Annotated in this window: 53 protein-coding genes and 3 pseudogenes (2 of these 56 cut by a window edge); 14 read left to right on the top strand and 42 right to left on the bottom strand. The window is 37.0% G+C overall.

Features of this window, described 5'->3' with window-relative positions:
• Positions 1-384 carry the 3' portion of a DUF2529 family protein gene (locus tag NST98_RS15600; RefSeq protein WP_016837267.1) on the top strand. It extends 147 nt beyond the left edge of the window, so 384 of the gene's 531 nt are visible here — the last part of the coding sequence; its start codon lies off the left edge, out of view; the stop codon is at positions 382-384.
• 197 nt (positions 385-581) lie between these two features.
• On the opposite strand, the gene NST98_RS15595 is transcribed toward NST98_RS15600, so the two are convergent.
• Complete coding sequence (locus NST98_RS15595; RefSeq protein ID WP_096549683.1) at positions 582-1697, bottom strand: IS4 family transposase; 1116 nt, start codon at positions 1695-1697, stop codon at positions 582-584.
• Positions 1698-2458: 761 nt separating this feature from the next.
• On the opposite strand from NST98_RS15595, the gene NST98_RS17360 reads away from it, so the two are divergent.
• A protein-coding gene (locus NST98_RS17360; protein WP_445684047.1) for an IS3 family transposase occupies positions 2459-4032 on the top strand; the annotation gives its coding sequence in 2 pieces (ribosomal slippage) (positions 2459-3101 and positions 3101-4032; 1575 coding nt in all).
• A gap of 76 nt (positions 4033-4108) precedes the next feature.
• On the opposite strand, the gene NST98_RS15580 is transcribed toward NST98_RS17360, so the two are convergent.
• From NST98_RS15580 to speB, 21 genes and pseudogenes are all read right to left on the bottom strand, one after another.
• Positions 4109-5716 (bottom strand): CTP synthase, encoded by a 1608-nt coding sequence (locus tag NST98_RS15580; protein ID WP_096550316.1) that lies wholly within the window; start codon positions 5714-5716, stop codon positions 4109-4111.
• A 403-nt stretch (positions 5717-6119) separates the two neighbouring features.
• Positions 6120-6680, bottom strand: coding sequence for a DNA-directed RNA polymerase subunit delta (gene rpoE, locus NST98_RS15575; RefSeq protein WP_340715499.1), 561 nt, complete (start codon positions 6678-6680; stop codon positions 6120-6122).
• A 93-nt stretch (positions 6681-6773) separates the two neighbouring features.
• Positions 6774-6932 (bottom strand): hypothetical protein, encoded by a 159-nt coding sequence (locus NST98_RS15570; RefSeq protein WP_340704490.1) that lies wholly within the window; start codon positions 6930-6932, stop codon positions 6774-6776.
• 251 nt (positions 6933-7183) lie between these two features.
• Positions 7184-10477, bottom strand: a complete 3294-nt coding sequence (gene icmF, locus NST98_RS15565; RefSeq protein ID WP_340715498.1) for a fused isobutyryl-CoA mutase/GTPase IcmF — start codon at positions 10475-10477, stop codon at positions 7184-7186.
• A gap of 158 nt (positions 10478-10635) precedes the next feature.
• Positions 10636-11271 (bottom strand): TetR/AcrR family transcriptional regulator, encoded by a 636-nt coding sequence (locus NST98_RS15560; RefSeq protein WP_340715497.1) that lies wholly within the window; start codon positions 11269-11271, stop codon positions 10636-10638.
• A 5-nt stretch (positions 11272-11276) separates the two neighbouring features.
• Positions 11277-12416, bottom strand: coding sequence for an acyl-CoA dehydrogenase (locus NST98_RS15555; RefSeq protein WP_016837273.1), 1140 nt, complete (start codon positions 12414-12416; stop codon positions 11277-11279).
• Between the two features lie 60 nt (positions 12417-12476).
• Entirely contained in the window at positions 12477-13607 is a 1131-nt protein-coding gene (locus tag NST98_RS15550; RefSeq protein ID WP_340709481.1) for an acyl-CoA dehydrogenase, read from the bottom strand.
• Between the two features lie 15 nt (positions 13608-13622).
• Positions 13623-14474 carry a 3-hydroxybutyryl-CoA dehydrogenase gene (locus NST98_RS15545; protein ID WP_096550313.1) on the bottom strand — a complete coding sequence of 284 codons (852 nt, stop codon included), beginning with the start codon at positions 14472-14474 and terminating at the stop codon, positions 13623-13625.
• Positions 14475-14497: 23 nt separating this feature from the next.
• Positions 14498-15685, bottom strand: a complete 1188-nt coding sequence (locus tag NST98_RS15540; RefSeq protein WP_340715496.1) for an acetyl-CoA C-acetyltransferase — start codon at positions 15683-15685, stop codon at positions 14498-14500.
• Positions 15686-17196: 1511 nt separating this feature from the next.
• Positions 17197-18471 (bottom strand): ISL3 family transposase, encoded by a 1275-nt coding sequence (locus NST98_RS15535; protein ID WP_340714590.1) that lies wholly within the window; start codon positions 18469-18471, stop codon positions 17197-17199.
• A gap of 137 nt (positions 18472-18608) precedes the next feature.
• Positions 18609-20759, bottom strand: coding sequence for a (Fe-S)-binding protein (locus tag NST98_RS15530; RefSeq protein WP_340436243.1), 2151 nt, complete (start codon positions 20757-20759; stop codon positions 18609-18611).
• A 281-nt stretch (positions 20760-21040) separates the two neighbouring features.
• Positions 21041-21601, bottom strand: a complete 561-nt coding sequence (locus NST98_RS15525; RefSeq protein WP_340715495.1) for a cob(I)yrinic acid a,c-diamide adenosyltransferase — start codon at positions 21599-21601, stop codon at positions 21041-21043.
• 44 nt (positions 21602-21645) lie between these two features.
• Positions 21646-22300: pseudogene (locus NST98_RS15520) on the bottom strand (adenosylcobinamide amidohydrolase).
• A 698-nt stretch (positions 22301-22998) separates the two neighbouring features.
• Positions 22999-23754 (bottom strand): amino acid ABC transporter ATP-binding protein, encoded by a 756-nt coding sequence (locus NST98_RS15515; RefSeq protein ID WP_016837281.1) that lies wholly within the window; start codon positions 23752-23754, stop codon positions 22999-23001.
• Positions 23755-23769: 15 nt separating this feature from the next.
• Positions 23770-24474, bottom strand: a complete 705-nt coding sequence (locus tag NST98_RS15510) for an amino acid ABC transporter permease (RefSeq protein WP_096550308.1) — start codon at positions 24472-24474, stop codon at positions 23770-23772.
• Between the two features lie 15 nt (positions 24475-24489).
• Complete coding sequence (locus tag NST98_RS15505) at positions 24490-25203, bottom strand: amino acid ABC transporter permease (protein WP_096550307.1); 714 nt, start codon at positions 25201-25203, stop codon at positions 24490-24492.
• Positions 25204-25276: 73 nt separating this feature from the next.
• The gene (locus NST98_RS15500) at positions 25277-26155 is read right to left on the bottom strand and encodes a transporter substrate-binding domain-containing protein (protein WP_340434832.1); all 879 of its coding nucleotides are present in this window, start codon (positions 26153-26155) and stop codon (positions 25277-25279) included.
• Positions 26156-26173: 18 nt separating this feature from the next.
• A complete protein-coding gene (locus NST98_RS15495) occupies positions 26174-27346 on the bottom strand; it encodes an acyl-CoA dehydrogenase family protein (RefSeq protein ID WP_340704498.1) in 1173 nt (390 codons plus the stop codon).
• Between the two features lie 317 nt (positions 27347-27663).
• Complete coding sequence (gene argS / locus NST98_RS15490; RefSeq protein ID WP_340715494.1) at positions 27664-29331, bottom strand: arginine--tRNA ligase; 1668 nt, start codon at positions 29329-29331, stop codon at positions 27664-27666.
• Complete coding sequence (locus NST98_RS15485; RefSeq protein ID WP_340715493.1) at positions 29328-29765, bottom strand: DUF1934 domain-containing protein; 438 nt, start codon at positions 29763-29765, stop codon at positions 29328-29330. The genes argS and NST98_RS15485 overlap by 4 nt, the downstream gene beginning before the upstream one ends.
• 199 nt (positions 29766-29964) lie before the next feature.
• Positions 29965-30837, bottom strand: a complete 873-nt coding sequence (speB, locus tag NST98_RS15480) for an agmatinase (RefSeq protein WP_340704499.1) — start codon at positions 30835-30837, stop codon at positions 29965-29967.
• A 285-nt stretch (positions 30838-31122) separates the two neighbouring features.
• On the opposite strand from speB, the gene NST98_RS15475 reads away from it, so the two are divergent.
• Positions 31123-33180 carry a transglycosylase domain-containing protein gene (locus tag NST98_RS15475; RefSeq protein ID WP_340715492.1) on the top strand — a complete coding sequence of 686 codons (2058 nt, stop codon included), beginning with the start codon at positions 31123-31125 and terminating at the stop codon, positions 33178-33180.
• 303 nt (positions 33181-33483) lie between these two features.
• On the opposite strand, the gene NST98_RS15470 is transcribed toward NST98_RS15475, so the two are convergent.
• Positions 33484-34005 carry a YwhD family protein gene (locus NST98_RS15470; RefSeq protein WP_340704501.1) on the bottom strand — a complete coding sequence of 174 codons (522 nt, stop codon included), beginning with the start codon at positions 34003-34005 and terminating at the stop codon, positions 33484-33486.
• Between the two features lie 70 nt (positions 34006-34075).
• Between NST98_RS15470 and NST98_RS15465 the strand changes: the two genes are divergently transcribed.
• A complete protein-coding gene (locus NST98_RS15465; RefSeq protein ID WP_016837291.1) occupies positions 34076-34261 on the top strand; it encodes a 2-hydroxymuconate tautomerase in 186 nt (61 codons plus the stop codon).
• Between the two features lie 44 nt (positions 34262-34305).
• On the opposite strand, the gene NST98_RS15460 is transcribed toward NST98_RS15465, so the two are convergent.
• The 3 genes from NST98_RS15460 to NST98_RS15450 form a co-directional block, all read right to left on the bottom strand.
• Positions 34306-35505, bottom strand: a complete 1200-nt coding sequence (locus NST98_RS15460) for a polysaccharide deacetylase family protein (RefSeq protein ID WP_340715491.1) — start codon at positions 35503-35505, stop codon at positions 34306-34308.
• A gap of 146 nt (positions 35506-35651) precedes the next feature.
• Positions 35652-36956, bottom strand: a complete 1305-nt coding sequence (locus tag NST98_RS15455) for an HD domain-containing protein (protein WP_340715753.1) — start codon at positions 36954-36956, stop codon at positions 35652-35654.
• Between the two features lie 253 nt (positions 36957-37209).
• A complete protein-coding gene (locus NST98_RS15450; RefSeq protein ID WP_016837294.1) occupies positions 37210-37440 on the bottom strand; it encodes a DUF1450 domain-containing protein in 231 nt (76 codons plus the stop codon).
• Positions 37441-37689: 249 nt separating this feature from the next.
• Between NST98_RS15450 and NST98_RS15445 the strand changes: the two genes are divergently transcribed.
• A complete protein-coding gene (locus tag NST98_RS15445; RefSeq protein ID WP_340715490.1) occupies positions 37690-38349 on the top strand; it encodes an RsfA family transcriptional regulator in 660 nt (219 codons plus the stop codon).
• Positions 38350-38356: 7 nt separating this feature from the next.
• On the opposite strand, the gene NST98_RS15440 is transcribed toward NST98_RS15445, so the two are convergent.
• Positions 38357-39190 carry a lipoate--protein ligase family protein gene (locus NST98_RS15440; RefSeq protein WP_340715489.1) on the bottom strand — a complete coding sequence of 278 codons (834 nt, stop codon included), beginning with the start codon at positions 39188-39190 and terminating at the stop codon, positions 38357-38359.
• A gap of 181 nt (positions 39191-39371) precedes the next feature.
• On the opposite strand from NST98_RS15440, the gene hemQ reads away from it, so the two are divergent.
• Positions 39372-40124 carry a hydrogen peroxide-dependent heme synthase gene (hemQ, locus tag NST98_RS15435; protein ID WP_096550296.1) on the top strand — a complete coding sequence of 251 codons (753 nt, stop codon included), beginning with the start codon at positions 39372-39374 and terminating at the stop codon, positions 40122-40124.
• A gap of 32 nt (positions 40125-40156) precedes the next feature.
• Here hemQ and NST98_RS15430 read toward each other — a convergent pair whose 3' ends face one another.
• Positions 40157-40327 carry a hypothetical protein gene (locus NST98_RS15430; RefSeq protein WP_016837298.1) on the bottom strand — a complete coding sequence of 57 codons (171 nt, stop codon included), beginning with the start codon at positions 40325-40327 and terminating at the stop codon, positions 40157-40159.
• Between the two features lie 335 nt (positions 40328-40662).
• Here NST98_RS15430 and NST98_RS15425 point away from each other — a divergent pair, with 335 nt between their 5' ends.
• Positions 40663-41031 carry a cell wall hydrolase gene (locus tag NST98_RS15425; RefSeq protein ID WP_210730808.1) on the top strand — a complete coding sequence of 123 codons (369 nt, stop codon included), beginning with the start codon at positions 40663-40665 and terminating at the stop codon, positions 41029-41031.
• A gap of 30 nt (positions 41032-41061) precedes the next feature.
• Entirely contained in the window at positions 41062-41493 is a 432-nt protein-coding gene (locus NST98_RS15420) for a spore coat protein GerQ (RefSeq protein WP_340715488.1), read from the top strand.
• A gap of 179 nt (positions 41494-41672) precedes the next feature.
• On the opposite strand, the gene NST98_RS15415 is transcribed toward NST98_RS15420, so the two are convergent.
• From NST98_RS15415 to NST98_RS15390, 6 genes are all read right to left on the bottom strand, one after another.
• A complete protein-coding gene (locus tag NST98_RS15415; RefSeq protein ID WP_340715487.1) occupies positions 41673-43343 on the bottom strand; it encodes a methyl-accepting chemotaxis protein in 1671 nt (556 codons plus the stop codon).
• A 102-nt stretch (positions 43344-43445) separates the two neighbouring features.
• Positions 43446-44621 carry a M20 family metallopeptidase gene (locus NST98_RS15410; RefSeq protein ID WP_340715486.1) on the bottom strand — a complete coding sequence of 392 codons (1176 nt, stop codon included), beginning with the start codon at positions 44619-44621 and terminating at the stop codon, positions 43446-43448.
• 186 nt (positions 44622-44807) lie between these two features.
• Positions 44808-45191 (bottom strand): DUF423 domain-containing protein, encoded by a 384-nt coding sequence (locus NST98_RS15405; RefSeq protein ID WP_340704506.1) that lies wholly within the window; start codon positions 45189-45191, stop codon positions 44808-44810.
• A 29-nt stretch (positions 45192-45220) separates the two neighbouring features.
• Complete coding sequence (locus tag NST98_RS15400; protein ID WP_016837305.1) at positions 45221-45511, bottom strand: YwdI family protein; 291 nt, start codon at positions 45509-45511, stop codon at positions 45221-45223.
• Positions 45508-45687 (bottom strand): uracil-DNA glycosylase, encoded by a 180-nt coding sequence (locus tag NST98_RS15395; RefSeq protein ID WP_168412653.1) that lies wholly within the window; start codon positions 45685-45687, stop codon positions 45508-45510. Before NST98_RS15395 ends, NST98_RS15400 begins: the two co-directional genes overlap by 4 nt.
• A 97-nt stretch (positions 45688-45784) precedes the next feature.
• On the bottom strand, positions 45785-46462 hold the full coding sequence (locus NST98_RS15390) for a uracil-DNA glycosylase (protein WP_340715485.1): 678 nt from the start codon (positions 46460-46462) through the stop codon (positions 45785-45787).
• A gap of 218 nt (positions 46463-46680) precedes the next feature.
• On the opposite strand from NST98_RS15390, the gene thiD reads away from it, so the two are divergent.
• The 3 genes from thiD to bshB2 all read left to right on the top strand — a co-directional run bounded on the left by thiD (position 46681) and on the right by bshB2 (position 48767).
• Positions 46681-47514 carry a bifunctional hydroxymethylpyrimidine kinase/phosphomethylpyrimidine kinase gene (gene thiD, locus NST98_RS15385; RefSeq protein ID WP_340715484.1) on the top strand — a complete coding sequence of 278 codons (834 nt, stop codon included), beginning with the start codon at positions 46681-46683 and terminating at the stop codon, positions 47512-47514.
• A 214-nt stretch (positions 47515-47728) separates the two neighbouring features.
• On the top strand, positions 47729-48076 hold the full coding sequence (locus NST98_RS15380) for a YojF family protein (protein ID WP_016837310.1): 348 nt from the start codon (positions 47729-47731) through the stop codon (positions 48074-48076).
• Between the two features lie 13 nt (positions 48077-48089).
• A complete protein-coding gene (gene bshB2, locus NST98_RS15375) occupies positions 48090-48767 on the top strand; it encodes a bacillithiol biosynthesis deacetylase BshB2 (protein ID WP_340715483.1) in 678 nt (225 codons plus the stop codon).
• 281 nt (positions 48768-49048) lie between these two features.
• Here the strand turns inward: bshB2 and NST98_RS15370 are convergent, their stop codons facing one another.
• The 5 genes from NST98_RS15370 to NST98_RS15350 form a co-directional block, all read right to left on the bottom strand.
• Entirely contained in the window at positions 49049-49234 is a 186-nt protein-coding gene (locus tag NST98_RS15370; protein ID WP_339289257.1) for a hypothetical protein, read from the bottom strand.
• Positions 49235-49252: 18 nt separating this feature from the next.
• On the bottom strand, positions 49253-49657 hold the full coding sequence (locus NST98_RS15365) for a hypothetical protein (RefSeq protein ID WP_340715482.1): 405 nt from the start codon (positions 49655-49657) through the stop codon (positions 49253-49255).
• A 73-nt stretch (positions 49658-49730) separates the two neighbouring features.
• Entirely contained in the window at positions 49731-50450 is a 720-nt protein-coding gene (istB, locus tag NST98_RS15360) for an IS21-like element helper ATPase IstB (protein ID WP_340714830.1), read from the bottom strand.
• The gene (gene istA / locus NST98_RS15355; protein ID WP_340714831.1) at positions 50438-51955 is read right to left on the bottom strand and encodes an IS21 family transposase; all 1518 of its coding nucleotides are present in this window, start codon (positions 51953-51955) and stop codon (positions 50438-50440) included. The genes istB and istA overlap by 13 nt, the downstream gene beginning before the upstream one ends.
• A gap of 101 nt (positions 51956-52056) precedes the next feature.
• Entirely contained in the window at positions 52057-52404 is a 348-nt protein-coding gene (locus tag NST98_RS15350) for a hypothetical protein (protein ID WP_340715481.1), read from the bottom strand.
• Positions 52405-52710: 306 nt separating this feature from the next.
• Here NST98_RS15350 and NST98_RS15345 point away from each other — a divergent pair.
• A pseudogene (locus tag NST98_RS15345) lies at positions 52711-52926 on the top strand (helix-turn-helix domain-containing protein); the annotation flags it as partial.
• Positions 52927-53215: 289 nt separating this feature from the next.
• On the opposite strand, the gene NST98_RS15340 reads toward NST98_RS15345, so the two are convergent.
• From NST98_RS15340 to NST98_RS15330, 3 genes and pseudogenes are all read right to left on the bottom strand, one after another.
• A complete protein-coding gene (locus NST98_RS15340; protein ID WP_340715480.1) occupies positions 53216-53572 on the bottom strand; it encodes a hypothetical protein in 357 nt (118 codons plus the stop codon).
• A 132-nt stretch (positions 53573-53704) separates the two neighbouring features.
• Positions 53705-53899 (bottom strand): annotated as a pseudogene (locus NST98_RS15335) (group II intron maturase-specific domain-containing protein); the annotation flags it as partial.
• Positions 53886-54026 carry a hypothetical protein gene (locus NST98_RS15330; protein ID WP_340715479.1) on the bottom strand — a complete coding sequence of 47 codons (141 nt, stop codon included), beginning with the start codon at positions 54024-54026 and terminating at the stop codon, positions 53886-53888. The gene NST98_RS15330 and the pseudogene NST98_RS15335, both read right to left, overlap by 14 nt.
• A 753-nt stretch (positions 54027-54779) precedes the next feature.
• On the opposite strand from NST98_RS15330, the gene NST98_RS15325 reads away from it, so the two are divergent.
• Positions 54780-56132, top strand: a complete 1353-nt coding sequence (locus tag NST98_RS15325; RefSeq protein ID WP_168412658.1) for a YjiH family protein — start codon at positions 54780-54782, stop codon at positions 56130-56132.
• Positions 56133-56412: 280 nt separating this feature from the next.
• Positions 56413-57671 carry the 5' portion of an IS4 family transposase gene (locus NST98_RS15320; RefSeq protein ID WP_208650901.1) on the top strand. It continues 13 nt past the right edge of the window, so 1259 of the gene's 1272 nt are visible here — the first part of the coding sequence; its start codon is at positions 56413-56415; its stop codon lies beyond the right edge, outside the window.

The following is a 57671-nucleotide window of genomic DNA, read 5'->3' as shown; positions in this document are numbered from 1 at the left end:
CAAGGAATTGAATCCTACGCTTTATCTAACAAAGAACAACCATTTTTAAATCTCGTAAAATGGTCACCTGATGTTGAAATTCGTGAAACGGATCGAGTTTTAATATTTGCAAAAAGTTGTCAAGATAAAGAAGCCCTTCAACTTGCGAAGAAATTATATGAACAATTTATCCCTTTTGCAGCAGTAGCAAGCGAAGTTCCAAGCAATGATAATGAGTTAAGCGATCTTGCTTATACTTATATATCGATGCATGTTCGAGGTGGATTAATTCCCCATCCTACGAATTTAGGCGAACGGGTTGTTATTCCTCACCTACATGCTGGTCTCTTTATTTATGAAGCAATTAAACTTGCTTATGATGAAATGTTAGAAGATGAAATATAATCTTTGTTTACCTTTTATTATTTTCAAATATAGTCAATTGTTTATTAATATCATTAGCATTGCATAAATATAGTTAGAATTTTCTGTTAATTAATTTTTGTGAATTTGTGCCAAAAAGACAAAACCTAAAGAAAGGTGGCACTGCCCATTTGGTAAATATATACAGTTAAACCAGAGCGACAACGACAAAAGGGAGATTATGGACTGGCTCGCCCATCAAATTTTCGCAACCAAACATAAGCTGGTTTCCACAGAGCTCTCTTTAACCAACGAGTAATTCGAAGTAGAGATTTCTTACTTTTCATCTCCAATTGAATGAGAACATGTAAGCAATACGTGATAAGGGCTAAGAAAATTTGATTTTGAATAGCTGTTTCACTCATTCCATAAAAGTGCTTAATTTCTACGTGTTGCTTGAGCCATTTGAAAAAGAGTTCAATAGCCCAGCGAGATCGGTAAATATCACTTATCTCTTCTGGTTTTAAATCAAATCGGTTGGTGATGAAACGAAGTAAGTTCCCTTTTGTGTCCATAACTTCTAGTAGACGAAAGACATTTTCAGTACGATTTTGTGTGGTACCAATGTAGACCATTTTATCGGATAGAACGTGACAATCATCAGGAAGTGAAAATGTATAGACTTCACGAATGACTGCGTTTTTCTTCAGTCTTGAAACGAAGAAATAGCCATCATCTGTCATCCGATCAAAACGTTCATAGTCCACATAACCGCGGTCAAACACATACATGGCTTCTTTATCATCCACTAGGACTTCGAGTTGATTTCGGTCATGTTCTTTTGCTGTCGTAATCACTGCTTTTTCAGGATAGACGGTGTCTTTATCCATGAAAACGAGCCGTAAGTGTAGCTTTACACCAGCTTTTGTTTTACGGAATTTTGCCCATTTATAATTGGTCAAATTCAACGGGAGTGTACTTGAATCAATGATTTTCAGTGGCATATTCTTTCCGGTTTTATAATGGTACCGTTGAATTTTCCAAACAAGATCCAAGAACAAATTTGCAAGAATTAGTGGGTTGATCTGATTGTTTTTTCGGGATAGCTGAGAGGCACTTATCGATTCAAATCCGAGTGCTTTTTGAAGATCTTCGTCTACAAGTGCATCACTCATTTCCTCTAAGCTCTTAAATTCGAGCAGCTGGGCTACCAATAAAAGTTTAATATAGGCTTCTGTTGTCAGCTTTTTTGTGTAATAGTCCTGTTTCAATTCTTTGACTTGTTCGCTAAGTTTTTGAATATTTATGGGTGAAACCCATTTACCAAATGATGAAATTAGTGTATTCTTGTCCATAACGTTTATCCTTTACGATTGGATTTGGACAGGAACCACCTGTACTTCCATTGTAAAGGATTTTTTTGTTTCGAAATCAATAAAAAATTGAACATTCTTAGTATTTTGAATCATCAGATTTAATTAGTGCAATGCTAGTGTATTAATATAATGAAAATAGTAAAAAAATACAGTTTTTCCTTTTTTATCTGATATTTCATCATAATAAAAAGGGGCTGTTCAGAAAGTCGAACTCTTTCTGAACAGCCTTACTTCTTATAGTAATATTCTCTTAAAAACTTTGCTCTCCTGCGGTGGTCACATCAAACGCGCCTACTCGTCGCAATTTATCTGAGGCGAAAGTTCTAGCGACAGCCGCAATTTATCTGCGGCTAAGCGTGTGCGACAGCCGCAATTTATCTGTGGCTAAGCATGTGCGACAGCTGCAATTTATCTGCGGCTAAGCGTGTGCGACAGCCGCAATTTATCTGCGGCGAAAGCTCTAGCGACAGCCGCAATTTATCTGTGGCGAAAGCTCTAGCGACAGTCGCAATTTATCTGTGGCTAAGCATGTGCGACAGCCGCAATTTATCTGCGGCTAAGCATGTGCGACAGCTGCAATTTATCTGCGGCGAAAGCATGTGCGACAGCCGCAATTTATCTGCGGCGAAAGCGTTAGCGACAGCCGCAAAGGGGGCATCTCAAAATGACTTTGATATGCTCCCTATTAGGTAGACAGATGAAAAATAAAAATTCATCTAACCTAATAGGGGGCTTTCATTATGACCTTTTACAAGTATCCTAAAGAGTTCATGTTAAAACTGATTCATTTATATTTAACGGGTGATTATTCATTTGAAAAGCTTGCTCGTCAATATAAAATTCACCAAAGTACTTTAAAAGAATGGGTTCGAAAGTATGAAGCCTTTGGTGAAGCGGTCTTTCACTCTAACTTTTCTCCACGATGTTATACAAGAGAACAGAAGATTCAAGCGGTGGAGGATTATTTATCTGGTGAATATTCTTTACTCGAATTAATGAAAAAACATCAAATTTCAGGTAGAACTATTTTAATGAAGTGGGTGAAAAAGTATACTAGTCATTGTGATATAAAAGATTCGGGTAAAGGATTGAGTAAAACAATGACAAAAGGTAGAAAAACAACCCTACTAGAACGAATGGAGATAGTCGATTTTTGCTTAAAGCACCATAAAAATTATCAATTAGCAGCCCAAACTTATCAAGTTTCTTATCAACAGGTATACCAATGGGTGAAAAAATTTGAGTTACATGGAGAAGAAGGGCTACAAGATCGCCGTGGACGCACAAAATCAGAGGCTGAATTAACGACGGAAGAAAAATTTAAATTAGAAATCAAACGAATTGAACGCGAGAATGAACGTTTACGTGCAGAAAATCTATTTTTAAAAAAGTTAGAGGAAATCGAAAGGAAGTGTTGTTAACCCAAGTACGATTACAAACTCGATATGAGGCCATTCAAGAATTACATGAAACCGAACACTTATCTATCATTTTACTTTGTCACATCGCAGGCGTTTCACGAGCAGCTTATTATAAATGGCTAAAACGCACCCCATCAGCGCGTGAACAATTGAATGAATCACTGTTAGAGGGCATTAAAACACTTCACGAACAAGTCAATGGAATCTATGGTTATCGTCGCATGACCATCACCATTAATCGATACAGAAAAATGGCGAATGAGCCCCTTGTCAATGAAAAACGCATTTATCGTTTGATGAAAATTGCGAAGATTCAAGCAGTGATTCGAAGAAAACGAAAAGGATATAAGAAATCACCTGTTCAACACGTAGCTGAAAATCGATTAAATCGCGAGTTTACTGCAGAAAAGCCCAATATGAAATGGTGTACAGATGTAACGGAGCTGAAATATGGGAACGGAAAAAAAGCCTATTTAAGTGCCGTTATTGATTTGTATGATGGTTCTATTGTGAGTTATGAATTGGGTCATTCCAATAATAATCAATTAGTTTTTAAAACCATACGAAAAGCAATCCAAACCCTGAAACCTGATGAACATCCACTCGTACATAGCGATCGAGGATTCCAATATACGTCCAAAAAATATAAGGAAATTATAGACGAGGCACAATTAACACAAAGTATGTCTCGGGTAGGTCAATGCATCGATAACGCTCCAATTGAATCCTTTTGGAGTAAATTCAAATGTGAAAAATATCATTTGAATACCTATGATTCATATCAAGCACTGAAACAATCGATTGATGAATATATTTATTTCTATAACAATTTCCGTTATCAGAAAAAATTAAACGGCTTAAGTCCCTTAGAATACAGGGCTCAAGCCGCTTAATAACATTTTTATTTTTTACACTGTCTACTTGACAGGGAGCAGTTCACTTTTCAGACGCCCCCTTTTTTATTAGCATTTATTGATTTTTGCGGTATTTGAAAGCTGCTCCGATAAACTCACGGAATAAAGGTTGCGGGCGTTGTGGACGAGAAACAAATTCAGGATGGAATTGGCATCCAAGGAAGAATTTTTTCTCTGGTAATTCGATAATTTCCACTAAACGATTGTCAGGGCTTGTACCTGAGAATACGAGTCCCTCAGCTTCCATTGCTTCACGGAATTCATTATTGAATTCATAACGGTGGCGATGACGTTCATATACTAACTCATCTTGATAAGCTTGTTCAGCACGAGAACCTTCTTTTAATTTACATGGATATAAACCTAAGCGTAATGTTCCGCCTAAATCCATATTTTCTTTTTGGTCTGGTAGTAAATCTATGATTGGATATGGAGTATCTTTCACAATTTCTGTTGTATGCGCTCCTTTTAATCCTAGAACATTTCGAGCAAATTCAATTGCCATCATTTGCATTCCTAAACAAATACCAAGGAATGGCACATCGTTTTCACGAGCATATTTAATTGCTGTGATTTTTCCTTCTGTACCGCGATTTCCAAATCCGCCAGGTACAATAATTCCGTCTGCATCTTTCAATAATTCATGCACATTTTCTTCTGTAATATCTTCAGCGTTAATCCAATCGATGCAAATATCGGAATCGTAAACGTAACCAGCATGTTTTAAAGCTTCAACAACTGAAATATATGCGTCTTGTAACTCAACATATTTTCCAACAAGCGCAATGCGTGTTTTATGTTTTAAGTTTTTCACCTTATGCACTAGCTCTTTCCAATCAGACATATCAGCTTCTGGTGCTTCGATTCCGAAATACTCTAATACGATATCATCTAAATCTTGAGCATGTAGATTTAATGGCACTTCATATAAATGTTCCACATCTCGAGACTCAATAATGTTGCGAGAGGATACATCACAGAATAATGCTAATTTTTCTTTCATGTCCTCTGAAACTGGTTGTTCTGTACGCACAACTAAAATATTTGGTTGGATACCTAAAGAACGCAATTCTTTTACTGAATGTTGAGTTGGTTTTGTTTTTAATTCACCTGCAGCTCTGATGTAAGGGATTAGTGTACAGTGAACATACATCACATTTTCTGCACCTAAATCAGATTTCATTTGACGGATTGCTTCTAAGAATGGAAGCCCTTCGAAATCTCCAACTGTTCCCCCTACTTCCGTAATTACGATATCCGCACTTGTTTCTCTTCCAGCACGTTGAATGCGCTCTTTAATTTCATTTGTCACGTGAGGAATAACTTGAACTGTTTTTCCATTATAGTCACCGCGACGCTCTTTCGCTAAAACTGTTTGATATATTTTACCGGAAGTTACCGTAGAATGTTTACCTAAATTAATATCGATAAAACGTTCATAGTGCCCTAAGTCTAAGTCTGCTTCAGCACCGTCATCAGTAACGAATACCTCACCATGTTGATAAGGGCTCATCGTACCAGGATCTATATTTAAATAAGGATCGAATTTTTGAATCGTCACTTGCAAGCCTCGATTTTTTAATAGTCTACCTAATGATGAAGCAACAATCCCTTTTCCTAAGGACGATACTACTCCACCAGTTACAAAAATATACTTCGTCATTTGTAAAATTCCTCCTCAAATATTTCCACTTTTATGAAATTACATAACTTATACTAAATCATTGCTGAAATGTTAACTCAATCAATAATCCTTTATTCATTTTTCCTTTTCCTACATTTCCATGCTTACAAGCAACGTTCCAAAAGAGAAAGCACTAAACACAATTACCGATATTTCCTCATGGCTTGTATTATACACTTCTCTGTGGAACATGTTTATAGGAAATAGGCTTCCTCAAGAACAAAAAATAAAAAACGCTCCTCCTGCATTTTGCAGGGGGAGCGTGAATATATCACGTTCATTCTCCTTCTTAAGGAGCCCAAATAAAAGATTAAACGGAACAAATTAATAAGTCAAGTAGTTTATATAAAAACCATTAAATTTACATATTTACAAAAATTTATTATTCTTCCTCTTCATCGATTTCTACATCTAATTCTTCATCGTCGATTAATAACTCTTCATCACCATCGATTAAATCATCATCGACTTCATCAATCTCATCTGGAAGCTCTACATCTAAATCATCAAGAGCATCATCGAAGTCGTCCACAAGTTCATCATCGAAGTCGATATCTTCTTCATCTTCATCCAAGAACTCTTCAAATTCTTCTTCAAATACTAAATCATCTTCATCGATGATTTCTTCTTCATCATCAAAGACAGCTATTCTCGCTTTACGTTTACGAGTTTTAATAGTAGGTGCTGTTTCTTCTTCGATTGTTTCTATTTTATACCATTCACGAAGTCCCCACGTGTTATCGTGGTTTAATAAGAAACGACCGTCTACATTTAAATCCGTAAAAAATTGTACCAATACTTGTTTAACTTCTTCTTCTGAAAGCCCTTTTAATTCTTTAATTTCATCTAATAAATCGAAAAAAGGAGTAGCTGTTTTTTTCTCTTCTAGAATTGCAAACGCTAAGTCTACTAACGCTTCTTCTGCTATTTGCTCTTTTGTCATTTCACGAATCTTCAACTCGTGCACGCCCTTTCTTTAATACATACATTACACATGTTAACCATTATATACAAATAATTGTATACTATGCTAGATTCATTTATTGTTTTTTATTTTATAAAAATCTCTGATTGCCATATAAAATAAATAACCTGACAAGATGAGAAGCGGTATTGCTCCCAATTGTTTATTATACAAAAAGAAGGTTGCAATTAGGCATGATAAAATCATTAAATAGTGTCCGTATTGTTTCACTTGCAACCCTCCTCTTCTTGTAACAAACATTATAGCCAATTTTCCTCCAAAGATGATAAAATTTGCAACAATTTTTTATGAAGAAGAGGAAAATTTTCCAACTTTTTTATGTATATGTATAAGAAGAGGAAGCGCTCGGAATCTAAAAACTTCGAACGTTCCCCCTTGATATGAACAATTAGGTGAAAATTACAGCATCTATTATTTTACTATGTGCACTTTATATTTGTAAAAAATATCTACCATAAACATTACATGTTTCTTCGATATTGGCCGCCAACTTCGTACAATGCTTTCGTAATTTGACCGAGACTTGCTACTTTTACTGTTTCCATTAATTCTTCAAAAATATTACCGCCAGAAAGTGCAACTTCTTGCAATCGTTTTAATGCTTGGGCACACTCACCTTTATTGCGCTCTTGGAATACTCGTAAGTTTCGAATTTGCTGTTCTTTTTCTTCCTTCGATGCACGAGCCACTTCTAATTTATCAATTTCTTCAATGGAAGCATTCGGATTAATGTACGTATTCACACCGATAATTGGCAGTTCTCCGGAATGTTTCAATTGTTCATAGTACATGGATTCTTCTTGAATTTTTCCGCGTTGATATTGCGTTTCCATCGCTCCAAGAACGCCACCACGGTCATTGATTCGCTCAAATTCTTCAAGCACTTTTTCTTCTACTAAATCCGTTAATTCTTCTACGATGAATGAGCCCTGTAATGGATTTTCATTTTTCGACAGACCGTGCTCTTTCGTAATGATCATTTGAATAGCCATCGCTCTTCTTACGGATTCTTCTGTTGGCGTTGTAATCGCTTCGTCGTATGCATTTGTATGAAGTGAGTTACAGTTATCTTGTAATGCCATTAATGCTTGAAGCGTTGTTCGAATATCGTTAAAGTCAATTTCTTGCGCATGCAAGCTGCGTCCAGATGTTTGAATATGGTATTTCAGCTTTTGGCTGCGTTCATTTGCACCGTATTTGTCACGCATTACAATTGCCCAAATGCGACGAGCCACTCGACCAATCACTGTGTATTCTGGGTCAAGGCCATTTGAGAAGAAGAATGATAAATTCGGTGCAAAATCGTCAATGTGCATGCCACGGCTTAAATAATATTCCACGTACGTAAAGCCATTTGCTAGCGTAAAGGCTAATTGTGTAATTGGGTTTGCCCCAGCTTCCGCAATGTGATAGCCGGAAATTGATACAGAATAGTAGTTGCGAACTTTATGTTTAATGAAGTATTCTTGAATATCTCCCATCATACGAAGGGCGAATTCCGTTGAGAAGATGCAAGTGTTTTGGCCTTGGTCTTCTTTTAAAATGTCCGCTTGTACCGTACCACGAACAACTTGTAGCGTTTGTTCTTTAATTTCTGTAAACTCTTCCACTGTTAAAATGCGGCCTAATTCTTTTTCTTTCTTTTTCACTTGCTGGTCAATCGCTGTGTTCATGAACATCGCTAAAATGATTGGCGCTGGACCATTAATTGTCATCGATACAGATGTTGATGGGTGGCACAAATCAAAGCCTTCAAATAATTTTTTCATGTCATCAAGCGTGCAGACACTTACACCCGATTCACCTATTTTTCCGAAAATGTCAGGACGTTCATCTGGATCTTCTCCGTATAGCGTTACAGAATCGAATGCTGTTGATAAACGTTTTGCCGGATCATCTTTTGATAAGTAGTGGAATCGCTTATTTGTACGTTCTGGTGTTCCTTCTCCAGCAAATTGTCGTTTCGGATCTTCTCCTTGTCGCTTGAATGGAAATACTCCTGCTGTATACGGGAAGGAACCAGGAACATTTTCTTTATATACCCAGCGTAAAATTTCACCGTAGTCTTTGAATTTTGGCAATGCCACTTTTGGGATTTTTGTTCCGGATAAAGATGTTGTTGTAAGTAATGTTCGAATTTCTTTATCGCGGATTTTTGTTACAAATTCTTCGCCTGCATATGCTTCTTTTACTTTCTCCCAGTTTTCTAAAATTCGTTTAGATTCTGGTGTTAATTCATTTTTTATTCCTTCCGCTAGTGTTTCGAGAGACTTGATAAGAACCTCATCCGGATTTTTTGCTTTTAATTCTTTGATTGTTCCTTCGATTTGGTAAAGTCTTGTTGCAAGTTCTGATTGTTGCTCTACTTTTTTATGATAGTTGCGAACTGTATCTACAATTTCGCGCAAATAGAATCGGCGGTCATTTGGAATGATCACATCTTGTTTTTCTGTTTTAGAGACGATTTCATAGGAAGTTTCCCAATTGTAGCCGAATTTTTCGTTAATTTTCTTCACAAGCGCTGCAAATAAAGCGTTTGTTCCTTTGTCGTTAAATTGACTAGCGATTGTGCCGTAAACCGGCATTTCGTCTAATTGTTGGTTCCATAATTCATGAGAACGTTGGTATTGTTTTTGCACTTGACGAAGAGCGTCTTCAGAACCTTTTCGCTCAAATTTGTTGATAGCGATTAAATCAGCAAAATCAATCATGTCGATTTTTTCTAATTGCGTTGGTGCACCAAACTCGCTCGTCATCACATACATGGATAGGTCTGTATATTTCGTAATTTCCGCATCCCCTTGACCAATTCCACTTGTTTCTACAAAGATTAAATCAAAGCCCGCTGCTTTCACCACATCAAGAATATCGCCGATAGATGCAGAAAGTTCTGAACGAGATCCGCGCGTTGCAAGGCTTCTCATATATACTCGTTTATCGAAAATAGCATTCATGCGAATACGGTCACCAAGTAATGCCCCACCTGTTTTTTGTTTTGTCGGGTCAACAGAGAGAATCGCGATTCGCTTATCTGGGAACTCTCGTAAAAATCTTCGTACAAGTTCATCCGTAAGTGAAGATTTTCCAGCTCCCCCTGTTCCGGTGATGCCGACAACCGGCGTTCCTTTGCTTCTTTGGCGAGCTTGTTTCAACATTTCGGTAATTTCAGGGTCGCCGCCAACTTCCGCTGCCGTAATTAAGTTCGCTAATATTTCTGGTCGATCTGTCGATAATTTATCTAGAAGCTCTAAATAGTTCCCTCTCAGTGTTGAGAAGTCTGCTCCTTTGAGTTTTTCGTTGACCATTCCTTGCAACCCAAGGCGCATGCCGTCTTCTGGTGAGAAAATACCTGCAATACCATAGTCGTGGAGTTCTTTTATTTCTCTAGGTAATATAACTCCACCTCCACCTCCATAAATTTTGATGTGAGGTGCCCCTTTTTCTTTAAGCAGGTCGTACATGTATTTGAAGTACTCCATGTGACCGCCTTGATAAGAAGAAACAGCAACCGCTTGTGCATCTTCTTGAATCGCTGCGTTCACCACTTCTTCTACAGATCGGTTATGGCCAAGGTGAATTACTTCTGCCCCGCTTGCTTGAAGGATTCTTCGGATGATGTTAACCGATACATCATGACCGTCAAAAAGGCTAGATGCTGTAACGAATCGAACGTGATTCTTCGGACGATATACTTCCGTTGTTGGACGGTTTATTTCAGTCTTTGATGTCTTATTCTCTGTTTGCATTTGAACCATATAATAAAACCCCTTTCATTTAAAAGTGAACGAAATCTCCCGGTTGTTAAAGTGTACTTCTTTTCATGAAAGATGCACATCGAAGAAAAATAAGGTTGAGGCGATAAAACACCGCTTTGCAAACGAAGGTATCGTATGCAATTTAGCGGTGTTTACCCCTATTTTTCACGAAAATGTAGAATCCCCGATAAGAATAATCTCGTTTGCAATGCAATAAATTCTTCAGTTGTATATTTTTTGTGATACGCCCATTTGCGGAATGCCCAGCTTTGTCCTTGGATTACTAAGTGGTTTGCTGCTAAATAGATTTCTTGATCTGTCAGCTCTATTTCTCCCGATTTCACGCAAGATTTCAATATTTTCTCAAATAATGAAGCCATCTCTAGCTCTTTGCTTAATACGTATTGCATTGCTTCTTTTGGCAATGATTTTGTCTCTTGATACATGACTGTAAATTCATCAATCATGCGATCAATTAACAAGAAGTATTGTCGAATTGCTTCTTCTAGTTCTTCAATTGTTCCCTTTTGCGTTGAAATGTCTGATAAACACATCGTTACTTTATTGTAGATGTGGTCACAAACTAAATAGAGTACATCTTCTTTCGTTCGAATGTATTCGTACAATGTTCCAATACTAAATCCAGCAGCTTTGGCTATTTCCCTTGTTGTTGCACGATGAAAGCCCTTTTCTTTAAATAATTTAACGCTTGCTTCAACGATTTGTTGGCGTCTTAATTCGATAAGGCTTTCATCTTTGACGGAAGTTTGTACGATAATTTTTTCCTTGCTCATACCTGTTACTTTGTCAACATGCGAGAGATTACAAGTCTTTGAATCTCTTGCGTTCCTTCATAGATTTGCGTAATTTTTGCATCACGCATGTAACGCTCAACAGGATATTCTTTCGTATAACCGTATCCTCCAAAGACTTGCACAGCTTCTGTCGTCACTTTCATTGCTGTATCTCCCGCCATCAATTTTGCCATCGCGCTTGCTTTTCCGTAAGGCAAGCCTTCGGATTCTAGCCAAGCTGCTTGATAAGTTAATAGTCTTGATGCTTCTACAGCTGTAGCCATATCTGCCAGTTTGAAAGAGATCCCTTGATTTGCTGCGATTGGTTTTCCGAATTGTTCGCGTTCTTTTGCATATTCAACAGCTGCATCCAACGCTCCTTGGGCAATTCCTACCGCTTGGGCTGCAATTCCGTTTCGTCCACCGTCTAATGTTTGCATTGCAATTTTAAAACCTTCTCCTTCTGCACCAAGTAAGTTTTCTTTTGGAACTCGGCAGTTGTCAAAGATAATTTCTGCTGTAGGTGATGAACGGATTCCCATTTTGTCTTCTTTTTTCCCAACTTGGAAACCTGGGAAACTTGATTCAACGATAAAGGCGCTAACTCCTCTTGTTTTTGCTTCCGGATTTGTTAATGCGAAGACAATGTAGATGTCTGCGATACCACCATTTGTGATGAAGATTTTTGAACCGTTTAACACGTATTCATCTCCATCCAAAACAGCTGTTGTTTTCATCGCTCCCGCGTCACTACCTGAACCAGGCTCAGTTAAGCAATATGCACCGATTTTCTTCCCTTCTGCCATAGGTCGAAGGTATTTTTGCTTTTGTTCTTCAGTACCGAATTTATAAACTGGCCAACCCGCTAATGAAGTATGAGCTGAGAGAGTTACACCAGTTGACGCACATACGCGAGAAAGTTCTTCTACAGCGATTACATAAGCTAAATAATCAAAGCCAGCTCCACCGTATTCCTCTGGCCAAGGGATTCCTGTCAGTCCAAGTTCCGCTAGTTTATCCCAAATTTCTCTATCAAAGCGTGCTTGCTCATCACGTTCTTGTGCTGTAGGTGCTACTTCATTTAGCGCGAAATCTCGTACCATTTCTCGCAGTTGTAAATGTTCTTCTGACAATTGGAAATTCATGGTTATCCCCCTTTTTTGAGTTTGGCACTTCTACTTGGATATTGAGACAGTACCAGAATCTTATAAATGTTTGCTAATTACAATGCGTTGAATTTCACTTGTGCCTTCGTAAATTTCAGTAATTTTTGCATCACGGAAGTAGCGCTCTACCGGATACTCTTTTGTATAACCGTATCCGCCAAATACTTGAACTGCTTCGATTGCCACTTCTCTCGCTGTTTGTGATGCAAACAACTTCGCCATCGACGCTTCTTTACCGCAAGGCAAGCCTTTTGAACGTAGGTCTGCCGCACGATAAACGAGTAGTCTTGCAGCTTCTACCGCTGTTGCCATATCTGCAAGCTTAAACCCAATTCCTTGATTCGCAATAATTGGCTTACCAAACTGTTGACGCTCGCCTGCATATTTCACTGCTGCATCTAAAGCCGCTTCTGCAATACCAAGAGCTTGTGCTGCAATCCCGATACGGCCGACATCTAAGTTTGCCATTGCGATTTTAAAGCCTTCTCCTTCTTCTCCGAGGCGATTTGCTTCCGGCACTTCCATGTTTTCAAAGCTCAGTTCAACTGTTCTAGAACCGTGTAAGCCCATTTTTTTCTCATCTTTTCCTATGATGAGGCCTGGAGTATCTTTTTCAACAATGAACGCCGTTACCCCGCGGGAACCTTTTTCAGGATCCGTTTTAGCAAAGACGATATAAACATCTGCCTCACCACCATTTGTGATGAAGATTTTTGAGCCGTTGATGATGTATTTATCGCCTTTTTTCACCGCTCTTGTTTTTAAGGAAGCAGCATCGCTTCCTGCAGATGGTTCTGTTAAACAAAAGGCTCCTAAATATTCTCCTTTTGCGAGTTTTGGCACATATTTTTGTTTTTGTTCTTCATTTCCAAAATATAGAATTGGATTTGTACCAACAGAAGTGTGCACAGATAGAATAACACCAATTACCGCGCTTACTTTGGAGAGTTCATTAATCGCGATGATATACGAAATAAAATCCATTCCAGAACCGCCATACTCTTCTGGAACAGTAATCCCCATTAAACCGAGCTCAGCCATTTTGTTTAAAATCGGCCTAGGAAATTCACCTGCTTCCATTTTTTCGACAAACGGAGCAATTTCGTTTTGTGCAAAATCCCGAACCATATCACGCATCATGAGTTGCTCTTCTGTGAAGTTCAAATTCATCGGTTTCACTCCCTGCTATTCGTAGATGTAGAAACCGCGGCCTGATTTCTTTCCTAACCAACCAGCTGCCACGTATTTGCGAAGTAAAGGACACGGACGATATTTGCTATCTCCTAATCCTTCATGTAAGATTTCCATAATGTATAGACATGTATCTAAACCGATGAAATCTGCTAATTGAAGTGGTCCCATTGGATGATTCATGCCTAATTTCATAACATCGTCGATTGCTTCTTTTGTCGCAACGCCTTCATATAGTGCATAAATCGCTTCGTTAATCATCGGTAGGAGAATGCGGTTGGATACAAATCCCGGGAAGTCATTAACTTCTACCGGTTTTTTGCCTAACTCAATCGCCATTTGTTCTACCGTTTTGTATACTTCATCAGCCGTTGCAAGACCGCGAATTACTTCCACCAGTTTCATAACTGGCACTGGATTCATGAAGTGCATACCGATTACTTTTTCAGGTCGTTTCGTTACTGCTGCAATTTCCGTAATTGGAAGTGAAGATGTATTTGTCGCAAGAATTGCATGTTCCGGTGCAATTTCATCTAGTTGCTTAAAAATAGATTGCTTGATTTCCATATTTTCTGTTGCTGCTTCGATTACAATATCCACATCACGAGCATCTTCTAAGCTCAAGGATTTCGTAATTCGATTTAAAATCGCTTCTTTTTCTTCAGCAGTTTTACGTCCCTTTTCCACATCGCGAGACAAATTTTTCGTAATTGTTGTAAGACCTCGTTCAAAGTATTCTTCTTTAATGTCGTTTAATTTTACTTCAAATCCTGCTGTAGCACATACTTGAGCAATGCCTGAACCCATTTGTCCAGCACCAACAACCATTACTTTTTTAATTGCCATTTCCTTTCCCCCATTTGTTTGAATTAATTTTTCGATACTTCTACCATGATGGCATCCCCTTGACCACCGCCAGAGCAAATAGCTGCGATGCCAATTCCACCACCACGACGTTTTAATTCGTAGCAAAGAGTTAAAATGATTCTTGCACCTGAAGCACCAATCGGATGACCTAATGCAACCGCTCCTCCGTTTACATTCACTTTGTTTGGATCGAGTCCAGCAATTTGGTTGCTTACAAGAGCAACTGCTGCAAAGGCTTCATTAATTTCAATTAAGTCAATTTCATCAATCGTTTTGTTTGTTTTATTTAAAATTTCACGAATCACAAGTCCTGGAGTTTGTGGAAAGTTTTCTGGCTCAACAGCAACTTCCGCATGAGCTAATACATACGCGAGCGGTGTGCGTCCTTCTTCCTTCGCTTTTTTCTCACTCATTAATACAAGTGCACAAGCGCCATCATTTACTCCCGGAGCATTTCCAGCAGTAATTGTGCCGTCTCGGTCGAAAGCAGGTTTTAAATTTGCTAGCGCTTCCAATGATGTTTCTCTGCGAGGCGCCTCATCTTCTTTTACAATTAATGTATCTTTGCGAGTTTTTACTTCTACCGGAACGATTTCTTCAGCCAATTTCCCTTCATCAATCGCTCGGATTGCTAATTGATGGCTACGCAATGCCCATGCATCTTGTTCTTCTCTTGAGATGTTGAATTCCTTCGCTGTTCCGTTTCCATAAGTCCCCATATGAACCTTATCTGGATGGAAGGAACAAGATAGGCCATCATAAATCATGCCATCAACAACTGTTGAATCTCCCATACGTAATCCCCAACGACCCTTTTGCAAGTAATACGGAGCATTGGACATCGATTCCATTCCGCCAGCAACAATGACTTCTTCTTCCCCTAGGCGAATTAATTGATCAGCAAGTGTCACACTTCTCATACCTGATGCACAAACTTTGTTGATTGTTTCTGTTTTTACTGACCAAGGAATTCCCGCTTTTGCTGCTGCCTGGCGAGAAGGAATTTGTCCCTGCCCTGCTTGAAGAACCGTACCCATAATTACTTCATTCACTTGATCCGCCTTGACATCTGCCCTTTTCAATGCTTCTTTAATGGCAATACCTCCAAGATCAGAAGCAGTAAGAGTTGATAATGCGCCACCGAATTTGCCAAAAGGTGTTCTTGCACCCTCTAATATAACTGTTTTCAAACATTCCACCCCTTTATCGAAACGTGCGTAAATCTTGAATGTTTCATTATTTTGTTGAATACAATAATAGTAGTACTGAGTGTTGATAATCGATTGAACGCTCGCTCAGTATTAATCATAAGAAAAAGCGGAGTTGTTTAGAACTCCCTTTTCTATTCTCCCTATTATTTTACTGAAAATTAAGTAGATTAGCAATCGATTTTTTCTTATTTTTCTAACAATTTAATATTTCAGTATAATATTTATACCCCAAATACCTCTCTTTATCCTTATTGGATGTACTCGCCTCGCCAATACTTTAACCTCTTCGTGAATCAATATTTTTATTCTCAAAGAATTCGCTCATTGTCTAATTCAAAAGAATTATAGTCAATCTTCAAAGGATAATAGTCAAAGTCGTTTACATAATTGCCAAGGGGAACAAATATTGTTTCCGACATTTACGATAATAGTCAACTTCCTAATAATAATAGCCATTCTTCAAAAGATAATAGTCAAAGCTGTGTACTTAATAGCCAATCCTATAAAAACAATCGCTGACGGACGAGATAATAGTCAAAATCCATCACATTATAGTCAACTTTCTAAAGATAATAGTCAAAGTCGAATACATAATTGCCAAGGGGAACAAATATTGTTTCCGACATTTACGATAATAGTCAACTTCCTGATAATAATAGCCATTCTTCAAAAGATAATAGTCAAAGCTGTGTACTTAATAGCCAATCCTATAAAAACAATCGCTGACAGACGAGATAATAGCCAAAATCCATCTCATTATAGTCAACTTTCTAAAGATAATAGTCAAAGTCGAATACATAATTGCCAAGGGAACAAATATTGTTTCCGACATTTACGATAATAGTCAACTTCCTGATAATAATAGCCATTCTTCAAAAGATAATAGTCAAACTTGCGCATTTAATAGCCAACACCCATACACACGATCTCTAAAAGACGGGTTTGCATCCAAACTCCCAAATCGAAAAGGGGCGTCTGAAAAGTCATTTTGAGATGCCCCCTTTGCGGCTGTCGCTAAAGATTCGCTGCAGATAAATTGCGGCTGTCGCTAAAGCTTTCGCTGCAGATAAATTGCGGCTGTCGCTAAAGATTCGCTGCAGATAAATTGCGGCTGTCGCTAAAGCTTTCGCCGCAGATAAATTGCGGCTGTCGCTAAAGCTTTCGCCGCAGATAAATTGCGGCTGTCGCTAAAGCTTAGCCGTAGATAAATTGCGCTGTCGCTAAAGATTCGCTGCAGATAAATTGCGGCTGTCGCTAAAGATTCGCTGCAGGTAAATTGCGGCGAGGAGGCGCGTTTGATGTGACCGCCGCAGGAGCAAAGTTTTTAAGAGAATATTACTATAAGAAGTAAGGCTGTTCAGAAAGTGTTCGACTTTCTGAACAGCCCCTTCAAACATTTGGTTCTTTGTCAAATGGTGTTGGTGAATAAATTTTAGTGACATTATTTGGTAATATGTAATCGGATGGCTTAGGGGAAATTCGAGGTTCCCCTAAGCTGTTTTTATTTTCGCTAAGTTTTGGGTAATGAATATTCGGTTTCTAAAGTGATAGAAGGATCGATAACCGAAAGAAATGCGTTTAATCACTTTGATTTTGTTATGAATCCCCTCTAAAATGCCGTTATTATAATCGTACTTTAGCGTATTCTCGACATAATTGATGTATTTGTTGATTGTCTTGATGGCGGTTTTCATATAGCTGGAAACGATATTTTGTTTATTCTCTAATGTTTTCTTTAGGAGCTCAAAGTCTTTGGTTTTGATGTAATGTCGAACGTATTGGTATAACTCATAGGACGCTTTTAATTCAGAATCTAAATCAATGAGATAGTGGAGAATCTCCACCTCACACATATGCTTTTTAAAGCAACGATGATATGTATAGTTCTTATAATCAAGTTTTGTTTGATCTTTCAGAAGGAGCTTCCAGTATTTTTTCAATTTATTGTAATTCTTTTTATCCCGATTCATGACGTTGATGCGCGTTTTGTTTAAAGCTCTGCTAAATAGTTGGAGGATATGGAATTTGTCGAGTACGATTTCCGCTTTAGGGAAAACTTCTTGGATTAAGGAAATATAAGGGCTATACATATCGATGACAATCGTTTTTACCGCATCTCTCGCCTTCTTGGAATACCGTAAGAAATACTCTTTGAGGACAGATAATCTCCGGTCCTCCACGATATCCACAATCTCCCCCGTTTCAGAGTCGCAGAAAATAAAGGACATCGCTCCAGCTGCGGATTTCACTGATTTAAACTCATCAAAACACAAATGCTTTGGAAGGTAGTGAACATTTGGTTGATAGTAGCTATAAAAGCTGTCAATGACACGACTGACAGTGGCATGAGAAACATGATGTTTCATCGCAATATCTTTTTCGGATATTTTATCTTTGGCGTTTAAAGCAATCGATACTTTGGTATTGTTGGAAATACAACAGTTTTTAGCCACGACGCTCGTTTTTAAAGTAAACGTGGAATGACAATGTTTACAGAAATAACGCTGTTTACGCAATTTTAAGTAGGTATGAAAACCTGAAATGCTAGGCATTTTAATGAGAGACGTTTTAAAACCGTGTTTAATGATTTGATCATCGAAGACATGTCCACAAGCATAACAAGCTTTTGGTTGATACGTTAACGTCCCATGAAAGACTTTCGCTTTTACTTTTTTGATTGTTTCGGTAGAACAAAAATTTTCATCAAATGTGATATTTTTGTCTTTTATATTGAGTAGGTTTCGTATAGAATGATGGTGAGACATGTGACACAACTCCTTTGGAAAATGTGTTTTGGCGATTACATTTTACCAGAGTTTTGTCACTGTCTCATTTTTTTTGTTCAAAAAAATTGGTGCTGGTTTATACTCACCAACACCAAATATTATAGAGCCAAACATTTTTACTGTACTTCCACAGTTTCTTCTTGTGATGATTCACCCGATTCGATTTCTTTTGCTCTTTCTCCGAAGACAGATCGTTCTAACAATTCACATACATCATATGTTCCGATTTTGTCTTCCACTTCTTTTGCTTTCGTGCCGTCTGTAAGCATCGTTAAGCAGTATGGACAGCCTGAAGAAATCACAGATGCATTTGTCGCTAATGCTTGTTCTGTACGAGCAACGTTAATGCGATTTCCTACACGGTCTTCCATCCACATTAATCCACCGCCTGCACCGCAGCACATTGCTGTTTCACGGTTGCGTTCCATCTCTACTAATTTCACGCCAGGAATCGCTTTTAAAATTTCACGCGGCGCATCATATACGTTGTTATAGCGTCCTAAATAGCAGGAATCGTGGAATACGATTGTTTCATCCACACGGTGGTTCAATACAAGCTTGCCTTCCTCAATGAGCTTGTATAACAATTCCGTATGGTGATAAACTTCCCCTTCCCATCCGAAATCTTTATATTCATTTTTGAAGATGTTGTATGCGTGTGGATCGATTGTTACAATCTTTTTCACGCCATATTTCTCGAACTCTTGAATGTTTCCTTGAGCTAGTTCTTGGAATAAAAACTCGTTTCCAAGACGTCTCGGTGTATCACCAGAGTTTTTCTCCTTATTTCCTAAAATCGCAAATTTAACACCCGCTGCATTTAATAATCTAGCGAAAGACATCGCGATTTTTTGTGAACGGTTATCGAATGAACCCATGGAACCTACCCAGAATAAATATTCGAAGCCTTCTTCAGATTTCATTGCTTCTTTTACTGTTGGAATGTGAACAGTTGAATCTGAGTCGCGCCAGTTCTCTCTTTCTTTACGGTTAAGCCCCCATGGATTTCCTTGGCGCTCAATATTATTTAACGCTCGTTGTGCATCAGGATTAATTTTTCCTTCTGTCATCGTTAAATAACGGCGTAAATCGATAATTTTATCAACATGCTCATTCATTACCGGACATTGATCTTCACAATTTCGGCAAGTTGTACAAGCCCAAATCTCTTCTTCTGTAATAATATCACCAATTAATGATGGAGAATAAATATCTTCAATGACCGCACCTTCAGCACCTGCCGCCATTGCCAGTTGATTACCTTTCGTTTTATTCCAAACAAACGTTGGCACCCAAGGTTTTTTCTTTGTCACAACGGCACCAGTATACGTTAAATGGTCACGTAGTTTAACAATTAAATCCATTGGCGATAACATTTTTCCCGTGCCGGATGCTGGACACATATTTGTACAACGTCCGCATTCTACACAAGAATATAAGTCTAACAATTGGATTCTTGTAAAATCTTCAATTTTTCCAACACCAAATGATTCTGCTTCTTCATCCTCGAAGTCGATTTTGCGCAAGCGACCAGCTTTTCCTGCTCTTTTGAAGAAAAGACCAATCGTAACAAATACTTCGTGGAATTGTTTAGATTGGGGTACAAATACGAGGAATGTGAACACCGCTAACATATGTACCCACCAAAATACATTAAATAGCACATTTGCAACTACCGGGCTTAAGCCGCCAAAAAGGAATGCAAATATACCTGAAAATGGAGCAATGACAAAATTCGGCTCATTTTCATGTGCAACCGTTTCAAAACCTAGAGCAAGGAAAATAGAAAGGCATAGTGTAATTAACGCAATATATACAAAAGCCGCTTTCTTATCTCTTTTCCATTGTAAACGTGTTAGCTTTTCACCATAACGGCGATAAGCTGCATAAACAAGAGCACATAACATGAAAAACATCGTCCACTCTTGCATAAACGTGAAGAATGGATGAAGAGCTCCTAACGGAAATGTATATCCTGGAATAAATCCTTTGATGATTAATTCAATTAATCCTAATTGAATAATAAAGAATGCATAAAACAAAATAAGGTGCATTACGCCACTTTTACGATCTTTGAACAATTTGTTTTGTCCAAGAACGTTAATCCAAAAATTCTCAAATCGCTCTTTGAAACTGATTTCCAACTCTTCTTTTTTACCGAGTTTAATATATTCTAATCTTGTTTTCACTGAATAAACAAACAGATAAACTGCATACAGAACTACGGCTATAAATAATAACCCGTTCACTAGCAAAAAGCCATTCATATCTAATCCCCCTTGTTTGTCATGTGAACAGCAACAATTTATATCATTCATTTTAATTATGAATGAGCATTCAGTCAACAACTATTCAAAAATTTCTAAATTTTTAGCTAGTTGAACTAGAATACTATATTTACTAAATATGATATATAATTTTATACAATTAAAAAAGTAGATATTTTTACAAAAATATTGCCTAAAATACAAAAATCCAAGCGCAACATAAAAAAATTTCACACTTGGATTTTTTTTCTATTGCAAATTCAATATTTTAATATACAGTATTATCTAAATACATCACCGCCTCGAATATATTCCACATCTTTTACATTCAAGCGGTAATTCACGGCACGAGCAGCAACAAAGAAATAATCTGAAAGACGATTTAAATATTTTTGAATTACTCCTGGGACATCTTCTACTTCATTCATTAGCGTAACTACCTGTCGCTCTGCACGTCTTGTTACCGTCCGAGCAATATGAAGTGTTGCTGCTGCTGGTGATCCGCCTGGCAAAATAAAACGCTTAATTGGTGGCACTTCCTCAGAAAGTACATCAATACGTTTTTCTAATGCCTCTACGGAAGTTTCCTGCAATTTGTATTTTCTTTCTTTCATGACATTTGCTAAATCTCCTCCGCAATCAAAAAGTTCGTGTTGGATTGTTTCAAGATCCTTTAGAATATCTTGAAATTTATTTGGATCTAATTCCGTTACAGCTTTACCAATAAATGAATTCAATTCATCGATTGTTCCATACGCTTCCACACGAACGTGGTCTTTACTAACTCGACCACCAATTAAACTCGTTTTTCCTTGATCCCCTGTTTTTGTATAAATTTTCATCGTTCCATCTCCCTTTTATAAATTTGAATGGCTTCCACCGTTGCTTACCCTTTGCCAATCATTTTCCCTACTTCTGTAAGAGGACCAGCATATTGCATAAATTCTCCTTGTTGCGTCGCAGCAACTAGCAGGCTATCAGTCGGTGTCTGTGGCAATGGTATTTGATAATTTATCCATAACCTTTTCTGTTTGTAGTGCTTTCGATTTGGCTTCTGTTGCAGTCATCATCCCTTGTACGAAAGCCTCTTCGGACAGCTTTCCATTGATCATTACCCATGTATTGATTGTCCCAATGGTTTGATATGCTGTTCGTTCATAGGAATGAGATACATCGATAGCACCGCCAATTCCAGCTGTGACAATGACAATAAGGTTGCCAAAAGGTGCAAGATATTCTTTCATCACCGCTTTTTTCGTATCGACCGCCGTCATCATTACTACTGTATTCGTTGGTGAAAAGCCCTTTTCTATTATATATTGCAAAAATTCAGTTTTCACATTTTCTATATCATATTCTTGTGGAACTGTTCGATTGATGAATGTCGCATACCATCCTAAACCTGCATTATGAACCGCTGATGACAACACTTTTAAAGGAAATTCAGCAATAAAGGCAATGTAATCCTCTCCCTTTTGTATATTGGATAAGGAAACGGATTTTTCCTTTCTCCGCTCTTCAAAATCTGGGAGAATTGCCATTTGCGGTTTCGGTTGCTCAGGATGGGCTTGCGTTGAAATACGTGCTTCATATACATCCATGATTTGCTGTTCAATAATTACTTCATGAGGCTCACCGTATGCTTTTACGCTCCCAGCCTCCATGAGCAATAAATGCTCGCAATATAGGGAAGCTAAATTGATATCATGAAATACCGATACAACGGTTAAACCATGTTCCGTCACTTCTTTACGTATCATATCCAAAATTTGTTTTTGATGTGCAATATCTAAATGGCATGCGAATATTCCATAAAATACTAAATGCTCTCGGATTGGTAGATGATAATGGAATATCAACAGAACCAATTGATACCCCAAACCAAAAGCTTATAAGTAATAGAAAAATAGAGGAGCCGTAAGCGAGTAATCATTTTTTCTTCACCATCTATCCTCTACCCCTCTAAAATATGTATCGTAAGTTTCCATACGTCCTCCAATTGATTCGTATCAACTTTTGAAAAATAAAAAAGCTCCCGCCATAAAACGAGAAACAGATAGCCAACATGCGTACCTTTCTCCCTCAAAGATTGTGCGCTCTTCACCCAGAAAATTTCATCATAATTATTCTTAATTATAGCTTATTCTTTAAGAATTATCGTACGAATTCTAAAAAACAGAAAAAGGTACAAAAAAACACTCTCAAATCTATAACATGAGAGCGTTTCATTAAATGAAGATTAAATTTCGTAATCAAAAGACCCTGGCAATACACGACGCAAAAATTGTTTTGTTCGAATCTCTTTAGGCGAAACAAAAATATCATGTGGTGTACCTTCTTCAACAATCACACCGCCGTCCATGAAAATCACTTTATTTGCGACGTCTTTAGCAAAGCCCATCTCGTGGGTAACAACAAGCATCGTCGTACCTTCGTTGGCAATCTCTTTCATCGTATTTAATACTTCCCCTACTAGTTCTGGGTCAAGTGCGGATGTTGGCTCGTCAAATAAAATAATATCCGGGTTTAAAGCGACAGCACGAGCAATTCCAACACGCTGTTGCTGCCCTCCTGATAGCTGGCTTGGATAATAGTCGTATTTTTCGGATAAGCCGACTTTATCTAATGCTTTTTTCGCAATTTCTCTCGCTTCGGCTTTCGGCACTTTGCGAGCAATAACTAACCCTTCCATTACGTTTTCAATGGCCGTTTTATTGTTAAATAAATTATAGTTTTGGAATACGAAGGCAGTTTTTTTACGTACTTGTTGCACTTCTTTTTTCGTCGCATTTTTTAAATCTACTTCTAAGTCCCCGAATCTTGCAGTTCCTTTATCTGCTCTTTCTAAAAAGTTAATGCATCTAAGCAGTGTCGTTTTCCCGGAACCACTTGGACCTAGAATGACTACAACGTCCCCTTTATTGATCTTTAAATCTACACCTTTTAAAATCTCATTTTTACCAAAGGATTTATGAATATCTTTAATCTCTAACATTATTTGCCTCCTTCCTTAAGCATTGGCAACTTTGTAACGGCTTAACCGTTTCTCTAAATACTTAAATAGTTGTTCGACCGCAATACAAATAATTAAATAGACAATGAAAATATCAATATATGCTTCCAAATAGTTATACCCAAAGTTTGCTGCTACTTTTGCCTTTAATGTAATCTCTTGTAAGGAGATGGCATAACCTAATGAGGTTGCTTTAATTAAGTTCACCGTTGTATTCGCAATGTTTGGCAAGGCAGAGACAAGAGCTTGCGGAATAATAATTCTTCGATATGCTTGAGCTGTCGTTAAACCGACAGAATAGGCAGCTTCCAATTGTCCCTTTTCAACAGTCGATAAGGCCGAGCGGAATACTTCAATTAAAACGGCTGACTTGTTGAAAGCGAAAATAACGAATGCATACCATATCGGATGAATTTTATACACTTCATAATCGATGTTATATTTTTCAAAGGTCATATTTAATAGAATCGGTATAAAACTATATAAAACAAAAATTTGGATAATGATTGGCGTACCGCGAACGAATGATACATAAATTTTCGCTAGTTGATTCAGCACCGGAATTTTATTAATTCTTGTTAAAGCGAAGAAAAACCCAATCGGCAAAGCAATCGCAAGAGCAACAACAGTCACAAGCAATGCGATCGGCACGCCTGATAATGCAACGAAAAACGTATCGATTAAAAATTCTATATTTAACATTTGTTACTCCACCTCCTACGATGCCTTTATCGAGCGGGAACCTTTGCTGAAAGTTTTTTCAAGGAGTTCGAATATTTTTTCAATGACAATGGAAATAACCCAATAAATCACGGCTAATGCAATGTAAATTTCTAACGCATGGGAATTAAAGTTACTTGCAATAATCAAGTTTGCTTTTCCAACAATGTCGATAAATCCAATTGTGTAAGCTAATGCCCCTTCTTGTAAAATGGCAATTAGACCGTTTCCGAAGTTAGGAAGAGCTACAACAAAAGCTTGTGGGAAAATGATGCGTCTGTATGCTTGCCATGGCGTCAGCCCAACACTTACCGCCGCCTCAAATTGTCCTTTATCAATGGATTGAATTGCGGAACGAATCACTTCAGACATCATGGCTGCAAATTGTAATGAGAACGTAATAACGACAAAAACACCTGTATAAATATTTTGTAAATTCACATTAAATAATGAATCTGCTAAAAATGGAACACCATAGTAGACTAAAAACAATAGAACGATGGATGGCGTACAACGCATAATCGTTGTATATCCATGGGCGATTACTTGCAGCACCTTACTTTTGCCCATTTTCATAAAGGCTAAGACTAAGCCAAGCAATGTACCAAAGAATACGGCAAGACCCGCCACAGCAAAAGTGATTTTTAAGTATGGCAATAATTGCGGAAATGCTCCCCATAAATAGCCAATATCAAAATACTTTTCAAACATTCTCTCACCACTTTTCATGAAAAAATGAAGGCTGTAAGGTGATTGGTACCCAACAGCCCGTATATCAAGATGATTATTTAGACTGACCTTCTACTCTTTCTAATACTTCAAATAGGTCACGTCCATAGTGTTTAACCATTAATTCGTTTAATGCATTTGTTTGTTTAATTTCTTTAATTACTTCGTCGAAAGCATCTGCCAATTCTTGATTGTTTTTGTTAAATAATGTCCAAGTTTTGATCACAGTGAACTCGTTATACACTACTTCGTCTTTTAGATTATGGTAAGGACCTTCTGGATCGTTGATTTGTTTATCGATAACTGGTTCAAGTGCAATTGCACCATCTGCACGTCCTTCGTTTACCCATTGTACAGCGTCCACAGCAAATGTATCGCCAGCAACTAATTTCACTTGGTTATCTGGATTTTCTTCGTTGTATTTCGCTACTACTGTGTATTGAGCGTTATTAGCTGCAATTGGAGCTAATTCTAAACCAGCAGCTGCGAAATCGGATAAATCTTTAATATGTTCATTTTCTTTTTTCAATAGTAATCCAACGCTGCTTAATCCTGTGAATTCTTTAGGGAAAACATATTTTTCTGCACGTTCATCTGTATAGAAAATGTTTTTAACCCCTAAATCGTATTTCCCTTGTTCTACACCGATTAATAAATCATCATCTGTAGTTCCGATATATTCAAATTCATAGTCTTCCAATTTTTCATCAACAAGTCTTAGCATATCTAATTCGTATCCTGCTGGTTCACCGTTTTCATCTTGATACGTAATCGGCTTCCAAGAAATTGCATAAGCGACTTTAATTTTTTTCACATCCGATGAATCTTGGGAAGTTTCTTTATCAGTAGATTTTTCATCTCCGCCACCACATGCAGCAAGGGATGCTGCTAGTAAACCAATCGCTCCTAATTTAAAAAATTTTTTAAAATTCATTGTTGTTTCCTCCTAAAATTATAATTTTAATGCTGATTCTGCTAATTGTTTTATTGTTAAATCATCCATTGGTGGATTATGAAGTCCTGCACGAACATCGCGATAATATCGTTGAAGTGGATTGTTGCGTTGTAAACTTCTTGCTCCTGCCACGCGCATTGCTTTATCCACGACTTGAATTGCATTATTTGTAACGGTATATTTTGCTACATTGACTGCATTTGCAATGTTGGCAGCATCTTCTGTTGAAATTTCACCTTTTTGCATTAAATCGATACAACTTTGGGCTGCACCATAAAGGGTATAGCGAGCTTGCATCAGTAGCAAATCAATTTCTCCAATTAATGCTTGAACGTTTGGTAATGTTGCAATCGTTCCTTTAATGCTATTTGGTGAGTGGGTATTGGCAAATTCCACTGCATAATCGCGTGCTGCTTGCGCAATTCCTAGATATGTAGCAGGAATGATTAATAACCATCCATTCAATTTAAAGCCTGTTTGGTATTTCGGAATTTCTACCAAATTTGACTCATCTACTTCTACATTTTCTAAAACTAGATCGTGACTGCCTGTCGATTTCATGGCAATGACATCCCAAGTTTCATCGATTGAAAGGCCTTCTGTATCTTTATGAATTAGAAAGTTTCCAATATTTTCGATCTCTGGTATCCAAGCAGTTACTAAAAAATAATCTAACTCAGGTGAACATGTTGCATAAGCTTTACGACCATTGATTACCCATTTGTTCCCTTTCTTCACAGCGCTTGTTCCAGGACGGCCACCACGGACTGGACTTCCTGTAATGACTTCACTGAAAATTTTATTGATGATAGCACCGTTTTTTACATCATTTGCAAATTCTTTAAGCTTTTCTTCTGCCCAGCTTTTCGTTTCATAGACATCCCCTACCGTGAGCAGAGTCCATCCAATGGAAAGAGCTGTACTGCCATCATAACTACCTAACGTTTCTTGCAGTAATATGGCATCATAAACATTCATCCCCTCGCCACCATATTCTGTAGGCAAAGTAACTTTTGGATATCCAATCTCACGTAACCTTTTTATATTTTCATGAGGGAAAATCGATTCTTCATCGTTTCGTTGGGCATTTTCTTTTATAGCTTTTTCTAAAACAGCTAACTTTTCAAGCCATTCCCGTTGTTTTTCGGTTTTTATAAATAGTTCTTTCAAGTAAGATTTACCTGCCTTTCACAATAAAAAGGGATCTCTTATTTTTCCAACAAAAAAACTCAACTTAATGATATTTACTACGTCATGATTTTACTTTTTTCGACATTATTAGTCAATATATTCTTAGTTCATTAGTCGGAATTGTTATTTTATAGAAACTACAACTTTATCAATCACTTAATACCAACTTGTTTAGTTGGATTTATATTAATCAAATTTTACTCAATCGTACATTCAATGTCAATATAATTCCTATAAATTTTATAAGAATACAAAAGAAAAAACCAGCCCCTATTATGAAGCTGGTTTAAAACAAATTACATTTTTTCTGGTGCTGAAACGCCGATTAGTCTTAATGCGTTGGCAAGAGTTACTCGAACAGCTTGAATTAATGAAAGACGCGCTTCTGTTAATTCTTTATTATCCGGATTTAACACTTTTTCCGCGTTGTAGAAGCTGTGGAATGCCGCTGCTAATTCTTGAATATAGTTCGCAATGCGGTGAGGAGTGCGATGTTTTGCTGCTTCTGCTACGATTTGTGGAAAAGTACCTACCTTTTTCAACACTTCCTCTGATTTTTCATCCGTTAATAAATGTAAGTTTTCTAATGACGCTTGGAATCCTTGTTCTTCTGCACTGCGCAAAATAGAACAAATACGTGCATGAGCGTATTGTGCGTAGTATACAGGGTTTTCGTTTGATTCTGCAACAGCAAGATCAAGGTCAAAGTCCATATGGGAATCGCAAGCGGTTTTCACGAAGTAGTATCGTACTGCATCAAGCCCTACTTCTTCCACCAGCTCACGCATTGTTACAGCATTACCTGTACGTTTACTCATTTTATATTTTTCGCCGTTTTTATAAAGCTGCACCATTTGGATGACTTCGACTTCTAATTTATCACGATCATAGCCAAGAGCTTGAATTGCCGCTTTCATACGCGGAATATAACCATGATGGTCTGCTCCCCAAACGTTAATCAGTTTATCGAAGCCTCGTTGAATTTTATCTTCATGGTATGCAATATCTGGTGTTAAGTATGTGTATGAACCGTCTGATTTAATGAGAACGCGGTCTTTATCGTCGCCAAATGTTGTTGAGCGGAACCAAGTCGCTCCATCCTGTTCATAAACGTGGCCGTTTTCTCTTAATTTATTTAAAGCGTGGTCAATTTTTCCATTTTTATATAATGAAGTTTCGGAATACCATACATCAAATCGAACTCTGAAATTTTCTAAGTCCTTTTTCAATTTTTCTAATTCAAGAGCTAATCCATTTTCACGGAAGAAGTTAAAACGTTCTTCATCGGATTTTTCTAAAATAGAATCGCCGTATCGTTCAACAAGTTTGTTTGCAATCTCAATAATGTCTTGGCCATAGTAGCCATCTTCCGGCATTTCCGCATCAAGTCCCAACGCTTGTTTGTAACGCGCTTCTAGGGAATAAGCCAAGTTGTTAATTTGATTTCCCGCATCGTTAATGTAATATTCACGAGTAACGTCATATCCTGCAAAATCTAAAACATTGCAAAGGGAGTCGCCGAATGCAGCACCGCGAGCATGTCCTAAGTGAAGGTCACCTGTTGGATTCGCCGATACAAACTCCACTTGAATTTTTTCTCCGCCTCCGCTATTTGAGCGACCATAATTTTCACCTTGTTCGAACACCGCTTTTACAATATCTGCAAGGAAATCTTTGCGAACAAAGATGTTGATGAAGCCCGGTCCTGCAATCTCAACTTTTTCAATATCAGTTCCTTCTGTTTCTAAATTTTCAACAATTGCTTCTGCTATTTGGCGTGGGGGTTTTTTTGCTAGCTTCGTTAGTTGCATCGCCAAGTTTGTTGCGAAGTCACCTTTTGTTTGATCTTTTGGCACTTCAATATGAACTTGAAAATCCGTTCCTTCTTCTAAAATTTGCGCTTTTAAAACAGCAGCTTTTAAAGCGTTTTTCAATGATTCTTGCAATTGTCCTACTGCATTCATGCTTGTCCCTCCGTGTATTGTATTTCCAATGTATAATGACCGACTGATTGTCCACTAATAATTAAATCATATTGCACATTAAATCTGCCACTTATATTATCTTCATCTACATGTTCGAACCCTAGGTGATAAGTTTTTGTTTGCAATGGCAACGTGCCATACATTGTGTCGTAGTGACCATTTTGTTTACATTCTGTGCTAAAAGGCAGCCGCATGTTGACAGCTCCACATCGCAAAATGAGTGCATCGTCGTTATTCATTTTTACTGTTGTACGAATTGTTTGGTCTTCTATTATTTCTTCATAGCGTAAATACATTTTACCGTTCTTTTTTAGCCAAATACCTTGAAGCCACAGTTCATATGTTTCCCCGTCCCCTTCAATTGGGCAAATCGTCGAAATGACTTTTATTTTTACGTTTTTTTCAACACTCATTTCCTGTGGGCACTCCTTATGTATTACTATAACTTATACATTATATTATTGCCTTGCAAGAAATTTCAAGGGAACGAATGAAAATTCAAAATATCAAGGCGTTGGCTTCATTTTAAACGGTTTTCCTTCTGATTAGGAAAAAATATCAAATAAAAAAGCGATTAAAGTTTTCCAATGAACTTTAATCGCCTCAAGATTTTTATTTAATCCAACCTAGAATCATTTCTCTTAATAGTTTGGAAGCCGTATTGGCTGTCATTTCAGAGTGGTCGTATACAGGAGCTACTTCTACTAAGTCAAAACCAACGACATTTACTTCACTTCTTGCAATTTCATGGATTGATGCAAGCAGTTCTTTTGATGTAATGCCGCCGCAATCTACTGTACCAGTTCCAGGAGCAAATGCAGGATCTAGCACATCGATATCCGTTGTGATATAAACGTTGCGACCTTTAAGCGTTGGAAGTACTTCTTTTAAAGGCTCTAACACTTCAAATTTCGCAATATACATGCCGTTTTCTTTCGCCCATTCAAATTCTTCTTTAAGTCCAGAACGAATACCGAAAGAATATACATTATGAGGACCAATCAATTCCGCAATTTTTCGGATTGGCGTAGCATGGCTTAATGGCTCTCCTTCATAATCTGTGCGCAAATCCGTATGTGCATCAAAATGAAGGATGGCTAAATCTGGGTATTTTTCATAAACAGCTTTCATTACAGGCCAAGACACTAAATGCTCTCCACCCATGCCGACAGGAATTTTCCCATCTGCTAACACTTTCTTTACAAACTTTTCAATTTCATCTAATGATTTTTGAGCATTCCCAAATGGAAGTGGAATATCCCCTGCATCGAAAAATTTTACTTCTTCTAATTCACGGTCTAGATATGGGCTATATTCTTCCAATCCAACAGAAACTTCACGAATTCTTGCGGGACCGAAGCGAGAACCTGGGCGGAAACTTACTGTCCAATCCATCGGCATACCATATAGGACTGCCTTTGATTCTTCGTAATTAGGATGGCTTTTTATAAAAACATTGCCAGAATATGTTTCGTCAAATCTCATATGAATCACCTACTCTATTCATCTTTTACTTACACTAATTCTAGTACCTATTACTTGAAAGCTAAAAATTGCGAATCCAAAAGAATTCGGAACTTTTTTCGACATTTTTCGTATTCACTATTGATTACGAAAACAAAAACTTCATTTCAAGTTGAAACAATTTTCATACAGAAAAAGTATAGACGTTTTTAGACAAAAGGCAACAGTTTTTTTATGTATATTTTCGATTAAACAGTAAATTTCAAGTCCATACTATGATTAGTTGATTGAAAAGAGGTGAAATGGATGGGTAGACGTAGTTATCAGCGGCATATTCGACGAAAAAAAAAGATTCGAAATATTGCTTTTTACTCGATTGCCTTTCTATGTGCAATTGTCGTATCGTTTGTTGGTTTAAGAATCTATGCGCAAGTTGCTGGAGCTCCACCACTCATCATAACGAAAGCATCCGTATTCTTAGACCGGAACGGCAATCAAATTGGCGATTATTTTACTGCTGAACGTCGATATTGGAAAGAACTAGATGAAATTTCACCTTATTTAATAGAGGCAACGATTGCAGTGGAAGATAAAGATTTCTATCAACATAATGGTTTTGATTATTCAAGAATTGCGAGTGCCGTTTTAAATGACTTAAAAACGCGCAGTAAAGCAGAAGGTGCAAGTACAATCACCCAGCAATTAGCACGGAATCTATATTTAACTTTAGAAAAAACATGGTCTCGTAAAATAATGGAAGCACTTTACGCCTATCGTTTGGAACTCTTTTATTCTAAAGATGAAATACTAGAAGCCTATTTGAATACAGTGAACTACGGTCACGGCATGTATGGAGCTGAAGCAGCAAGTAGATATTACTTTGGTAAATCCGCAAGCGATTTAACGTTAGCTGAATCTGCTTTGCTTGCGGGCATCCCTAAAGGGCCAAGTATCTATTCTCCTCTTAATAATTATGACAAAGCCTTTAATCGTCAAAAGTTAATCTTATCGTTAATGGAAGATCAAAATAAAATTTCAAGTGCAGAAAAGGAACGCGCATTATCTGAAAACATCGTGTTAAAAAATGATCAATGGACTGCTTCTAAAACGATTGCGCCTTATTTCTTGGATGTTGTGTGGCAAGAAGCGACGAAAATTTTGGAAGAGAAAAAACTCAATATTCGAGAAGGGGGTTGGATTATTAAAACGACATTAAACCAAGCTCACCAAAAGGCTGCTGAAGAGGCAATTAATAAAAATATGCCTGATAATGAATTACAAGTGGGACTTGTCAGCATGGATGTAGAAACTGGTCAAGTAACCGCCCTTGTCGGTGGACGTAATTATCGAGAAAGTTCCTATAATCGCGTAACACAAGCACTTCGTCAACCCGGTTCTGCGATAAAACCAATCCTGTATGCAGCAGCACTGGAAAATGGCTTTACACCGCTCACCTATTTAGACGTAGGTGAAACGATTTTTACTTACGATGATGGACGGGCTACCTACAAGCCACAAAACGTCAATGGAAAATTTGCAGATGGCGACATGTCGATGGCTCAGGCGATTGCGATTTCAGATAATATTTACGCAGTTAAAACATTAGAACAAATCGGCTACGATAAATTCCGAGAAATCTCTGAAAGATTTAATTTAAGATATTCCAACAAAGACAATCCATCCATGGCGCTCGGAACGATTGAAAACTCGTTATATGACTTAACAAATGCTTACAATATCATTGCTGCAAAAGGGCAATATCGAAAACCGACTACAATTCTATCAATTCATAATGCGGAAGGCGAACTTGTGTATGAATATGAAGAACCTTCTGAAGAACAAGTCATTTCTGAACAAGATGCTTTCCTATTAACTCAAATGATGACAGGCATTTTTGACCCGATATTCAGTGATTATTCCCCTGCAACTGGGGTTTCCCTTCGTTCAAGAATGACGCATACGTATGCGGCAAAATCGGGAACAACGGTTTCAGATCAATGGTTGATTGGTTATAGTCCTTCCATTACGACAGGAGTTTGGAACGGCTATGATCAAGGAAAAACGTTATCTTCTTCTTCCGATATGTCCGCCCATAAACAAGTATGGATTGATTTTATGGAGGCCGTTCATCGTGATAAACCGAATGAATCTTTTGAAGTACCAAAAGGCGTCAGAGGGGTTATGATTGATATTGAAACGGGTAAACTTGCGACAGACGCATGCCCAAAACAACGTCTCATGTATTTAAAGGAAGAAGATATTCCGACGAAAAAATGTACAGACTTTGATTTCTTTCATGAAGATGGTTGGAATGGTCTTTTTGAATTATTTCCATTCGAGTCATTAAAAGGTTTGTTTAATTAAAAAAGATAAAAAAATAAGCTTTCTCTTTCTTGGAATTTTCACGAAAGAGAAAGCTTTTTTCGTAAACAGAGATAAATGAGACATTTTGCTTGGGAAAATAAAATGCCACATTGATTCTACTCTATCTACTAAATGTCCTTGTCCTAGCTATACTATTATTTTAGCTATAAATTCAGTGTACTTATTTTTTAGAATGGTTTCAACAAAGGAATGAATATTACAACGTTTCGTCACAATTCTGACACTTTTAAATACTTTTTTCACAAATCCTATTGACAATAAAATCTGCTGTTTATATATTTTTTATTTTTTTATAGCTAATTCATCTTTTAATTGTTGACTGCTTCGTTCCCACATGCCGAGATCGTGATTTTGTAGAAAATCCGCCAATATTTTTTTCGATTCATCGTCCATATGATCGACAACAATTTTGCGTTTTAATGATTTGTCCATTTTATTTACATGGTCGGCAAGTATCTTATAACCTCTGCGCTTTTCTTTATTGACAACCATTTCGCATGCTGCAACCCCTGCGTAATATGGTCCATCTTCTTTTATATCGACAGTGACCCATACAAGCCAATATGGTTTACCGCCAGCTGAATCTTCACGGTTTGTCGTAAATTTAATGCGTTTTTCCACTTCACTCTTGGCATGCATTGCTCCCATATCGATAAATGCATGTTTTTCTTCTATATCAATAAATACTGGCGTTACATTCTCCAATGATATTGTACCTATTCCAAATCCTTTATGACCATCTGTTGGATCGTTTTTTATAATGGTAAAAGACATTTTTTGTTTTGGTTTTTCTTCATTTGTCATATTGTCATCCCCTCCATTTAAACCTATTATAATGATTATACTTCAAATTTATCCACTAGGAGGTTGCGTCATGCCAGTAGTTACAATCAAAATGTTAGAAGGTCGCACAGATGAACAGAAAAAGGCGATGGTTGAAAAAGTTACAGAAGCTCTAGTTGAAACAATTAATGCAAAACCTGAAGCGGTAACAATTATTATTGAAGAAATGTCTAAAAATCATTATGCAACAGGCGGCGTTCGCGCTTCAGATAAGTAATGTACAAAAGGATGAGGGTGACCAATTCGGCACCCTCAAATTTTTTAATTGCTCACTTTTTTTGCAAATTCATTAATGGAAAGCCCCGGCTCAATTCCTAAACGCTCGAGTGTGTATAAATCTTCCCCTAAATTCACTTTTCCTCTTCTCGTAGAAACAGCCATTCGATAACCTGCTTTTTTCACTGTATCAATAAAGCGTTGATCATACTGACCAAAAGGATAGGCAAAATAATTTGTACCTAAAATATTTTGACTTGTTAATAAGTCTTCATATAATTCTTCCCTTGAAACTGTAAGCCCCTTCGCTTTATTACCGATTAAACTGTGTAAGTTGTGGGTATGGCTACCGTAGTGAAAGACATCGCTCATCTCATCCATATCTTGTTGACTGAAAAAACGCAGCGTGTCCCATTGAAAAGGCTGTTTTGATTTCGGAATTCTACTCGTAATAATAAATTGTTCCGCAATGAAGCCATATTGCTTTAACACTGGATATGCATATTCCCTAATACTTGTAATCCCATCATCAAAGGTCAGCACAACTGCTTTCGCAGGGAGATTTACTTGTTTATGTAAATATCGTTCTAAGTCATATAGCGAAATCGTCTCAAACTGATTTTTCTTCAACCACTCCATCTGGCTGTTAAATTCTGTTGTTGTGATCGTTGTTGAAGCATTCGCATATACAGAATTTGCTTTTTCTTCCGGTGTTAAAATATGGTGGTACATCAATATCGGTATACCGTTATCAACACTTGTTCTTGCTTTTGGCATATAGCCAATTCGACCGCCAACATCTACCTTCCAGAAGTTTCCGAACTCACTAATCACCGGATATCGTAATCCTGCCTTAATGGATACCATTGGAACTAATTTTCCGGAAGTATTATCATATACTTCTAAATCGTAATTGATTAATACCGTTTGATTTGAATTTTTTGCATTTGTATTGACGTTACGGGTTGTCCATGTTTCTGATTGATAAACATCGCTTTTACTTATATAGGCATAGCCGTTTCCAAATTTTATTTCCCACCAATCTTGTTCATATTCTTTATTAATAACAAGCGGCTGATCTTTTTTCATGGTGGCAACAGGAATAAATTCACCAGTACGATTATCAAAAATTTTGACGTTATCCTGCAATGGGACGGCATAACGAACCGTACTTGCTTCCCCCATATTTATAGCCATAAAAACAAGCGGAAGCAATAAAGCGATCATTTTATGAGCGATTTTCATGTCGTTAATCCTTTCTAAAAATATTAAATATATTATTATCCTATTATAATATAATTTCTAAATCATTACAGAAAACTTTAAATCTTCCATATCCCCATGATTAATTCGTGAATTAAGCAAAAAGAATAACACCTTCCAAAAAGGTGCTATTTTGTTTCGTTCAATAATTTCTCGATTTCTACTTTCAAGTATTGATCTAAAGTTGAATCCATTAATACTTCTTTTGGATAATAGACTTTATGATCTTTTTTCATGCGGCCTGCGATAGCATCAACAATATAAGATTCCTTTGATAGCTCTCTAATTTCACCATTAGGCATTTCTAAAAAAATCGGCATTCGGTTCGTTTCTTCATCCGGTTCATAGTAATCGTAAGGTAAGTCAGAAGTGCAATCATGATAAATATAGTATTCTGTTTCAATACCAGCTTGTTGGAATAAATTTTTTAATTTCTCAAAGCGCTCCATCTCTTCTTCTGGATTGAGATTAATATACTCAAACAGTTTGCGGGTCACGAATCTCGTACTCAAATCTTGTAAAATAGGATCCTTTTCTTTCATCCACAATTTAAAATAAGTGATCAATAAATATTCGTCTAATTCAAGGTAATCTTCTACCGTTATATTATTTTCAAAAAAGGATTTAAAATGAACGGGTTCGACAGTAAATTGATAACCTTGCTCATATAAATGCTTCGTTCTTTTCAAGATGTTATTTAATAATACTTCCGCACTTCGAGAAACCGGGTGGAAATAGACTTGCAAATACATTTGATAGCGGGACATGATATAGTCTTCCACCGCATGCATTCCACTTGATTTAATAACAACTTTTCCTTTTCTCGGCCGCATTACTCTAAGAATTCTTTCCATATCGAAATGTCCATAACTAACGCCAGTATAATATGCATCTCTTTGTAAGTAATCCATTCGATCCGCATCTATTTGGCTGGAAATCAAGCTTACGACCAGTTGATTTTCATAGGTTTTTTCAATGACTTGTGCCACTTTTTCAGGAAAATCTTCCGATACTCTTTTTAATACCGTATTGACTTCTGTTTCTCCTAATAATATTTGCCTCGTAAAATATTCATGATCTGTTTTAAATACATTTTCAAAGGCATGAGAAAATGGTCCGTGGCCTAAATCGTGGAGTAGTGCTGCACATAGCACAAGAAGTCGCTCATCATCATTCCAATCAGGTCTTCCATGGAATACATCATCCACAATGCGACGAACGACTTCATATACACCTAAAGAATGGTTAAAGCGACTATGCTCTGCACCATGAAATACAAGGTAAGTTGTACCTAATTGGCGAATTCGACGCAACCGTTGAAATTCTTTTGTTCCAATTAAATCCCAAATCACTTGGTCACGAACATGAACATATCGGTGCACGGGATCTTTAAATACTTTTTCTTCTGCAAGTTTTCTTTTTGCATATTCCACCAAAATGACTGCACCTCGTTCCTTCCAATTCTTACTATCTATTATAAGAAAGTTTCTATTTTTTTACACGTAAATGGTATCATTCAGAGAAGTTTTTTTAGTATCGTTTCAAATTGTAAGAAACCGCAAGTAAATACAAGAACTTTCAAGTATTTTGTAGATTTCCCCAAATCCTTCGTTTAAAAACAACGCATTTTTCAAAAACTAATAAAAAAACAAGCTACCTTCTACCACAATAGAAAGTAGCTTTTGTTTAATCCATTTTTAATTTCGCTTTGACTTTTTCCATTAATTCTTCTTCTGTTAATGCATTGACTGGTCTCCCGTTGACGAAAGTAAACGTTTTCTTGCGACCAGGCCCGCAATATGATTGGCAGCCTATGACAATCGTTGCATCAGGATCAAGCTTTTTTAATTTAGGAATCAACGTTTTTAAATTGACGGCTTGACATTCATCGCAAACTTTAAATTCGTTTGCCGCCATAAGATCAACAACCCTTTCTATAATACAAATTCAATTCTACTTTTAGCCTAAGTGATATTTTAGACCATTACGTTACAACGATTCAAGTAAAAAAGACAAATATCCATCAAAGAACTGAAATGCATTTACGAAAGGAGCATTTAGTAAATTCATATAAAAATTTTAAAATAAAAATGAATAAATTTGGAACTTGTTGGACACGATAAGTTTTGATAATAAAAAACTACTATATTAACAGGAGGTTAAACGATGGTTAAAGTTCGACAAGATGCTTGGCTGAAAGAAAACGATGAACTACTTGCTGAAGCAGTATTAAGACATGTGAAAGAAGGCAGTACTCAACTAAACGCTTTTGAGGAAGCAGGAGACAAATTAAATAGAACTGCAGCAGCATGTGGTTTCCGATGGAATGCCGTTGTTCGCAAACGCTATGAAAAAGAACTAGAAGAAGCGAAAAGAATTCGTAAAGAGCGAATGAAATTATTAGGGATGAACGGTAGAAGACGTTCACCAGGTGTTTATTTACTGCCTAGCAGTGATGGAGAACAATCCAAGCCCATCTCCTTATCTGATATGAATTTAGATATTGTTATTGCTTATTTGTTGCGTTTACAGTCTCAAAGTGGACATGACAATGAAGTTACTAAATGGCGTCAAATCGCAAACTCTGCTACTGAAAAAATAAAAGAATTAGAAAAAGAAATAGAAAGAATGCGCAAGGAAAACAAACAAATCCGGGATGATTACGAACAATTCGTTCAAATCATGAATCGCGCTCGCAGACTTGTTACGTTGGAAGATGAAGAACCGCGCATTGCACCTGTTTTCAAAATGGAGAAGAACGGAAACTTAGTAGCTGATTATACTCACATGAATTCTAGTAAAGAAAACGTAGATGTGCCGAACTAATGCACATCTACTTATTTTTTCCAATCAATTTGTCATTACGCTCCAATACTCTCTTTAAATAAAAAGAATATAAATCTAATTCCTCCTCCAGCAGCGGCTGAAACAAAACGTTTCCAGAAAGTGAAGCGAGCAATTGTTGAACTTGGAAGACTGTTTCTTGAACAGTAATGGGGCGATTTAACAATTCGCTTAAACTAGCCATCACTTCCGGCTGAACGTTCGGATATTGGAATTTAGTTTGTACATCTTTTAAACTCGTTTCATACAATGCTCGAATCAGTTCTGCTCGCTCGCTTCCACTTCCTTCAATACATAAATAAATCTGTACAGCAACCCCATTTCGTATTCGACGTTGAGAAATCCCTGCAAACTTTTTTCCTCCGATGCTTAAATCATATGAACCTGGGCAATATGAGCCGACAATTTCATAGGCTTCGATTTGATGTGCAGCTTCTGAAAATAACAACTTAATAAATTGAAACATTAATTCATAGCCAGTATTTATACTAATGGAACCTGGTGCTTCTGAAAGGACAATGGAAATATTTAATACGCCTCGATCGAGTACAACTGCAAGACCACCAGAATTTCGGACAATCGCTTCATAATGTACTTTTTTTAATCCTTCAATTCCCTCTTGAATGTATGGCATTCGATGATCCTGAATACCAAGTACAACGTAAGGATGATGCACCCATGTGCGAACAACTGGAAAAGACAAGCCTTGGCCCACTAAATGGCAAAGGGTATCATCCATCGCAAAAGACTCGAGTGGGGTACGGTTAAAAGACATTGACTGATCGATAAAACGCCACGTTTTTTGCTGTAATAATGTTTGCATTGTATATACTCCCTGTATATTAATAAGCGTCTCTATTTCAAGGATACACAAAAGTATTTTTGAATGAAAGTAAATGATTTCATGAAAGGTTCATTAATTTTAAGTTTATTTGCAAGGAATATTTTATAATTTATGCTAAGATTATTGTGAATGATTATCAATTCGAAGGAGTGTTAAAGCAATGAGCGAAGCAGCATTAACTTTAGATGGCTGGTACTGTCTGCACGATTTTCGTGCAATGGATTGGGCTTCTTGGAAATTAATCTCTGAAGAGGAACGCCAAGCAGCGATTGAAGAATTTAATCAATATCTAGATAAATTAAATCAAGTTCACGAAGCTAAAACTGGTTCTCATGCCTTTTATTCTACAATTGGCCAAAAAGCGGACTTTATGTTAATGATTCTTCGTGAAACGCCTGAAGAAATTCACGAATTAGAAACTGAATTTAATAAATTAAAAATAGCTGATTTTACAATTCCAACATATACTTATTTCTCTGTTGTGGAACTCTCAAACTATTTAGCAAGCGATTCGAACGAAGATCCATACCAAAATCCATATGTTCGTTCACGTTTATATCCGGAACTACCTCGAACTAAATATGTTTGTTTCTATCCAATGGACAAGCGCCGTCAAGGTAATGACAACTGGTACATGTTGCCAATGTCTGAACGCCGTAATTTAATGCGCTCTCATGGTGAAATTGGACGCAAATATGCTGGAAAAGTAAAACAAATTATTTCTGGTTCTACTGGTTTAGATGACCACGAATGGGGCGTAACATTATTCTCAGATGATATGCTTCAATTTAAGAAAATTGTTTATGAAATGCGCTTTGATGAAGCTTCTGCCCGCTTCGGAGAATTTGGCGAGTTCCTCGTTGGCAACTTATTAGATCAAGAAAAATTCGCAAAATTACTTGAAATTCGGTAATTAAAAAAGCGAGACGTGTTGTTGCGTCTCGCTCATTCATTTTCATCAGGCGTTTTTAAAATCATAATGATTGTTTGAAGTAAAAAGCCGATGAAAAGAATTAAAATAAACAGATACCAATGGAGCGGTTGATTGAAGAAACTTGCAATAATAAACGCCAAAATAGCACTGACGACAATCCCAATCCATACACCTAATTGCAATTTCACCAACTCCCACTAAAATAATCTAGTTGCTCTCTTCTCCCCTCTATTTAGTATTATCTATTCCCCAATTCGTCACAAACTAACACCTCTACTCATATTCTATTCAATAGTGTTGCATGTCGAAACACGTCAAACTTTTCAATTCTAGTTTATTGATATGAGTCTCACTTTATACAACTCCATGCCGTAAAATATCTTTATTCAAGTAAATGAAACATTTTTTGCAAATTTTATTCTGATTCGTGATGGCTTGCATACATTATTTTGAGGAGGTATGAAAAATCGCCGTCATTGCAACTAATGAAGCGCAAGTTGCCTTACTTGCTCGATTGATGAGAGCCGAAGCAGAAGGAGATGGAGACCTTGGCATGTTGTTAGTTGGGAATGTAGGGGTGAATCGGGTACGGGCAGACTGTCTAGATTTTAAAAACATACGGTCCATTGAAGATATGGTTTATCAAAGCCCTGGTGGTTTTGAGGCAGTACAAAAAAGTTATTTTTACCAACGAGCACGTCCGCAAGATATTGCATTAGCACGCAGAGTGATTAATGGAGAACGCTTCGTTCCTGGCGACAGAGCTCTTTGGTTTTTCATGCCTACAGGAAGCTGCCCTGCTCAATGGTATGGACAATGGAATACCGGTCGTTATAAGTCCCACTGTTTTTTTGCACCTGCTGAAGGCGTTTGTCCTGGTATTTAAGCATTAAATTATTATGAAAGGGTGTTTTGAGTGACTTACTATTATTGGGGTCCTGGTGCATCGGGAAATCAATACTATCAACAACCATTTATTGGCCAAGGCCAAATGCAGCAAACGCCACCTTCTGTACAAAGCGGAAATTGGATGACACCTTCCGGAACTGTGTTGCCTGGTACTGGGGGTAGACAAACAGAGGAATCTTACATTGAAAACATTTTACGTGAAAATATCGGTGTAACAGGTACATTTTCTTTCACATTCCCAAGTGCAGAAAATACAAGTGAAAACAAAGGAAATACATTGCGCATTCGCGGAGTAGTCATGCAAGCAGGTCGAGATCATGCGGTGATTCGAGAAGCGAATACAAATCACGTATACTTATTACCAATGATTTACTTTGACTATGCGCGATTTGAAGAAGGTTTTAGATATATTAATACACCGACTAGACCACAGCGTTAGTTAAACAAAATCTACATTTTCAACTAAAATGTAATTACTTAATTTCTAACGCTACACATTTTCATCAAACATCGACTATTAGACTAATAGACTACACAAAATTAAAAAGAGCGAATGGAAACTTTACATTTCCTTATTCGCTCTTTTTTATGGATTATTCGGACAAGTCGTTAATCCTTTTATTCGATGCGGAATTTTCTGATTTCCTTTTGTAAGTTTTGAGCATTATCATTTAATTCGGCAGCCACTTTATTCACTTGTTCGATTGTTGCAGCCTGCTCTTCTATATTTGCAGCAACCATTTGAATTTCGCTCGCAGATTCAGTGGATGCAATGGAAATTTCATTGATCGCAGCAGAAACCTCCTCAGCACTTGCAGAAATTTGTTCGCTTGTTGCGGATATTTCCTCAATCTGGATTTTCATCTGTTCAATTGCTTTCACAATGTTAGCGAAGTTTTGTCCTGCTTCTGAAATGACTTTTACGCCGTCTTCCACTGAACGTAATGAATTGGATACAGCTTTTTCGACATTTTCGGTATCTCGTTTAATTTCCACCGTCAGTTCAGTAATTTGACTTGCCGATTCTTTTGATTCTTCTGCAAGTTTACGAACTTCCTCAGCAACTACAGCAAATCCTTTTCCATGTTCCCCTGCCCGAGCCGCTTCAATAGCAGCATTTAACGCTAGTAAATTCGTTTGATCTGTAATTTCAGCAATAACCCTTGATATATTTTCGATTTCTTCTGTTTGTTTGCTCAATTTTTGAACTAAATCATTAACAAGGCTCGTAGAAAGACTAATGGTATCCATTTGTTTTTCTGCATGTAAAATAATTTCTCCACCGTGTACGGCCATATTGCTCGTATCTATAGAATTGGAATGTAAAAGCTGAGTGGATTCAGCAATTTTTTGTACGCCGATAGCTGTTTCATCCATCGCTCGAGCGGAATCATTTGCCGCTTGAGAGTTCGTCTGAGCCACTTCCGCTGTCGAATTAACGCGACGAGACATATCCTCACTTGTGGAAGTAATTTCCTCAGTACTCACAGAAAGCTGTTGTGCTGCAACACTTAATTGTTCCGAGTTTTGCTGTACGCTTTGAATGAGTGTTTTTAAATTATTTTTCATCGTATTAAATGCTTTTGAAAGCTGGCCAATTTCATCTTTTGAATTCACTTGTAAATCCTTTTCAGTTAAATTACCGGATGAAACCACTTTTACTGCTTCCATTACTTTTCTTAAAGGTAACGTAATTGTTTTTCGTACAAAATATACTAAAATTCCGCTGACAATTAAGCTGGCAATTAAGACAATCACGGCAGTAAAGTTGGATGAGTAGATGGCATCATTGGTTTCTTTTTTTATCTCTTCCAATTGTTCCGTCTGGTATTGAGTTATTTTATCAATCGTATCAATAAGACCTTGGCGAATGGATTGAATATTTTCGTTATTTAATTCTTCATAATTAATAGTTTCGTTTACTATGGCAAACTCTGCATCGAATGCTTGTTTATATTGCTTTAATTCATCAATATAACCTTTCATCGTATCGGTAGCAGCCAATTCTTCTAACTTTGCTATTTGCTGATCGATTAATTGTGTGTATACACTGACCATTTCATAATTGGAATAATCTTTCGTAAGAAGAAATTTTGTGATTGAATTATCAAGTTTGGCTACTTGATAACGAACTGAAGAGACTTCTTGAAGCGCTACCACTCGTTCATTTAATGCCTCATCTACTTGATTATCGATTCTATTAAAATTTATAAAACTAACAATCATCGATATACACAGTAGCCCGATTAAGGAATAAAAAGCTACATTCATTTTTCCCCCGATGCTCATCCTGGTCACCTCATCATATGGAAATATACTATAAGTCTATTATATTATTTTCTTTTTCATTTTTTATTAGATATAAGGAAGATTTTATAAAAATTAATATTATTATCTATTTTCCAAATAAGTTAGTGTAGCAAGTCCCATCGTTTTTGCAGCAATTAACATCGCTCGTTCATCAAAATTAAATTTTGGATGATGATGTGGATATGCTGTTTCCCAATCTGGGTGTTTTGCACCAGTTATAAAAAATGTACCAGGCACTTTTTGCAAATAATAAGCAAAGTCTTCTCCAACCATCAATGGTTCACATTCTTTTACTTGATTTACTTCAGAAATGCCTTTTGCAATATCAGCTAAAAAGGCTGTTTCATCTGGATGATTCACAACGGCAGGATAACCTCTCGTATATTTAAATTCATAAGTCGCATTTGCTCCATCACATATCGCTTTAAGCAGAGATTCCAACTCTTTTTCAATTTGATTGCGCACCTCTTCATCGAGTGTACGGACAGTTCCTTTTAATGTAGCTTTTTCCGAAATAATATTGTACGCTTTCCCGGCTTCAAATTGTCCTACCGTAATGACCGCTTGTTTGAGTGGACTAATTCTTCGCGAAATGATGGTTTGCAACTGGCTTACATATTGGGCACCAAGGACGATGGAATCTATAGCATTATGAGGCTCTGCTCCATGTCCACCTTTACCATGAATTGTCACTTCGAACATATCTGGAGCTGCCATAATCGCACCACTTTTTACATGGATTTCTCCTAATGGCGTAGGGGCCCAAAGATGCGTTCCGAAAATCACATCTACCCCATCTAAACAACCATCTTCAATCATCGGTTTTGCACCGCCCGGAAGCACTTCTTCCGCAAATTGATGAATGAACACAATATTCCCGCTGATTTCTTCCCTCATTTCGTAAAGTGCTTTAGCTAATATTAAGAGCGTTGCCGTATGACCGTCATGCCCACAAGCATGCATAACTCCATCTACCTTTGATTTATAAGGGATATCGTTTTCTTCTTGGATTGGCAATGCATCAAAGTCAGCCCTGAGCGCCACTGTTTTTCCAGGTTTTGCTCCACGTAAAGTGGCTACAACTCCTCTTCCACCGACTCCTTCTCGAACTTCAAGGCCTATTTCACGATGGAAATTCGCAATATATTGAGGTGTGTGCACTTCTTGAAAAGATAGCTCTGGATTTGCATGTAAATATCTTCGAATGGAAACCATTTCCTCATAGTATCGATCTAACAATAGCAATAATTTTTCCAATGTAAAAACCCCTTTCCAAGTTGCGTCCTTTTACATATTATCGTACCATGAATAAGCACCATAGAATGTGTCGAAATATTGCGTATATCAAATTATACTTTTTATACTTCCTTTAATATATTCCTATAACCATAAAAAAAGCAGCTTAAAGCCGTTCACATGGACTTCAAACTGCTAAAGTTTTGATTAGTAAATTCTGCTTTTTGCTACACCAATCATGAGCAAAACCCATCCTGTTAAAAATAATACTCCACCGATTGGGGTAATAGCACCTAAAATTCCGATACCCGAAACAGCGAGTATGTATAAACTGCCGGAGAAGAATAAAATACCAATGGACATAGTGAGAAACGACCATTTTAAAGGAGACGTATCTCCTATTAATCTTGGATGCATTAAAATACCCACTAGAACGATGCCCGCTGCATGAAACATTTGATATTGAACAGCAGTATCCCAAATTCCTGCACCATAGTCATCCAATACTTCTTTTAATGCATGTGCACCGAATGCTCCTAATGCAACCGCTAAAAAGCCAAATACTGCACCTGTTATAATAGAACCTTTCATTTTACAAAACCTCTTTTTTATTTTTATTTTTAAAAATCAAAAATTGATTCCCCGTTTGCATCCTCTTCATCTAGTTTGGTTGAAGGGGGAAGTTGATTTCCGTGAGATACTTGCACATAGCTTGGCATTTGCCTTTGCACATAACTTTGCACTTGGTCTTTTTGGGCAAAGGACGTTGGTCGTTTTTCTGAGTTTAATGCTACATCACATAACGCTCGAATGGCGCTCAACAATTCACGTAACTCTTGTTCACTAGTCGTTTGTTTTGCTTGTACCACATAACGTTCAATTTCGTTAAACAATCTTTCGTAGGAAATCATTTTCTTTCCCCCTGTAATTCCTTTCGTTCAAACTTTAAACAATCCATCCCGGAAGATTGTTTTACAACAACAGACGGTAATTGTCTTGTTTTGAATTGATAAGCTGTACAACCTCGTGGATTGTTTGGATCCCACGTTACTTTAAAATATTTACACTTAAAACAGTTGACTTTCATGGGAAACCCACCTTTTATTTCACTCTACCAAATTTCCAGTGTTGTGAAAAGTTTAATCAAAGTTGTTCAAAAACTTGCTAAAAAGTTGGTGCTCATTTTATGTTAAACACCAATCAATTGGTTCTTTTCCCCATTCAATTAACTGTGCGTTGATTTTAGAGAAAGGTCTACTCCCGAAAAATCCGCGATGAGCGCTTAATGGGCTTGGATGAGGCGCTTGTAAAATGCAGTGATGAGACCCCTTTCGTTGAATGATTGTCCTTTTCATTTGTGCAGGTCTTCCCCATAATACAAAAACGATTGGGTCTTGCCGCTCTGCTAATTTTTCAATAACGGTATCGGTAAATTGCTCCCAACCCATACCTTTATGGGAGTTGGCCTCCCCTTGTCTCACTGTCAACACCGTGTTTAATAAGAATACTCCTTGTTCCGCCCATTTCATTAAATAGCCGTCCTTTGGAATGGGACAGCCTAAATCATTATGTAATTCAAGGAATATATTTCGTAGACTTGGTGGATGAGGCACACCTGGTTTAACAGAAAAACACATGCCGTGAGCTTGTCCAGGTCCGTGATATGGATCTTGACCTAAAATGACAACTTTTACATCTTTGTATGGAACAGAGTAAAAAGCACTCATCACTTCATCAATTGGCGGATAAACAATTTTTGTACTATATTCTTCAGCTACAAATTTTCTTAAATTCTTGTAGTAAGTTTTTTCGAATTCATCTTGCAAAATTTCTTGCCAGTCATTATCGAATACTTTTTTCAAATCAGAACACCTCTCTTTCAACCTACTTGATTACGTGAAGATTATCAATAGTTTTATATAATCTGTTCGGATACGCTTTGGAAAACTTTCTCTTTATTTATAATTTATACCTAGCTAGTTGTGTTCTGACTATATCATTTTTTATCATTCTGACCATTTTTGTAAAGTCAGATTAGGTATATACTAAAAACATAATCATTAAGTAGGAGTTGAGCAAATTGACATTGAAGAAAACATTAACGATTGCTGGGTCTGATGCATCAGGCGGTGCCGGAACTCACGCAGATTTAAAAACTTTCCAAGAATATGGTACTTATGGAATGCAAGCTTTAACTTGCATTGCAACAATGGATCCAGATCATGGTTGGAGACATAGTGTATATACATTGCCAATCGATGTATTGAAAGAACAACTAAAAACGGCCATTTCTACCGGCATTGATGCAGTGAAAACTGGAATGCTTCCTAATGAAGAAGTGATTCAGGTTGCGGCAGAAGGCATTCAACAATCAGGAACTAATAATGTCGTAATTGATCCAGTGATGGTATGTAAAGGGGAAGATGAGGTATTAAACCCAGGTAATGTGGATGCCATGATTCAATATCTTTTACCTCTTGCCCTTGTCACAACTCCAAACTTGTTTGAAGCGGGACAATTAGCTGGAATGAAAACACCAAAAAACATTGAAGAAATGAAAGAGGCGGCAGAAAAAATTCATGCATTAGGCGCAAAAAACGTGGTTATTAAAGGTGGCCGTTCTCTCGGAACAGAAAAAGCCATTGATTTATTTTTCGATGGGGACAAGTTTTATGCATTAGAGACGGACCCTATTGAAACAAATTATAATCACGGCGCAGGCTGTACTTTCGCAGCAAGCATTACTGCAAATTTAGCAAATGGCTTATCCATACAAGAAGCAGTTGTTGCTTCAAAAGAATTTGTTGCAGCAGCAATTCAGCACGGCTGGCGATTGAATCAATATGTTGGTCCAGTGATGCATGGAGCAAAAAACGTATTTGGAGCTCCAAAAGTTACAATAAAAGAAATTTAATTTCCAAATACACTTTCCCAATGACATTCATCCATTCCCCAAAAGCAATGAAATTTCAAAAAAATAGCATTTTATTAAGGAAACACCCGTACAATGAAAATGTACGGGTGTTTTTCATTCATTTCAATATTTTTCATTCGCATTGCTTTTTCTTTTCATCGAGGGAAATTTTTTACTATACTAATAACATAAGTCTCTGGAAAGGGGAATGAGAATGAAGGAAGTTGATGTGCTAGAGCTTCAAAAGTTAATTGACTCATTTGCAAATAAAGATGTTTATATACACCTCGAAACGACAAATGGCTCTTATGCCACTCACTATAACGAACAATTTTTTAATGCCAGCGCATTTATCCGCAACGCGAAAATTCGATATGAACATGGAAAAGTCATCAATGATAATCCCCACCGTGTCGGACTTAAATTAGAAAACGGATGGGTTTATGCGCAAGGGATTACCCATTATGAATTAGATGAACAAGGTAGACTATTAATGGCTGGGTTAAACCACGAAGGAAAATTAGCGATTGCACTAGAAATTAGTGAAACGCCATTTTCTTAAGGAGGGGATTAATATGACTTTAAAACCACAGCGCCACGTTTTAGTTGTTTTTCCACATCCAGATGATGAAGCTTTTTCATCTGCCGGCGTCATTCGACTTTATCGCAATATGGGAGTTCCCGTTACATACGCTTGTTTAACTTTAGGAGAAATGGGACGCAATCTTGGAAATCCTCCTTTCGCTACCCGTGAATCATTGCCTGAAATTCGTCGAAAAGAATTGCAAGAAGCATGTAAAGCAATGGGGATTGAAGATTTGCGAATGATGGGCTTCCGAGACAAAACGATTGAATTTGAAGACGATGAGAAAATGGTGAAGCTCGTTCAAGATTTAATTTCCGAATTGAACCCTTCTCTCATCATCACATTCTTGCCAAATTACAGCGTTCACCCAGATCATGAAGCCACTGGCCGAGCAGTTGTTGAGGCAGTTCGTCGAATGCCGAAAGATGATCGCCCGACAGTTTACGGTGTCGGATTTGCCAATAATACAATCGCTGAAAAAGGAGAACCAGACGTCATTATTGATATTACAACCGTCAAGGAAGATAAATTAAAAGCATTACTAGCTCATAATTCTCAAACAGCATGGATGGTTGAAGAAAATCAAAAGCGGATTGATGAAGGTCAACCGATGAGTGATAGTTGGTTCCATTATGAAAAGTTTTATACAATTACGTTTGTTGATTAATTAAAAAGCATGCTTTTTTATACAATCGAGTAGGAGGGAGCGATTAACTCCCGTCCTCTCACACCACCGTACGTACGGTTCCGTATACGGCGGTTCAATTAAGATAATTGACGCAAGTTTTCATAACGAGCTTCAAGACTTTTCAGCCCTTGGTTTCTCCAATAGGAGTTACCAAGGGTTCTGTGTAAATAATGTGTTTAGATGAGGGGGTTGTCCCGACCTCTTTCTCTAATTCCTATAATTTTGTATTAGAGTGATTAATTCTCTCTTACTTGATTGTATTAGTCTTGTTTTTCTTTTAATATAGCAACACCGAAAACTGCTCCTATTGCTGCAGATATCATATTTAATATAATTTTAATTGAAAGTGATAAATCATTAAAGAAATATTCAAAGATGGAATTAACTAAAAATACAGCTAGAGCAGCACAAATTGCAGGATAAAGTCTTTTTTTTATGTTAATCACCTTTCACTTAAAATTAATTTACTGTTTATAAACTCTTACACCGGTAGTCGGGTTCAAATATGGGATATAAATCACTAGTGGAACCGCATCTATATATTCATTAATAATTGTTGCAGCAGCAGCACCTATAGCAGCACCTCCAATAGCTCCCGGGATGCCACCATAACTACCAATTAAAGCACCTAAAGCAGCAGTTCCACCTGATACTCCGCCTTTTAGTATAGCATTAACATCGGTTTTTGTAAGGTAAATTTCCACATGATTCCAATATACTTTTATACCTCTTTTTCCTTCTTCACTTTTAGAAGCCGTCTTGACTGAACTCAGTGGTTTGTTTAATGATTCTTTGTTTAATGAAACAATAATTGTATCCCCGTTAGTTTCTAATGAATACTTGTTATATATTTTCGATTCTAACTTCATTGTGTTTTTGGCAAGTAGAAAATGTATGAAATGGCAATTAAAAATGCATACATACACTTGCCAAATTCCATGGTTAACGTTGAGAGATTGAGTCTTTGTATCGGTGACTTTCACCATTGAAGATGATTAAATGAGAATGATGAATCAGCCGATCAATGACGGCCTCTGTTAAAATGGGATCGCCAAAGACATTATTCCATTGGCTAAATGGTAAATTGGTTGTCACAATGATGCTTTTGGTTTCATAACACATGGAAATAACTTGAAATAATAACTCTGCCCCCTGTTTATGCAATGGAATATAGCCCAATTCATCAAGAATCAAGAGATCCAACTTTTCGATTTGATTGAGAAATTTACCAAGTTCACCTTTTTCATTGGCCTCCAATAAAGCATTGACAATGGAGGCGGCCGTATAGAACTTCACTCTTTTTCCTTGTTTTTTCATCAAATTGAGGGCGATGAGAGTGGAAAGGAATGTTTTACCGGTTCCCACTCCGCCATAGAAGATAAGGTTTTCCTGATTTTTCGTAAACTCACCTTCTAAAATATAATCTTTTGTGATGCCTGGGGCTAGTTGAATCTCCCGCCAATCATAAGGTTTATTTGGAATTTTCGGCAATGTCGCCTGTTTTAGTAGTAAATTTATCCTTCTCTCATCTCGATGCTGCACTTCTCGTTCAAACAGCTTCAGTAAAAATTCCTCATTTGTTTCCGCATGGATGGTATGGTAATTGGCTGGAATCCAGCTTAATTTTAGTCTTTTGGCATATTCCTTAATCATTTGTTCCATGATGCCACATCTCCTTGGGATTCGAATAGGCGGTCATAATGCCTTACTCCTCGGATGGCTTCCGGCATATCTGGAACGTGTTTTTTCGGTTGAATTGGCTCTCGTATACCTCTTCCATTGATTAATTGATAAAATACCTGTTTAATCGATTCTACTTTCGGATGACCATACTGGGAGGCAATCCTCAAAGCCTGTGTCGAAACTTCGAAATCATGTTCTTTTAGTAAAACAGCTAGTAGTTGTAATGCTTCCTTCTTTTCTTGAACGGTACAATTGGAAAAATAATTTTTCCATTCTTCCGGCATCTTTTCATAGAAATCCGTATATTTTAATGCATTTGGCCTTTTGGCCATTAACGTAAGATATGGTTGCCATTTCATTGATTTTTGTTTTGTGCCATATAAACGCTCGTGCTTGATAATCAGCTCATGCTCTTCTGTTAAAATGGCAATCTCATGATAAGAGATCTTTGCCAAAACCTTTTGTTTGGCAAAACGGGGAGACGTGGAATATAAATTGTTTTCTAAATGGATGAAACCGTACTTATCAGCCGTGACCTGCTCATATCGGACACATTCAAATTCTTTGGCTGGCAATTGAAGAAATAACGCTTGTTCTTCTTCAAATAATTCAGCGATGAGTCGCTCCTTCTCATAATGCGGACGATTCCAGTCCTTCTCACATTTTTCCCATAAAGATTCATTAAAACTTTCTAGTTGATAGATTGTTTGTTCAGGTAAAAAGAAATTGTTTCGAATATATTTCACCTTTGATTCGACATTCCCTTTTTCATTTCCGCTGGCTGGGTTGCAGAACTCGCATTCAAAGCCATAATGTAAAACGAATCGTTGAAATGTCTCTGTCAATTCTCTTTCTCCGTTTGGCAAGATCGTTTTTACTGCAGGGGAGAGATTATCAAAACGAATGACCCTTGGAACCCTTCCCATATAGTGAAAGATTCGTTTTAATCCTTCCAAGAAACATTCTTGATTTTGAGCTGGCATGACTTGCACATAGGCCGCATTACTGTAAGGGAATGAAACGACCAGGTAAGGAAAATCGACGTATTTCCCCTGATAGAGAAAAGGAGCTTCTCCAAAATCAACTTGAGCCGTTGCAGGTTTCGATTCTAAAGGTAACGCAGCTGGTTCACTTTGTTCGAGCAGTTCTTGTTTTCTTTTTGATACATAGAGCCGAACAGAACGATCTGAACCTGTAAATCCATATTCTTCTTTTAAGATTTCATACATTCGTTTCGCAGTTCTTCGATATTTTTTCTTCTTTGTCAAGTCCTCTTTAATCCATTGATCCAATATCGGTTTCACTGGATCCATCACTTTCGCTTTTCTCGTTTGTTTAACTTTTGAGGGACTGAAGTCTTCCATTTCCGCATACTTCTTCACTGTTCTTGGATCACGATTCATTCTTTTGGCAATATCGGAATAGGAACATCCTTTTTGGTTTGCTTCATATCTGATATAATGAATTTCAGCCACTGCTAACATCTCCTTGAATACCTCCCGTTGAACTGTTTTGTCCAACTAGGAGGGTAGTGTATTTGGGGAATGTTGGCAAGTGGTTTTTTGTTTTATAGGACCTGCATAAATTAATTGCCAAACGTTACATTTTTAGTTTGCCATAAACACATTGTTTGTAAATGTGCATTAACTTCTTCTAATATTTTGTTTACTTGTTCGAATTCTGATTGTGTAATATTTTTCATTAGCTCCGCTTCATTGTTGATTATGAATTTAAAATCAACTAACTCGATATAAGGGTCTACCTTTTTTACCAACTCATCTGTTAGATTAGAGAAATTTGAGATAGATGAGTTTGAAACGATTTCTTGTTTGTTGATAGAATTCACATTTGAACTTCCAAAAGCAGTAGTTGGCATTATTAACGTAGCACTACATAATGCAGCAACTCCTATTTTTGTTATCTTTTTACGCATTTTATTTCCTCCTTTGAATATACTAATACAATTACAATATATTCAAGTAATTGGAAAAATATTGAAAATATATAAAATAATCTATCACGGCCACCTTTTAAAAAATACGAAAGTAGGGATGATTATGATAAAAATTAAAGTTTGTCAGTATGGTTATTCTGTTAATGAATTAATAAAATACGATGTTTGTGAGGCTCCTTTAAATATTGAAAGGCCAATGTTGAATTATGAAGAAAGAAGAATCGATTTGAGTGAAATATTTTTACCTTATTCAGTCCTCAAAAACTATAATTATTTAGATTTATGCAAACTTTTGGTTGTGTTCGTTTTGTCTACAACAAGATGCTAGCAGAACGTAAAGAAACATATGAGAAGTTCAAAGACGATAAGGAAACGCTTAAAAAGCAAAAGTTTCCGACACCAGCAAAAAATAAGAAAGAATTCCCGTTTCTAAAAGAGGTGGATTCTTTAGCTTTAGCAAATGCACAGATCCATTTGCAAAATGCTTATAAGAACTTTTTTTGAAGATCGTGCGGAGTTCCCTAATGAATATCTCGAATATTGGAAAGTAAATAGATAATCGAAACAGAAAATACTTAATCGACGCTATTAAGTTCACAGAGTTAATTGATGATGATAATTTTCAAAAACTATCTATATACGAAGAAGGGTTTGTGAAGAAATTACAAATAATTTCTTAAAAATATCAATATAAACCAATGTACCAGAAAAACCTTTAAATGGTTATACTGGGAAAAGTAATTCCGAGACTTTTTATTGAAATCCGTTACGTGTTTCTGCAAAAATCAAGTTAAGAAAACAAGATATTGATTTTATCGTACTTCACTTCTTCCATAGCTTCTAATTTCCATTTCTCTATGTCAGCAAAGTAAACTAAAAGTTCCAGTAGATCCTTTTTTCCTTTTTTTGAATTTTGTACCCTAGGTAATACTAATCCGACAACTTTTTCCCCATTAAATTTGAAAGGACTTTCAAAGCGAATTGTTTCCTCATTTTCTTTCTCACTAACGCCCATATCATCTAATTTTGACAAATAAATCATATGTGCCGTTACTATATCGTCACGTTTAGTTAATACCGCTAACATTTGAATAGAATTTCTATTTTGTTTCGCACTAGCCCACTGAAAAAAGTGATATACTCTCACTATTTCCCCGTAGACTTCTTTTCAGTTTACCAATATCCTCTAAACAGTCATCTAACATTTCTTGATTATCATACTTATATTCTTTTCGTTTTTGATAGTAAGTCAATGTATGTGTAAAAGGAATCAGATAAGTAGTGTTTGCTTTTTTTCCGGATCATTTGAAATACGCCAATAACTCTTCCGAGTATTTCCCCATTCATACGCTTGCCATTGTGGTACGCCAAGTTGAATAAGGTTGCGTATCTTTGTTTTCAGTTTCTTCCAGTTCTTCCATAGACACATTCGAAGTCTTCTACGAATCCATTTATCTAATTCAAGGAATATAGTTTTCGACTATGTGCTGTCGTAGATTTTGTACGGGCATCTTATCTACTCCGTGGATTCCTTTATTCTGTTCTACACGTTTTAGTGCTTGAAGCATATTCTCCCGTGACAGGATTTGATTCAAAAGCATCGTTATTCTCCTTCCGTGAATAGCTTATCTTCTTATGCCAGTGGTCACTCCACCCTCCAAGAGGTCCCCCACGGGATTCACCGCTTCCTCCCTCAAGTGAGGTACTACGTTTTCTGTGTTCATCATGACTCACTGAATGCCAAGGGCTATTCTCTCTTCATTGTTCGGTCCTTCTCAGTTGTTCTAGACCAACTAATACTATGACCTCTGCTGACTTCTGATGGTTCAGCTACTTATCACTAAGTAGGTTATGAAGTGTACTTCACGTATCCATCAGACCTCCCTGGGTAAGAATGTAATCTTTCCTTCCATCTATCTGCTTCATTTACTCTGTATCACCTTCGGCAGAAAGGACTTTGTTTTGTTGAGCAAACTCATCCAATGATACCTAGCCTTGTATGAAGTTCGTGTTCCTCAGACCGGAAGTTTGCCGCTCGCTTCCTTCAGATTCCGCGTCACCACAGACACCCTTGCGTTAAGCTAACCGTTACTTCTGCCTTCACGGCTCGGGACTTGCACCCTATAGATTACATCCATGCCAGGCGCACTCAAAAAAACACCATTTTTTCACAAATGGTGTTTTTTTATTTACCCTCTTCTCTTTTATGCAGTTTTTTGCTATTTTAGCGTAGTATAAAAGACAAAAAGTATAAAATTTTCGAAATACTATTATTTTTTCTATTTATATAGACATCAGTATAAATACCATTTATATTGTATAAATATGCAACAAAAATTAATGAGGGGTTTATTATGGTAAAAAAATTTCATCCATATACATGGTTTTTATTTTTATGTCTTTCGATTTTAGGTATCTTTTTATTCATTATTCCTGTTAGTACGCCAGATGGACTTAAGGTTCCAATCGCACTTTTGGCGAACGGTCTTTCTGCTAATATCGTAACCTTTATCCATTGGTTTGCGTATGTTGTCTTTATTATTGCTGCTGTTGGATCTATTGTGATGCACTTTGTACCACAATCAGGAAAAGTGACGATTTTCGATGCTTTATTCCGTACTCATGCATTCTGGACAGTAATGCGAGTTTTAGCGGTCGTATTTGCAACGTTATATTTATTCCAAATTGGACCTGAAGCCTTCACTAGTGAAAACACATCTGGCTTGTTATTAAATCCTGATGGCGGCTTAGTAACAATGATGTTTTCATTATTCTTTTTTGCTGGATTATTGTTACCGCTTTTGACAGATTTCGGGCTATTAGAATTTTTTGGTTCCATGATGGTAAAAATTATGCGTCCAATTTTTAAAATTCCTGGACGAGCTGCTATTGACTGTTTGGCTTCTTGGGTTGGAGACGGCACAATTGGTGTGCTTCTCACAAGTAGACAATATGAGCAAGGAAACTATACAGCGAGAGAGGCTGCTACAATCGCCACTACCTTTTCCGTCGTTTCGATTACTTTCTGTTTTGTAATTGTTGAAACGGTAGATCTTGGCCATTATTTCTTGCAATTTTACGGTACGGTCATTTTAGTTGGTTTAATCTTGGCTGTCATTATGCCAAGAATCTATCCTTTACGAAATAAACCGGATACGAATTTTGACGGATCTACTCCAGAAAGTCGCCGTGAAGATGTTCCGGAAGGATTTAATTCATTTACTTTTGGCCTACAAAATGCGTTAGATAAAGCCCATAGCAATCGAAATTTATTAAATGTGGTTCGCTCAGGCTTTAAAAATGTTTTGGAAATGTGGTTTGCCATTACACCGGTCATCATGGCATTCGGTACAATAGCATTAATTCTTGCAGAATATACTAGTTTCTTTAAAATTTTAGGAATGCCATTCGAACCGATTTTGCAATTGTTCCAAATTCCTTACGCAGACGAAGCTGCCCAAACAATGATTATTGGATTCGCGGATATGTTGCTTCCTTCTATATTAGGAGCTGGAATCGAGTCTGAATTAACTCGTTTCTTTATCGCAACAATTTCTGTTACGCAATTAATTTATATGTCTGAAGTTGGTGGCTTGATTTTAGGTACAAAACTTCCATTAAAAATTTGGGATTTGTTTATTATCTTCTTAATTCGCACAATCATTTCAATACCGATAGTTGCTTTCATCGCTCACTTAATCTTTTAACTTATGTGACGAGCTTGGGACAAAATATAAAAAACACCATTTTCTCACAGGAGAAAATGGTGTTTTTTTGATAATTGTAGAATTGATTTCCGTTCCGGGGACGCTTTCCGCGGGCCCGGCTCGAGCCCAATGTCATCAACTTAACGTTACATTTAATGGAAAATAATATTTAATTTAACTTTTATAAAATTAGGTAATAAGCCTCTTGTAATTTTAAAAAGGCCACCAAAATCGTTTTAGAATCCAATTTTTAGTTAATAAAACGAGGATGGTGGTTTTTTTGAAAACAAAAAGTACTTTTTTAGGGGCAATTGAGATTACTCGAAAGTTGCTGAATGATGTGATGTTTATGCTTGAATCTCGGACAAAAGAAACGTATTTTACACGAAAAGAAAAGAAGTTAAATTTTAAAAATACTATTCTATTTAGCTTAAACTTTGTTAAAAAGAGCCTCCAAATTGAACTTGACGACTTTTTCGACAAATTTAATTTATCAGAAATTAGTATTTCCAAACAAGGCTATTCAGCCGCACGAAAAAAGATTTCTCCTCTCGCTTTTGTAAAACTTACAAAAGCGATTGTGAATTGGTATTATGAAGAAAATTCCTTTAAAACTTATCGTGGATTTAGACTTTGCGCAATCGATGGAAGTGTGCTCCAAATCCCTGATACTGAGGAGCTTCGAAATTATTTTGGGTATGGAAAAAATCATAAGACAAGTTATGCAAGAGCTAGTGCCTCTTGTATTTACGATCTTGAGAATGGAATCATTATTACTTCTAGAATCAATCCATATAAGGTAGCTGAGCGAGATAGTGCAAAGGATATGATTGAAGAACTCGTACAAATTGGATTAAAAAATGATCTTTTTTTATTTGATCGAGGGTATCCATCGAGAGATTTTATTGCCTATTTAGATGCCCTTGGTATCAAATATGTGATGCGATGTCAAAAAAATACGATAAAGGAAATTGTCGAAGCGAAAGATGCTGATCAAAACATTCATATAATACATAGGAAACAAGTGATTACTGCTCGTGTAGTTAGATTCCCACTGGATTCTGGCACGGAAGAAATACTTGTCACAAATTTAACCGAGGAAGAGTTTGATATCTCTGAGTTTAAATCTCTTTATTTTAAACGCTGGGGAATTGAAACAGAATATAATGATGTGAAAAATAAAATCGAAATAGAAAATTTCACGGGTAGTTCGAAAATCGCAATTGAACAAGATTTCTATGCATCAATATATTTATCGAATATGGTCAGTTTATTGAGAAATGATGCCAATGAAACAATTAATGAGGAGAGTAAGAAAAAAAGACGAAAACATGATTATCAAGTAAACACAAATATCTTAATAGGAAAATTAAAAGATAGGATGGTTCACTTATTATTAGAAGATTGTCCAATCAAAAGAGAGAGAATGTTTACAAAAATCATGAAAGTGATTATAAGAAATAAGACACCTATTCGGTTTGGGAGAAGCTACCCACGAAGGAATGGTCTGTCCTCAACAAAGTATCCCCTAAACCAAAA

This window comes from Ureibacillus sp. FSL W8-0352 (assembly GCF_038004345.1).
Classification (GTDB): domain Bacteria; phylum Bacillota; class Bacilli; order Bacillales_A; family Planococcaceae; genus Ureibacillus; species Ureibacillus thermosphaericus.
The sequence above is the reverse complement of the archived record's forward strand: the minus strand, read 5'-3'. Positions and strand labels throughout refer to the sequence as shown.

What these genes read in the sequence shown, in the direction of transcription:
- NST98_RS15595 (WP_096549683.1), bottom strand. Translation starts at nt 1,697, where the DNA reads ATGGACAAGAATACACTAATTTCATCATTTGGTAAATGGGTTTCACCC.
- NST98_RS15580 (WP_096550316.1), bottom strand. Translation starts at nt 5,716, where the DNA reads ATGACGAAGTATATTTTTGTAACTGGTGGAGTAGTATCGTCCTTAGGA.
- rpoE (WP_340715499.1), bottom strand. Translation starts at nt 6,680, where the DNA reads ATGACAAAAGAGCAAATAGCAGAAGAAGCGTTAGTAGACTTAGCGTTT.
- icmF (WP_340715498.1), bottom strand. Translation starts at nt 10,477, where the DNA reads ATGGTTCAAATGCAAACAGAGAATAAGACATCAAAGACTGAAATAAAC.
- NST98_RS15560 (WP_340715497.1), bottom strand. Translation starts at nt 11,271, where the DNA reads ATGAGCAAGGAAAAAATTATCGTACAAACTTCCGTCAAAGATGAAAGC.
- NST98_RS15555 (WP_016837273.1), bottom strand. Translation starts at nt 12,416, where the DNA reads ATGAATTTCCAATTGTCAGAAGAACATTTACAACTGCGAGAAATGGTA.
- NST98_RS15550 (WP_340709481.1), bottom strand. Translation starts at nt 13,607, where the DNA reads ATGAATTTGAACTTCACAGAAGAGCAACTCATGATGCGTGATATGGTT.
- NST98_RS15545 (WP_096550313.1), bottom strand. Translation starts at nt 14,474, where the DNA reads ATGGCAATTAAAAAAGTAATGGTTGTTGGTGCTGGACAAATGGGTTCA.
- NST98_RS15535 (WP_340714590.1), bottom strand. Translation starts at nt 18,471, where the DNA reads ATGTCTCACCATCATTCTATACGAAACCTACTCAATATAAAAGACAAA.
- NST98_RS15530 (WP_340436243.1), bottom strand. Translation starts at nt 20,759, where the DNA reads ATGAATGGCTTTTTGCTAGTGAACGGGTTATTATTTATAGCCGTAGTT.
- NST98_RS15525 (WP_340715495.1), bottom strand. Translation starts at nt 21,601, where the DNA reads ATGAAAATTTATACAAAAACAGGGGATCAAGGAAAAACGAGTTTAATT.
- NST98_RS15515 (WP_016837281.1), bottom strand. Translation starts at nt 23,754, where the DNA reads ATGTTAGAGATTAAAGATATTCATAAATCCTTTGGTAAAAATGAGATT.
- NST98_RS15510 (WP_096550308.1), bottom strand. Translation starts at nt 24,474, where the DNA reads ATGTTAAATATAGAATTTTTAATCGATACGTTTTTCGTTGCATTATCA.
- NST98_RS15505 (WP_096550307.1), bottom strand. Translation starts at nt 25,203, where the DNA reads ATGTTTGAAAAGTATTTTGATATTGGCTATTTATGGGGAGCATTTCCG.
- NST98_RS15500 (WP_340434832.1), bottom strand. Translation starts at nt 26,155, where the DNA reads ATGAATTTTAAAAAATTTTTTAAATTAGGAGCGATTGGTTTACTAGCA.
- argS (WP_340715494.1), bottom strand. Translation starts at nt 29,331, where the DNA reads ATGAATGCAGTAGGACAATTGCAAGAATCATTGAAAAACGCTTTAAAA.
- NST98_RS15485 (WP_340715493.1), bottom strand. Translation starts at nt 29,765, where the DNA reads ATGAGTGTTGAAAAAAACGTAAAAATAAAAGTCATTTCGACGATTTGC.
- speB (WP_340704499.1), bottom strand. Translation starts at nt 30,837, where the DNA reads ATGAGATTTGACGAAACATATTCTGGCAATGTTTTTATAAAAAGCCAT.
- NST98_RS15475 (WP_340715492.1), top strand. Translation starts at nt 31,123, where the DNA reads ATGGGTAGACGTAGTTATCAGCGGCATATTCGACGAAAAAAAAAGATT.
- NST98_RS15470 (WP_340704501.1), bottom strand. Translation starts at nt 34,005, where the DNA reads ATGACAAATGAAGAAAAACCAAAACAAAAAATGTCTTTTACCATTATA.
- NST98_RS15465 (WP_016837291.1), top strand. Translation starts at nt 34,076, where the DNA reads ATGCCAGTAGTTACAATCAAAATGTTAGAAGGTCGCACAGATGAACAG.
- NST98_RS15460 (WP_340715491.1), bottom strand. Translation starts at nt 35,505, where the DNA reads ATGAAAATCGCTCATAAAATGATCGCTTTATTGCTTCCGCTTGTTTTT.
- NST98_RS15450 (WP_016837294.1), bottom strand. Translation starts at nt 37,440, where the DNA reads ATGGCGGCAAACGAATTTAAAGTTTGCGATGAATGTCAAGCCGTCAAT.
- NST98_RS15445 (WP_340715490.1), top strand. Translation starts at nt 37,690, where the DNA reads ATGGTTAAAGTTCGACAAGATGCTTGGCTGAAAGAAAACGATGAACTA.
- NST98_RS15440 (WP_340715489.1), bottom strand. Translation starts at nt 39,190, where the DNA reads ATGCAAACATTATTACAGCAAAAAACGTGGCGTTTTATCGATCAGTCA.
- hemQ (WP_096550296.1), top strand. Translation starts at nt 39,372, where the DNA reads ATGAGCGAAGCAGCATTAACTTTAGATGGCTGGTACTGTCTGCACGAT.
- NST98_RS15425 (WP_210730808.1), top strand. Translation starts at nt 40,663, where the DNA reads ATGAGAGCCGAAGCAGAAGGAGATGGAGACCTTGGCATGTTGTTAGTT.
- NST98_RS15415 (WP_340715487.1), bottom strand. Translation starts at nt 43,343, where the DNA reads ATGAGCATCGGGGGAAAAATGAATGTAGCTTTTTATTCCTTAATCGGG.
- NST98_RS15405 (WP_340704506.1), bottom strand. Translation starts at nt 45,191, where the DNA reads ATGAAAGGTTCTATTATAACAGGTGCAGTATTTGGCTTTTTAGCGGTT.
- NST98_RS15400 (WP_016837305.1), bottom strand. Translation starts at nt 45,511, where the DNA reads ATGATTTCCTACGAAAGATTGTTTAACGAAATTGAACGTTATGTGGTA.
- NST98_RS15395 (WP_168412653.1), bottom strand. Translation starts at nt 45,687, where the DNA reads ATGAAAGTCAACTGTTTTAAGTGTAAATATTTTAAAGTAACGTGGGAT.
- NST98_RS15380 (WP_016837310.1), top strand. Translation starts at nt 47,729, where the DNA reads ATGAAGGAAGTTGATGTGCTAGAGCTTCAAAAGTTAATTGACTCATTT.
- bshB2 (WP_340715483.1), top strand. Translation starts at nt 48,090, where the DNA reads ATGACTTTAAAACCACAGCGCCACGTTTTAGTTGTTTTTCCACATCCA.
- NST98_RS15365 (WP_340715482.1), bottom strand. Translation starts at nt 49,657, where the DNA reads ATGAAGTTAGAATCGAAAATATATAACAAGTATTCATTAGAAACTAAC.
- istB (WP_340714830.1), bottom strand. Translation starts at nt 50,450, where the DNA reads ATGGAACAAATGATTAAGGAATATGCCAAAAGACTAAAATTAAGCTGG.
- istA (WP_340714831.1), bottom strand. Translation starts at nt 51,955, where the DNA reads ATGTTAGCAGTGGCTGAAATTCATTATATCAGATATGAAGCAAACCAA.
- NST98_RS15350 (WP_340715481.1), bottom strand. Translation starts at nt 52,404, where the DNA reads ATGCGTAAAAAGATAACAAAAATAGGAGTTGCTGCATTATGTAGTGCT.
- NST98_RS15330 (WP_340715479.1), bottom strand. Translation starts at nt 54,026, where the DNA reads ATGCTTTTGAATCAAATCCTGTCACGGGAGAATATGCTTCAAGCACTA.
- NST98_RS15325 (WP_168412658.1), top strand. Translation starts at nt 54,780, where the DNA reads ATGGTAAAAAAATTTCATCCATATACATGGTTTTTATTTTTATGTCTT.